This is a genomic window from Deltaproteobacteria bacterium (assembly GCA_016874735.1).
In the GTDB taxonomy this organism is placed as follows: domain Bacteria; phylum Bdellovibrionota_B; class Oligoflexia; order Oligoflexales; family CAIYRB01; genus CAIYRB01.
On the sequence record VGTI01000012.1, the window covers coordinates 1 to 57,671 of the forward strand.

46 protein-coding genes and 1 pseudogene (1 of these 47 running past the window's edge) are annotated in these 57,671 nt (G+C 52.2%); 24 read left to right on the top strand and 23 right to left on the bottom strand.

The genetic code is table 11. The features are described 5' to 3' along the window. Positions 1-1,147: FtsX-like permease family protein (locus FJ146_07700; protein MBM4251840.1), on the bottom strand; the 1,147-nt coding region annotated here is incomplete at its 3' end. Between the two features lie 93 nt (positions 1,148-1,240). On the opposite strand from FJ146_07700, the gene FJ146_07705 reads away from it, so the two are divergent. The 3 genes from FJ146_07705 to FJ146_07715 are packed head-to-tail and all read left to right on the top strand — an operon-like array spanning position 1,241 to position 3,506. Next, on the top strand, positions 1,241-2,089 hold the full coding sequence (locus FJ146_07705; GenBank protein MBM4251841.1) for a hypothetical protein: 849 nt from the start codon (positions 1,241-1,243) through the stop codon (positions 2,087-2,089). Continuing rightward, positions 2,086-2,538, top strand: a complete 453-nt coding sequence (locus FJ146_07710) for a DUF393 domain-containing protein (GenBank protein MBM4251842.1) — start codon at positions 2,086-2,088, stop codon at positions 2,536-2,538. The genes FJ146_07705 and FJ146_07710 overlap by 4 nt, the downstream gene beginning before the upstream one ends. 14 nt (positions 2,539-2,552) lie before the next feature. Then, a complete protein-coding gene (locus FJ146_07715; GenBank protein ID MBM4251843.1) occupies positions 2,553-3,506 on the top strand; it encodes a 2-dehydropantoate 2-reductase in 954 nt (317 codons plus the stop codon). A gap of 10 nt (positions 3,507-3,516) precedes the next feature. On the opposite strand, the gene FJ146_07720 is transcribed toward FJ146_07715, so the two are convergent. Next, on the bottom strand, positions 3,517-4,410 hold the full coding sequence (locus tag FJ146_07720; GenBank protein ID MBM4251844.1) for a hypothetical protein: 894 nt from the start codon (positions 4,408-4,410) through the stop codon (positions 3,517-3,519). Between the two features lie 281 nt (positions 4,411-4,691). On the opposite strand from FJ146_07720, the gene FJ146_07725 reads away from it, so the two are divergent. Next, positions 4,692-9,986 carry a hypothetical protein gene (locus tag FJ146_07725; protein ID MBM4251845.1) on the top strand — a complete coding sequence of 1,765 codons (5,295 nt, stop codon included), beginning with the start codon at positions 4,692-4,694 and terminating at the stop codon, positions 9,984-9,986. A 42-nt stretch (positions 9,987-10,028) separates the two neighbouring features. On the opposite strand, the gene FJ146_07730 is transcribed toward FJ146_07725, so the two are convergent. From FJ146_07730 to FJ146_07740, 3 genes and pseudogenes are all read right to left on the bottom strand, one after another. Continuing rightward, entirely contained in the window at positions 10,029-10,298 is a 270-nt protein-coding gene (locus FJ146_07730; GenBank protein MBM4251846.1) for a hypothetical protein, read from the bottom strand. A 48-nt stretch (positions 10,299-10,346) separates the two neighbouring features. Continuing rightward, a pseudogene (locus tag FJ146_07735) lies at positions 10,347-10,725 on the bottom strand (transposase). Continuing rightward, a complete protein-coding gene (locus FJ146_07740; GenBank protein ID MBM4251847.1) occupies positions 10,722-11,249 on the bottom strand; it encodes an IS607 family transposase in 528 nt (175 codons plus the stop codon). The pseudogene FJ146_07735 and the gene FJ146_07740 overlap by 4 nt, the downstream one beginning before the upstream one ends. Before the next feature lie 228 nt (positions 11,250-11,477). Between FJ146_07740 and FJ146_07745 the strand changes: the two genes are divergently transcribed. The 3 genes from FJ146_07745 (at position 11,478) to FJ146_07755 (ending at position 17,613) form a co-directional block, all read left to right on the top strand. After that, a complete protein-coding gene (locus FJ146_07745; GenBank protein MBM4251848.1) occupies positions 11,478-12,794 on the top strand; it encodes an ATP-binding protein in 1,317 nt (438 codons plus the stop codon). A gap of 216 nt (positions 12,795-13,010) precedes the next feature. Then, entirely contained in the window at positions 13,011-15,983 is a 2,973-nt protein-coding gene (locus tag FJ146_07750; protein MBM4251849.1) for a hypothetical protein, read from the top strand. Continuing rightward, positions 15,898-17,613: a hypothetical protein gene (locus FJ146_07755; GenBank protein ID MBM4251850.1), complete on the top strand. Its 1,716-nt coding sequence runs from the start codon at positions 15,898-15,900 to the stop codon at positions 17,611-17,613. Before FJ146_07750 ends, FJ146_07755 begins: the two co-directional genes overlap by 86 nt. A 267-nt stretch (positions 17,614-17,880) precedes the next feature. Here FJ146_07755 and FJ146_07760 read toward each other — a convergent pair whose 3' ends face one another. Further along, positions 17,881-18,303 carry a HEPN domain-containing protein gene (locus tag FJ146_07760; protein ID MBM4251851.1) on the bottom strand — a complete coding sequence of 141 codons (423 nt, stop codon included), beginning with the start codon at positions 18,301-18,303 and terminating at the stop codon, positions 17,881-17,883. After that, on the bottom strand, positions 18,293-18,607 hold the full coding sequence (locus FJ146_07765; protein ID MBM4251852.1) for a nucleotidyltransferase domain-containing protein: 315 nt from the start codon (positions 18,605-18,607) through the stop codon (positions 18,293-18,295). Before FJ146_07765 ends, FJ146_07760 begins: the two co-directional genes overlap by 11 nt. A gap of 232 nt (positions 18,608-18,839) precedes the next feature. On the opposite strand from FJ146_07765, the gene FJ146_07770 reads away from it, so the two are divergent. Beyond that, on the top strand, positions 18,840-19,307 hold the full coding sequence (locus tag FJ146_07770; protein MBM4251853.1) for a tail fiber domain-containing protein: 468 nt from the start codon (positions 18,840-18,842) through the stop codon (positions 19,305-19,307). Between the two features lie 13 nt (positions 19,308-19,320). Here FJ146_07770 and FJ146_07775 read toward each other — a convergent pair whose 3' ends face one another. From FJ146_07775 to hemB, 3 genes are read right to left on the bottom strand one after another with little or no spacing between them, the layout of a single operon-like run. Further along, the gene (locus FJ146_07775) at positions 19,321-19,746 is read right to left on the bottom strand and encodes a threonine/serine exporter (protein ID MBM4251854.1); all 426 of its coding nucleotides are present in this window, start codon (positions 19,744-19,746) and stop codon (positions 19,321-19,323) included. A gap of 1 nt (position 19,747) precedes the next feature. Continuing rightward, on the bottom strand, positions 19,748-20,563 hold the full coding sequence (locus tag FJ146_07780; protein MBM4251855.1) for a threonine/serine exporter family protein: 816 nt from the start codon (positions 20,561-20,563) through the stop codon (positions 19,748-19,750). Continuing rightward, the gene (hemB, locus tag FJ146_07785) at positions 20,560-21,573 is read right to left on the bottom strand and encodes a porphobilinogen synthase (protein ID MBM4251856.1); all 1,014 of its coding nucleotides are present in this window, start codon (positions 21,571-21,573) and stop codon (positions 20,560-20,562) included. The genes FJ146_07780 and hemB overlap by 4 nt, the downstream gene beginning before the upstream one ends. A 100-nt stretch (positions 21,574-21,673) precedes the next feature. Between hemB and ruvC the strand changes: the two genes are divergently transcribed. Beyond that, positions 21,674-22,231, top strand: a complete 558-nt coding sequence (gene ruvC / locus FJ146_07790) for a crossover junction endodeoxyribonuclease RuvC (GenBank protein MBM4251857.1) — start codon at positions 21,674-21,676, stop codon at positions 22,229-22,231. Here ruvC and FJ146_07795 read toward each other — a convergent pair. Further along, a complete protein-coding gene (locus tag FJ146_07795; GenBank protein ID MBM4251858.1) occupies positions 22,228-24,777 on the bottom strand; it encodes a cation-translocating P-type ATPase in 2,550 nt (849 codons plus the stop codon). The genes ruvC and FJ146_07795 overlap by 4 nt on opposite strands. 156 nt (positions 24,778-24,933) lie before the next feature. Between FJ146_07795 and FJ146_07800 the strand changes: the two genes are divergently transcribed. Genes FJ146_07800 through FJ146_07810 form a run of 3 tightly spaced genes read left to right on the top strand, consistent with a single transcriptional unit; the run spans position 24,934 to position 26,499 of the window. Next, on the top strand, positions 24,934-25,473 hold the full coding sequence (locus FJ146_07800; GenBank protein ID MBM4251859.1) for a hypothetical protein: 540 nt from the start codon (positions 24,934-24,936) through the stop codon (positions 25,471-25,473). Between the two features lie 50 nt (positions 25,474-25,523). Beyond that, the gene (locus tag FJ146_07805) at positions 25,524-25,847 is read left to right on the top strand and encodes a glycoside hydrolase family 92 protein (protein MBM4251860.1); all 324 of its coding nucleotides are present in this window, start codon (positions 25,524-25,526) and stop codon (positions 25,845-25,847) included. Continuing rightward, a complete protein-coding gene (locus tag FJ146_07810; GenBank protein ID MBM4251861.1) occupies positions 25,768-26,499 on the top strand; it encodes a glycoside hydrolase family 92 protein in 732 nt (243 codons plus the stop codon). The genes FJ146_07805 and FJ146_07810 overlap by 80 nt, the downstream gene beginning before the upstream one ends. Before the next feature lie 379 nt (positions 26,500-26,878). Here FJ146_07810 and FJ146_07815 read toward each other — a convergent pair whose 3' ends face one another. Continuing rightward, positions 26,879-27,826: a DMT family transporter gene (locus FJ146_07815; protein MBM4251862.1), complete on the bottom strand. Its 948-nt coding sequence runs from the start codon at positions 27,824-27,826 to the stop codon at positions 26,879-26,881. A gap of 208 nt (positions 27,827-28,034) precedes the next feature. On the opposite strand from FJ146_07815, the gene FJ146_07820 reads away from it, so the two are divergent. Next, the gene (locus FJ146_07820) at positions 28,035-29,447 is read left to right on the top strand and encodes a sigma-54-dependent Fis family transcriptional regulator (protein ID MBM4251863.1); all 1,413 of its coding nucleotides are present in this window, start codon (positions 28,035-28,037) and stop codon (positions 29,445-29,447) included. 38 nt (positions 29,448-29,485) lie between these two features. On the opposite strand, the gene FJ146_07825 is transcribed toward FJ146_07820, so the two are convergent. Beyond that, positions 29,486-30,394, bottom strand: coding sequence for an IS1 family transposase (locus FJ146_07825; protein MBM4251864.1), 909 nt, complete (start codon positions 30,392-30,394; stop codon positions 29,486-29,488). 182 nt (positions 30,395-30,576) lie between these two features. On the opposite strand from FJ146_07825, the gene FJ146_07830 reads away from it, so the two are divergent. Further along, the gene (locus FJ146_07830) at positions 30,577-31,149 is read left to right on the top strand and encodes a DUF4142 domain-containing protein (protein ID MBM4251865.1); all 573 of its coding nucleotides are present in this window, start codon (positions 30,577-30,579) and stop codon (positions 31,147-31,149) included. Between the two features lie 48 nt (positions 31,150-31,197). On the opposite strand, the gene FJ146_07835 is transcribed toward FJ146_07830, so the two are convergent. Further along, the gene (locus tag FJ146_07835; GenBank protein MBM4251866.1) at positions 31,198-32,439 is read right to left on the bottom strand and encodes an MFS transporter; all 1,242 of its coding nucleotides are present in this window, start codon (positions 32,437-32,439) and stop codon (positions 31,198-31,200) included. 129 nt (positions 32,440-32,568) lie between these two features. On the opposite strand from FJ146_07835, the gene FJ146_07840 reads away from it, so the two are divergent. Further along, on the top strand, positions 32,569-35,154 hold the full coding sequence (locus tag FJ146_07840) for a hypothetical protein (protein ID MBM4251867.1): 2,586 nt from the start codon (positions 32,569-32,571) through the stop codon (positions 35,152-35,154). Here the strand turns inward: FJ146_07840 and FJ146_07845 are convergent. After that, complete coding sequence (locus FJ146_07845; GenBank protein MBM4251868.1) at positions 35,151-35,597, bottom strand: hypothetical protein; 447 nt, start codon at positions 35,595-35,597, stop codon at positions 35,151-35,153. The genes FJ146_07840 and FJ146_07845 overlap by 4 nt on opposite strands. Positions 35,598-35,683: 86 nt before the next feature. Further along, entirely contained in the window at positions 35,684-35,971 is a 288-nt protein-coding gene (locus FJ146_07850; GenBank protein ID MBM4251869.1) for a hypothetical protein, read from the bottom strand. A gap of 149 nt (positions 35,972-36,120) precedes the next feature. Here FJ146_07850 and FJ146_07855 point away from each other — a divergent pair, with 149 nt between their 5' ends. Beyond that, complete coding sequence (locus tag FJ146_07855) at positions 36,121-37,185, top strand: DUF1573 domain-containing protein (protein ID MBM4251870.1); 1,065 nt, start codon at positions 36,121-36,123, stop codon at positions 37,183-37,185. 117 nt (positions 37,186-37,302) lie between these two features. Next, positions 37,303-38,454, top strand: coding sequence for a hypothetical protein (locus FJ146_07860; protein MBM4251871.1), 1,152 nt, complete (start codon positions 37,303-37,305; stop codon positions 38,452-38,454). Between the two features lie 10 nt (positions 38,455-38,464). On the opposite strand, the gene miaB is transcribed toward FJ146_07860, so the two are convergent. Further along, positions 38,465-39,871, bottom strand: coding sequence for a tRNA (N6-isopentenyl adenosine(37)-C2)-methylthiotransferase MiaB (miaB, locus tag FJ146_07865; protein MBM4251872.1), 1,407 nt, complete (start codon positions 39,869-39,871; stop codon positions 38,465-38,467). 12 nt (positions 39,872-39,883) lie between these two features. Then, a complete protein-coding gene (locus FJ146_07870; protein MBM4251873.1) occupies positions 39,884-41,458 on the bottom strand; it encodes a signal recognition particle protein in 1,575 nt (524 codons plus the stop codon). A gap of 246 nt (positions 41,459-41,704) precedes the next feature. Between FJ146_07870 and FJ146_07875 the strand changes: the two genes are divergently transcribed. Genes FJ146_07875 through FJ146_07890 form a run of 4 tightly spaced genes read left to right on the top strand, consistent with a single transcriptional unit; the run spans position 41,705 to position 48,648 of the window. Further along, complete coding sequence (locus FJ146_07875) at positions 41,705-43,318, top strand: hypothetical protein (GenBank protein ID MBM4251874.1); 1,614 nt, start codon at positions 41,705-41,707, stop codon at positions 43,316-43,318. Further along, on the top strand, positions 43,291-45,342 hold the full coding sequence (locus tag FJ146_07880; GenBank protein ID MBM4251875.1) for a tetratricopeptide repeat protein: 2,052 nt from the start codon (positions 43,291-43,293) through the stop codon (positions 45,340-45,342). The genes FJ146_07875 and FJ146_07880 overlap by 28 nt, the downstream gene beginning before the upstream one ends. After that, entirely contained in the window at positions 45,296-46,996 is a 1,701-nt protein-coding gene (locus FJ146_07885) for a tetratricopeptide repeat protein (GenBank protein ID MBM4251876.1), read from the top strand. Before FJ146_07880 ends, FJ146_07885 begins: the two co-directional genes overlap by 47 nt. Continuing rightward, entirely contained in the window at positions 46,993-48,648 is a 1,656-nt protein-coding gene (locus FJ146_07890; protein ID MBM4251877.1) for a hypothetical protein, read from the top strand. Before FJ146_07885 ends, FJ146_07890 begins: the two co-directional genes overlap by 4 nt. On the opposite strand, the gene FJ146_07895 is transcribed toward FJ146_07890, so the two are convergent. Further along, on the bottom strand, positions 48,649-49,626 hold the full coding sequence (locus FJ146_07895) for an alpha/beta fold hydrolase (GenBank protein MBM4251878.1): 978 nt from the start codon (positions 49,624-49,626) through the stop codon (positions 48,649-48,651). It lies immediately after the preceding gene. Between the two features lie 26 nt (positions 49,627-49,652). Then, entirely contained in the window at positions 49,653-50,489 is an 837-nt protein-coding gene (locus tag FJ146_07900; protein MBM4251879.1) for a glycosyltransferase, read from the bottom strand. Between the two features lie 232 nt (positions 50,490-50,721). Between FJ146_07900 and FJ146_07905 the strand changes: the two genes are divergently transcribed. Together FJ146_07905 and FJ146_07910 are read left to right on the top strand one after the other, a co-directional pair. After that, a complete protein-coding gene (locus FJ146_07905; GenBank protein MBM4251880.1) occupies positions 50,722-51,639 on the top strand; it encodes a hypothetical protein in 918 nt (305 codons plus the stop codon). Positions 51,640-51,665: 26 nt separating this feature from the next. Beyond that, positions 51,666-53,531: a tetratricopeptide repeat protein gene (locus FJ146_07910; GenBank protein ID MBM4251881.1), complete on the top strand. Its 1,866-nt coding sequence runs from the start codon at positions 51,666-51,668 to the stop codon at positions 53,529-53,531. On the opposite strand, the gene FJ146_07915 is transcribed toward FJ146_07910, so the two are convergent. From FJ146_07915 to FJ146_07925, 3 genes are read right to left on the bottom strand one after another with little or no spacing between them, the layout of a single operon-like run. After that, positions 53,498-54,874, bottom strand: a complete 1,377-nt coding sequence (locus FJ146_07915; protein MBM4251882.1) for a hypothetical protein — start codon at positions 54,872-54,874, stop codon at positions 53,498-53,500. The genes FJ146_07910 and FJ146_07915 overlap by 34 nt on opposite strands. Then, positions 54,858-55,400 carry a hypothetical protein gene (locus tag FJ146_07920; GenBank protein MBM4251883.1) on the bottom strand — a complete coding sequence of 181 codons (543 nt, stop codon included), beginning with the start codon at positions 55,398-55,400 and terminating at the stop codon, positions 54,858-54,860. The genes FJ146_07915 and FJ146_07920 overlap by 17 nt, the downstream gene beginning before the upstream one ends. A gap of 4 nt (positions 55,401-55,404) precedes the next feature. Next, entirely contained in the window at positions 55,405-57,186 is a 1,782-nt protein-coding gene (locus FJ146_07925; protein MBM4251884.1) for a hypothetical protein, read from the bottom strand. 265 nt (positions 57,187-57,451) lie between these two features. Here FJ146_07925 and FJ146_07930 point away from each other — a divergent pair, with 265 nt between their 5' ends. Then, positions 57,452-57,671, top strand: partial view of an SDR family oxidoreductase gene (locus FJ146_07930; GenBank protein ID MBM4251885.1) — the beginning only. Its footprint extends 536 nt past the window's final position; 220 of the gene's 756 nt are visible here — the first part of the coding sequence; its start codon is at positions 57,452-57,454; its stop codon lies beyond the right edge, outside the window.

Below are 57,671 nucleotides of genomic sequence, written 5' to 3' on the forward strand. Positions count from 1 at the left end.
AATCGACAAACTGGTAGCGCTCCAAGATGGCGCTAATAGCCATGGCCAGTACCATGCCTATGAGGCCACCAATGATGCCGATGTAGACGCCCTGCTTGATAAACAGCGTCAACACTTGGCGATTGGTGGCGCCAAGGGCTTTAAGAATTGAAATATCACGCTGCCTCTGACTTACGGCCACGAAGATTGTCGTCAAGATGTTGAACCCGGCGACGCCAGCGATCAAACCGGTAATGAGGAGAATCACCACCCGCTCCATCTGCATAGCCTCAAACAGCGGACGGTTAAACGACTGCCACTCCTTAATGGACAGTGTGTACTTGGCACTCATCTGCTCAGCGATCTTTGGGCTGTCCCACGGCTTTTCGAGGCCGATCTCAAGTCCGGTCACCTTCTTGCCCATGTTAAAGAACCGTTGTGCGGTCGGCAGGCTCATCAACACTAGCTTATTGTCGTAGTGCTTAAGTCCAGAATCGTACACCCCGACGACCTTAAACGGCTTCATCGCGGCCAAACTCTCCTTAGTCGGCTCAACTAGCTCGATGGTGTCACCGACCTTGGCCGAGAGTAGCGACAGCAATCCAGACCCAATGATGACGCTGGGCAGCTCAGGTGGAGCCTTGCCAGTGGCTGCGTCAGAGATCTCCTGCTGCAGGATGTCTATCGCCCCTTTAGGTCTTGTAATCGGTGCCAAACTCTGGACGCTCTCGCGCATCTTAGGATCGGTGCCACGGACAAGGACACCGTGAAGAATAGAATCTTTGCGTGCCATCGTCTCGTAATGCACAAACAGCGAGACCCCAGTCACCACATTCTTAAAGTCTTTGTTGATATCCTCGATCCAATGATCACCGTTGGATATCCCGTGAGGAAAGCGGTAGGCCATGATGTGTGCATTGGCCTCAAGAAAACGCCGCCTTAGTTCACTCTCGAAGCCGTTAATGACCGACCAAACCACAATCATGGCTGCCACGCCGATGGCCACTCCGGCTATGGTCAGCACTGAGATCCAGGAGAAGAAACGGTTATCACGTCCCGCCTGCATGTAACGTTTGGCAATGAAAGTGGTAACAGACATGCTTTTACTCGAAAAAATATGTGTCAGTGCCTCCCTACCATAGCACTGCAGGCTTTTTTGCAGAAGCATAATCCCGAGGTCTCCTTTAGACTTGGCAGAGCTACCTCGGTCGGGTAGTTGGAATTGTGGTCGTCCATCCGTTTTGAACAAAGACAGAGCCTGATGGCAACAGCACTTGATGATGTGTATCGCGGTATGGGACCCCGAGATCTCATAGGCAAGCCCTATGCACGATATTGGAATCCCACCATGGCTCCCGAAAGAGCGGAAGTCACTGCAGCATTGGCTGCGGGATTTCAGGCGCCGGAGCGTGCTTTAGAGTTTAGTGATGCTGCTAAGTTGCAAGCCGCCCCGGATGAGCAACGTTATTTTGAGACCGGTTATGCCCGGCTTAGGTCAGGTAGTTACTACGTGGCCGTGGAGACGCCCATGCCTGGGGTCACTGGCAAGATGCTGCTCTGGTGGTTTGGTTGGCATGGCGAAGAGACGCAGCGCTATAAACTTTGGCATCCCAAGGACCACTTGTCAGTTAGGACTCGTGTTAACAGAGCTGCTCATCTCTACAATGGAGCATGGACGCGACACTTAGGGATTGTGTCCCATGTTAAAGAGTACGTTGGATCAGAGTTGCAAAGTCTAGCCATTGCTTTTGCGCCTCCGGAGGCGTTTGGCCTCTCTGAGACTTCGAGGGAAGCCGCCGGTATTGAGGCCGCTATCTGCGCGCGGATTGGTTACTCCCGCGGGCCACTGGCGTTTGGCAATCTGGTGCATCTCGTGCAAAGAACAGAGTCGGGTGCGATGGTGATGCGTAGCCGCTTTTGGTTAGGCGATGTGACGCTCGGACCTGTCGCCGCTGGGAGGGGGATTCGACTTCTAATCGGCAGCATGATTGCCAGGAGGTTTAAAATCACCGAGTCTCAGGTGCGGGCTTTGCTCACGCATTGTGCTGCGGAGATGCAACACCTGGCCAGCTTCCTCCCCAACCTTTACCAGGAACTAGGGCCTCGATGAGCGAAGCTTTGCCACACGTTTTAGTATTTTTTGATGGTGACTGCGTGACCTGTCACCGTGCGGTCATGTTTCTCATGAGGCGCCGGGCGCGGCAGCGATTTCGCTTTGTGTCTTTACACCTACTGGCCGGGACGTCTTGGGAGCAGGCCATCAAGCAGCAGCTGGACTTGGATCTTACCTCGAGCATCGTCGTAGCTAAAGATGGCCAATTGATGGCCAGGTCGGCAGCGGTATTTTGCTTGATTGGTGAACTTGGTTGGCCGTGGCGCCTATTGCTAGTTGGGCGGATCGTGCCTCGGTTTTTGCGTGACGGAATTTATGATGCCTTTGCCAAAGTCCGTTACCGCGTCTTCGGCAAAGCGCCGTTAGCTACTTTTTGCGAGCCACTGCCGCCGGAGCTACGGCAGCTGGTGTTGACCGAGGTGCCAAGGGCAATAAGTTTGCAGTAACTGACTTGGAGTGAATCTTCGTGAACATACTTGTATTCGGTGCTGGGGCAGTTGGTATCACCTTTGGCACCGCCCTGGTTGTGGCCGGCGATGCCGTAACGATGTTAGCGCGCGGTGCAATCGCTGATGAGCTTCGGTCTCAAGGTATGGGCTTCGGCGGTGTCGTCGGTAGTCACCATATTGATCCCCACAAATTTAAGGTAGCTGACGGACTAGCCGCTGCCTTGACTGAATCGTACGACATGATCCTCTGCTGTACCAAAGTAGCCAACTTGACGTCTTGGCAAGACGATATTCTGACTCTGGCCCGCGCTAATCCGAAGGCTATGCTAGTGTTTATGCAAAACGGCTGGGGGATAAATGCGCATTTTGCTCATGAAATAGCCCCTGAGCGTATGGCTAATGCCGGTGTCCAGCTGGGAATCACACGCGCTAGCTTGACTCGTGTCCACATTAACTCAGCTGGAGACCCAAGCGACATCGGGCGGATCGGTTTTACCAGTAACCATGTCGTGCTTGATCAGCTGATTAGTCATATCAACGTGGGCGGCATATCCTGCCAATTTGCACCTGATATCGGTTCCGCGCTTTGGAAGAAGATGCTTTACAATTGTACGACCAACGCACCATCCGCGTTGCTCAATGTTGCTAATGGCGGCCTAGGTGGGACGGACGGCCGCGCTTTAATGGGGCTCATAGTAGGCGAGATTTATGGCGTCATTCACGCACTAGGTTATCACCCACCGGTCGCTTCACCGGGTGCTTTTGCTGATCTCATGATTAACGAGATGATCCCGTTAACCGCCGATCACATCTCTTCGATGTTACAGGATCGGCGACAGGGGAGACCTACTGAGATTGAGTTTCTAAACGGGGCCGTTGTCAAAGTTGCGGAGTCTTTCGGATTGCCCTGTTTCGCCAACAAGACGATTTATCACCTCGTAAGAATGATGCAGGGCAATGTGTAGAACGATCTCGTTAGTGAGTAGCGGCAGCATTTTTATAAACAAACTGAATCGACTTCTGGACCTGCGCTTGCAGCGTATTTTTGGCAATACTTGAGTAACCGTGATCATCGACAGTGATGTGTCCAATCATAATGACATAGCCTGATCCTCCAACGTCCAGTCCAGCCATCATGATTTGGTAATCCTTCATGGTTTCACGGCTTTGGTCGATAGTGGATAGGTAGAGAAAACGGTCGCTGCCAAGATCGTAATGATCAGCAACAAAACTATAGGAAGTCCTGACATTGACTACGACCACACGTTGTACCGAGGTTTCGTCGATCTTCCACCCCCTGATCCACTTAGGCGACGTATCCGGTGTCACTGGTGTGATGTTGACGGAGACTGGATTTGCTCCCTGAAAACGTATCAGATTGGACTCGTTGTCGATGTCACCTTGTTTAATCAACACTTGATCAAATTCGTGTCTAGCACTAATAGGCGTCTTGATAGCGATGCCGAATAGGTAGCTAACCGTGCCATTGCGGCCCACGATGGGAGCCAGTGCCACCGGAGTGGGATTACCATTGCCTGTGTAGGGTTTAGAGAGAAGATCTGCGAATGTAGCTTTAGCGCTACCGTCACTGCTACATATAGCATCCCATTGACTTTGATGGGTTGCAGATTGAGCCTTGGCAATGGCCACTGCACTGCTACACCAATCACTCGCCGCCGCGCTGATGGTTGCCAAAGAAAGATTCACTCCTGCGGGTGAGTCTGCATGGACTGCAAGAGCGCTTCCATCGGCGCCCGTCGTTGCTGTCTCCTTGTCGCTCCTCGACTTCCAGATTCCCGATGTGTTGCCACATCCAGTTAGCGTCACTAGTACCGCGCTAGCACAAACAACGCGCCATGTAGTCGCCATAACGTCACCCCCTCTCAATGTGTACCAATAAATGTGTCTGCTTAGGGATAGGTATCGGCGGTAGAAACATTAGATTGAGAGTGCTAGCGCCATGGCGATTTCCCTAACTTGGCAAAATCTCAGCTCTCCTGTCTGCCATGGGTGCTGAAATCTTTGGAAAATATCCCATTAATGTTTGGGTCTTAAGGTCTAGCCTCAAGTTTTGCTCCTCCCTGCCGATCCCCTTTATATAAGAACCGGACCTCCCGGCAAATGATTCCAGGCCCTTAACCGAGGCGCCTATGGCGAGAGTGGAAACTAAACAAGTGCGCATTATCTCAGTACTGGTGTCAGCACTGGTGATGGTTGTACTGGTCGTATTTAGTTCGGCTGTCGCGCGAGCGGAAGCCACCATTTATCCCCTCAGCTACTCGGGGCGATTGACACTTCCTGGTGGTGAGCCCATGCAAGGGCCTGTCGACATGCAGGTGAAGTTTTGGGATGCCGTGAGCGGTGGTAATCCGCTGGCGAGCGCGTTTCCATTTAATGCCGTCACTTTGAATCAAGGCGTATTTCAGATTCAAATACCGACAGGAAGTGACGACATCGCCGCTATCTTTGGTGACGGCACAAAGACCGTGTTTATCGAGGTGACTGCTAAAGGTGTCACTTATCCACGGCAAGAATTTAGCTATGTGCCACTAGCGCTGCGTGTACCAGTCGACATGAAGACGGTGGCCTTTGATAGCGACGGCAAACTCAAGGTGGTCATTCCGTCCCGTCCTTCTCTAGACAAAGTACTCAGCGTTGACAACGCCGGTAAGTTTGCCTGGGAATCGTTGGCTGTGAACTCCCTGCAAAATAAACCGGTGTCCCAGCAGGTACCGTCGTCTGGTCAGGTGCTGACTTACGACGGGAGTCAGTGGGTGCCGCAGACGGTAAATCACGGTGGGTCAGTCACGAGTACATCCATCACTGCAGGAGCGGGGTTGACTGGCGGGACCATCACTACCAGCGGCACGATTGGCCTAGCTCCCACTGGTGTTACTGCCGGGACATATGCGCGTGCTCTGGTGGTCGTTGATAGTACAGGGCGCATCACGAGTGCCAGTAGCGGTGCACCGATTGATCTTGCGAGTGATGTGGCAGGAGTCTTGCCGGTGGCCAAGGGGGGTACGGGCGCGGATCTCAGCAGCACCGGTGGAGCGCGGCAGTATCTAAAACAGGTGAGCGCAGGTGGTGTAGTCTCAGTCGGGACCATAGCCGCGGAGGATGTGACCCAGGCGCTTGGATATACGCCGCTCAATAAGGCAGGCGATACGCTGACTGGTGCTTTGACTCTGGGGTCGTATTCCACTGACCCAACAGGACTACAAGCTTCCGACAAAGGAAAAACCTGGTTCAATGCAACTACGAACCAGATTAAATATTGGGACGGGTCAGCTGCAGTAGCACTTGGTGTTGCTGGCTCTGGACTCACCAGTCTCAACGGCCAGTCCGGGAATACCCAAACATTCGCTACGCCAGTTGTGACTGGGAATGCTCCCGATTGGTCCTCATCCGGTAATACACATACGCTGAGTATCCCGCTGGCATCAGCTGCTAATGTGACAGCTGGTTTAATATCGAACGCAGATTACACGAATTTTAAAAACAAGGTTGCCGAAGTCGCGCAGGGCACAGGCATCGCCGTATCAACAGCCAGTGGCACGGCTACCGTTGGCTTAACTAACACAGCCGTCGTCGCAGGTAGCTACTCTAGGGCGAATATCACTGTCGATGCTCAGGGGCGTTTGACGGGAGCGATGAATGCTGCGGCGATCATCGATGCTGATATAGCGACGAATGCGTCGATTGCACAGGGCAAAATCTCAGGTCTCAGCACTTCACTAGCGGGTAAAGAAAACACCGTCTCTGCGGGCACCAGCACGCAGTACTACCGTGGCGATAAGTCGTGGCAGGAACTTAATACGTCCTCAGTCACTGAGAGTGGCACAAGCCTCTACTACAATGATGCTCGCACACGTAGCGCCCTGAGTGCCACGGGGCCTATCACCTACGGGGTGATGAGTGGGGCGATTGGTATCACGCAGGCTGGCAGCGCGGCTGACGGTTATCTTTCGTCCACGGACTGGAATGCGTTTAACGCGAAGCAAAATGCACTCGGTTATACACCACTCAATAAAGCTGGTGATACGCTGACCGGTACTTTAACCCTAGGCACTTACCCCACCGACCCAACCGGTTTAGTATCAGGTGACAAAGGTAAAACTTGGTTTAATTCAAACACGAACCAGATTAAATACTGGGATGGATCTAGTGCATTAGCACTTGGTGTGGCAGGATCCGGGCTGAGTAGTCTAAACGGTCAGTCCGGCAATACCCAAACATTTGCGACGCCAGGTGTGACTGGGAATGCTCCCGATTGGTCCTCAGCTGGCAATACCCATACGCTTAATATCCCGCTGGCATCAGCAGCCAATGTAACTGCGGGTTTACTGTCAAATGCAGACTATACGAGTTTTAAAAACAAGGTGAGTGACGTGGCGCCGGGCACTGGCATCGCAGTGTCCTCAGCCAGTGGCACTGCTACCGTAAGCTTAAATAACACAGCCGTCGTCGCTGGGAGCTACACTAGGGCCAATATCACCGTCGATGCCCAGGGGCGTTTGACGGGAGCGGTGAGTGCTGCGGCGATCGTGGATAGCGATATTGCGGCAAACGCTGCGATTGCTCAAAATAAAATCTCAGGCCTGAGCACTTCACTAGCGGGTAAAGAAAACACCGTCTCTGCTGGCACCAGCACGCAGTACTACCGCGGTGACAAGTCGTGGCAGGAACTTAATACGTCCTCAGTCACTGAGAGTGGCACGAGCCTCTACTACAACGATGCACGCGCACGGAGTGCCCTGAGTGGCACAGCTCCCGTTACCTACAGTGTGATGAGTGGAGCCATTGGTATCACCCAGGCTGGCAGTGCTGCTAACGGTTATCTTTCGTCCACAGACTGGAACGCGTTTAATGCTAAGCAAAATGCGCTTGGTTACACTCCGCTCAATAAGGCGGGCGATACTCTGAGCGGGGCGCTCGATGCTGGTGGATCCGACATATCGAACACCGGTAACATCCAATTGGCGGCCGCGAAAACTCTAGGCTTCGGTGTATATGCTACCGATCCCACGGGACTAGGCGCCGGAGATAAAGGCAAGACTTGGTACAACTCAACCACGAGTCAGGTTAAGTACTGGGACGGCTCTGCAGCGATAGCGTTGGGCGCCACTGGCGGTGAAAACTGGGCTGCACCAGGAGCCATCGGGGCGACGACACCAAACTCAGGTGCATTCACAAACGTTACAAGTAATGCGCAGTCCGGTTACGAGGCCAAACCGTACGGTGCCAACGCTGGCAACACAGGTGAGGTGCGCTTCACCGAGCTAACATCCGGTGGCACCAATTACGTCGGCTTCAAAGCGCCTGACGCCATTGGTGCCAATAAAGTTTGGGTGCTTCCAGCAGTAGATGGTAACGCAGGACAGGTCCTAAAGACCGATGGTGCCGGTAACTTGGGCTGGGTATCACCGACGTCTGGTACGGTCACAAGTGTGGGTATCACAGCGCCCGCAGCGGGCGTGACGGTCAGTGGCGGTCCGATTACGGGATCTGGAAACATGACCCTAGCGCTGGCTAACGACCTCGCAGCGGTCGAGAACATAGCGACCACCGGTGGCGTTGAGCGCACGGCTACTGATACTTGGTCGACCTATACGCTCACCGCCGCTGGTAAGGCACTACTTGACGATGCCGATGCGACAGCGCAGAGAATAACTTTGGGTCTGGGTGTGCTAGCGACTGCGGCAGCTGTGTCTGGAGGTGTAGCGGGCACGATCACGGACGGTACTATTACCGATGCTGATCTTTCAGCTTCAGCGAGTATTGGCGATGCAAAACTGGCAACGATCACGACTGCCGGTAAAGTGTCGGGGGCAGCGATTACCTCAGGGACAATTGGGGGATCAACTGGGATCAATACGTCTGGGAACTTGCTGACCAGTGGGAGTGTGGGGATTGGGACCACAGCGCCTAATTCTAGACTAGAAGTGCAGGGAAAAGTCACGATCTTTAATTCAAGTGGATCTACTGGTGCAGATGCCCTCACTTTGGGTGTGACTGGGTCCAGTAAATATCTTTTTGCTCAGTACGATACAACAGCGGATGCCGGCCGCATTGGGGCTTACGACTCCGCTGGATCTGGTGCGATAAAGAACTTATATCTCGCTGCGAGCAACGTTGGGATTGGGACCACCGCCCCAAGTTCGACTCTTACAGTTAATGGAACCATCGAATCGACTACGGGAGGGATAAAGTTTCCCGACGGTAGTGTCCAAAGCACCTCTGCGACCGGCGGTTCACAAAATATTGCATCAACTGAATTTACTTCCACATTCACCACAACATCGTCAAGCTGGGTCGATGTCACCGGCTTCAGTGTGACGATCACGCCTTCGCGTACAGACAGTAAGATACTTTTGTTTGCCAACGTCGTGGCTGGGTTGAATGGCGCCGGATCAGCGGCGTTTCGTCTATTGAGGGGATCCACTGCTATCGCCGTACCTCCGACAGTTTCCGGATACAACGCAGTTTCCGGCGCAAATTTAAACAGTGGCACGGACTCAAATAATAATAAGAGCACAACAGTGGTCTTTGTGGATACTCCTGGAACAACCAGCACTGTCACGTACAAGATTCAAGTTGCATCGTTTCAGAGCGTGAGTTTAGTTGTGAACGCGCTAGGAGCAGACGCCTCAGGTGCTGGGTGGTCCCAACGCACTCGGTCGTCTCTTACGGCCGCCGAAATTTCATCGTCAACGATCGCTAGCAGTGGTAGCGGAACCCCAAACTACGTGCCCCTTTGGAACAGTACCACGGGTCTTGGAAACAGTCCTCTTTCCGTGAGTGCAGGCAATGTCGGTATTGGTACCACGGCGCCTGGCAGCACACTGCAAGTCAACGGCACGGTCACTGTGGATGGCGGTGGCGCTAACATCGGCTCAATCGCTAATTCTCTCAAATTCGGCGGCTCTGGTTCAGGCGAGGGCGTTGGCTCCAAGCGTAGCGCTGGCGGCAACCAGTACGGCCTCGATTTTTACACCAGCAGTATTTCACGCATGTCGATAAATCCAGTGGGAAACGTCGGGATTGGGACGACTGACCCAGGGGCTAACCTTGACGTAAACGGTTCCATCAAAAGTCCAATGTGGAAAGCCACCCAGTTGATGAACTCAACTCCTGGTGCCTTGCCCCTGACAAGTGCATCGTTCACTACCGGTGGTGGCACACTTATGATTTTTGCCTCGGGTGCCGGTTATGCCGTAACGCTCCAACAAATCGGAATGTCCGTAGCAATCGATAACGTGGTGAAGGGCTACGCTAAATCCTTTACAAACGAGACAAGTAGCCACAAGGCTTTTGCAGCAAATGCGATATTAGTCACTGGAATTTCCGCAGGGTCACACACCATAACTCTAAGCGCTTGGAATAATACCGTGACTAACTTTGATGATTTCTTTAGTGTCACAGTCCTTGAGTTGCCTTTTTAATCGCAACCCGTCGTCATCTTTCAGAAATCCGATGATGTCATATTATTTAGGATCGACACAGGCGAACCAATCTGCAACACAAGCGGCGTTAACTTTAATTCCAATTCTCAGGCGCGGTTTATTTTCCGCGGCAACATCAAAGCGGACTGCATCACGAACGATACTTCCTGGGGCTTCGGAATCAACGGCTGGTCTGGCACCTGCGGCACCGGGGTGGTCACCTATGCCGCCGGAGGCGGTCGCACCTACTTCCAACAGACGGCGGTGTGGATCAAATAGTCCATATACACCCCAGCATTGCAGCTGGAACACGGATTATCGGGCGTTGCAGCAACTCTAGTCTCTGTGGTTTAGCTGTTCTTATCCACAATTAAGACTGAAGTTACCCGGGCCATTATCCGCGCGAAAGCTATCGTGCTGGCCTTTGCGCTTGGGCTGCGGATATTTTGATTTACCGGTAAAAAACCGGTTAAATGCTGTCCCTAGATTTTTAATGGCTTGCTGCGGCGCCACCTTGGTGACGTCTAACATCCACGGGAATTGCTCCCGCTTAACCGCATTGAGCCTTTTGCGGAGTCCGGCTTCGCTCAGTTTTTCACCGGCCTCATAACTTTGCTTCCACTCATGCAACGCCCAGTAATGTCTAGTTTGGTGCGAACCTAACAGCACCAGCACTGCGGGCGCAGTAGATGCGTTGCTGGACGTTGAGATTCAGAGCTGTCTTATGAGCAATAATCAAGGACCTGGATCCGCTGCGGCTGTGAACGCTTTATGAGCACGACGTTTAGCACCGCGACGCCCGTATAATCGCGCACAAAAACTTGTTAGAATATCGATCATATCCCTCGATAAATCGGGAACTAAATCGTCGTCGATTTCTTGTTCATCGACCACTATAAGCTTTCGTCCCGCAGATGCCAGTGACATCTCAATATACTCAAAGCCGAAGCTGACAAGTCGCTCGCGATGCTCAACGATAATAAACTTGATGGATGGATCAGCTAGCAATTTGAGCAGTCGGGGCCGCCTACCATTTAAACCTGAGGCTACTTCCGTGATGACAGCGCTAACCGGCAATTGCCTGCCGACGGCATAACTAGTCAAGCGACCGACTTGACGCTCAATATCAGTCTTCCGATCATGAGAACTTACTCGTGCATAGATGGCGACGGCCCCTGAGCTTGCTGCGTTATTTTGCTCAACGATAATCGTACCAGTTGGGAGCTGAGTAGCAGGAACGGGGAGCCTACCTTGCTGCCACATGCGCCCTACAGAAAAAATCTGGTATCAAGCGGTCAGGCACCTTTAGGAACCCACCGAAACCACTGACAGGCCGATTCGTGGCGCATCCCTGATCCTCGCTTAACCCTATTTTATGACCAAAAAAATATATCAATTAGACTAATTTAAGGCCATAAAATATAATTTAAATGGCTGTATTTGGGACAAAAAATATTTGTCCAATAGTTCTAATTACTTAAGAGATCGTCAATGAGACGTCATCGCTTACAGGATTTAATCGAGTGGAAGAACCGGGCCACCCGCAAACCCTTGCTGGTGCGCGGCGCGAGGCAGGTGGGCAAAAGTTACCTGGTCCGGGCTTTTGGGTTAGAGCACTTCCGCAACGTCGTCGAGATCAATTTTGAAATGCGCCCCGATCTGGCGTCGTTATTCGCCGGAAGCCTTGAGCCACAGCGGCTGGTGCGCGACATTAAAATTGCGACACAGCAGGAGATTCACCCAGGTGAGACGCTCCTCTTTTTCGACGAGATCCAACTCGTGCCGCAGTCGCTGACGGCGCTACGTTATTTCTACGAGAAGATGCCCGAGCTACACGTGATTGCAGCCGGGTCGCTTATGGAATTTGCGATAGAGGAAGTTGGCATTCCGGTCGGACGAGTCGAATCCTTGTATTTGTATCCGATGAATTTCGCCGAGTTTTTGGAGGCCCGCGGTCAGAAAGAATTATGCAGTCTGCTAGATGATCATGGCGGCAACGATCCAATCAGCGAATTTGCCCATAAACAGTTTTTGACGTTCTTATCAGAATACTTTGCCATAGGAGGTATGCCAGAAGCCACGCGAGTCTGGTCAGAGACCCAAGACCTTGTGAGTGTTGCACGCGTGCATAGCACGTTAGTTGAAAATTACAGACAAGACTTCCCGAAATATGCCCGTCGTGCACAAGTCAAATATGTCGAAACCGTGTTCCAATCCATCCCCCGTCTACTTGGACGAAAGTTTGTCTATTCTCATATCGATCCCAGCATTAAAGCTCGCGATCTCAAGGCCGCTTTGCAACTTTTATCAAAGGCAGGAGTTGTACACTTAGTGCACCATACCAGCGCTAACGGTATCCCTTTAGGTGCAGAGACAAAAACCGACGTTTATAAGGTGATCTTTCTCGACGTAGCACTAGCGCAGTCACTTCTAGGTTTACAACAAGGTGCGTGGATCTTGGATTCAGCGACCCAGTTTGCAAATCGTGGAGCGATCGTCGAGAGTTTTGTCGGCCAGGAGATCCTGGCAGCAGGCCCGGCACAGATTCGAGGCGAGCTTTTCTACTGGGTTAGAGAGAAGTCCACAAGTTTGGCCGAGGTTGACTATATCTGTACCAAACGCGACCAAATTCTACCGATTGAAGTTAAAAGTGGTAGCAGACGTCGAGGCAAGAGCGTGCAAATACTCTTAAGTGAAAAACCTAACATCAAAGAGTATCGTCAGGTCTCAATCGATAACTTTCATAGCTTGAGGCACGGCATTAACATCCCTCTATATGCTGTACAACGCTTGATCCAGGGACCCTAGTCATACAAGCTTATTTTGCCCGATCGATGCTTCCAGTCCTAACCTCCCAAAATCTCAGCTCTACTGTGCAGCGAAAGCGCTAGAATTATCTGAAATTATTTCAGTAAATTTGGCTGCTTAAGGATCAGCCTAAAGTTTTGCTCCGCCCTGCCGATCCACTTTACATAAGAACGGGACCTCCCGGTAAATGATTCCAGGCCCTTAACCGAGGCGCCGATGGCGACAGTGGAAACTAAACAAATGCGCATTGTCTCATTGCTGGTGTCAGCACTGGTGATGGTTGTACTTGTCGTGTTTAGTTCGGCTGTCGCGCGAGCGGAAGCTACCATTTATCCCCTCAGCTACTCGGGGCGATTGACACTTCCTGGTGGTGAGCCCATGCAAGGGTCTGTCGATATGCAGGTGAAGTTTTGGGATGCCGTGAACGGTGGTAATCTGCTAGCGAGTGCGTTTCCATTTAATGCCGTCTCTTTGAATCAAGGCGTATTTCAGATTCAAATACCGACAGGAAGTGACGACATCGCCGCTATCTTTGGTGACGGCACAAAGACCGTCTTTATCGAGGTGACAGCTAAAGATTTTGCTTATCCACGGCAAGAATTTATCTATGTGCCACTAGCGCTGCGTGTACCAGTCGATATGAAGACGGTGGCCTTTGATAGCGACGGCAAACTCAAGGTGGTCATTCCGGCGCGTCCTTCTATAGACAAAGTACTCAGCGTTGACAACGCTGGTAAGTTTGCCTGGGAATCGTTGGCTGTGAGCACTCTGCAAAATCAACCCGTGTCCCAGCAGGTACCGTCATCTGGCCAGGTACTGACCTATGACGGGAGTCAGTGGGTGCCGCAGACTATAAATCAGGGTGGCTCTGTGACGAGTACTTCCATCACTGCAGGTGTGGGGTTAACTGGCGGGACCATCACGACTAGCGGCACGATCGGTCTCGCTCCAACCGGCGTGACAGCCGGAACTTACGCCCGTGCTCAAGTGGTGGTCGATAGTACAGGACGCATCACAAGTGCGACCAGCGGTGCATCGATCGATCTTGCGAGTGATGTGGCAGGAGTCTTGCCGGTGGCTAAAGGTGGTACGGGCGCATCATCAATCGTGGCTAATAGCGTGGTACTCGGTAGTGGCACTAATCCGGTGCAATCTGTAGCTCCAGGCACAAGCGGCAACGTTCTAACATCCAATGGCACGACCTGGACCAGTGCGACCGTGCCTCAAGCAAATAGTTCCACAACTGGTTACCTTAGCGCGGGAGACTGGACGAGCTTCAGTCTTAAGCAACCACCCGGCAATTACTTGATAGCACTGACTGGTGATGTGACGACCTCTAGTTTTAACGCGGGATCAGCAACGGCGACTCTGGCTAGCGTGGCGATCCAGGGGACATCAACCAAAGTGACTTACGATGTAAAGGGGCGTGTAACTTCTGGGGCGACGTTAGAGCCAGCGGATATTCCGCCACTAAGCACGGGGAAAATCACCTCTGGAACTTTGCCAGTAGCACTGGGTGGTACCGGAACCGATCTAACCAGTACAGGTGGAGCGCGGCAGTATCTTAAACAGACGAGCGCAGGTGGTGTAGTTTCGGTCGGGACCATAGCCGCGGAGGATATCACCCAGGCGCTTGGATTTACGCCACTCAATAAGTCCGGTGATACGCTGACTGGCGCATTGACGCTTGAAACTTTTACCTCCGATCCCTCAGGTCTTCAGGTAGCAGATAAAGGCAAAACCTGGTTTAACTCAAATACGAATCAGATCAAGTACTGGGATGGCTCAACTGCAATAGCACTTGGTATTGCTGGATCAGGGCTAACTAGCCTCAACGGTCAGTCCGGGAATACCCAAACATTTGCGACGCCAGGTGTGACTGGGAATGCTCCCGATTGGTCCTCAGCTGGCAACACCCATACGCTCAATATCCCGCTGGCATCCTCGGCAAGTGTCACGGCGGGTTTACTATCAAACGCAGACTATACGAGTTTTAAAAACAAGGTGAGTGACGTGGCGCCGGGCACTGGCATCGCAGTGTCCTCAGCCAGTGGCACTGCTACCGTAAGCTTAAATAACACAGCCGTCGTCGCTGGGAGCTACACTAGGGCCAATATCACCGTCGATGCCCAGGGGCGTTTGACGGGAGCGGTGAGTGCTGCGGCGATCGTGGATAGCGATATTGCGGCAAACGCTGCGATTGCTCAAAATAAAATCTCAGGCCTGAGCACTTCACTAGCGGGTAAAGAAAACACCATCTCTGCGGGCACCAGCACGCAGTACTACCGCGGTGACAAGTCGTGGCAGGAACTTAATACGTCCTCAGTCACTGAGAGTGGCACGAGCCTCTACTACAATGACGCACGCGCACGAAGCGCCCTGAGTGCAACGGGACCCATTACCTACGGTGTGCTGAGTGGAGCCATTGGTATCACCCAGGCTGGCAGTGCAGCAAGTGGTTATCTTTCGTCCACGGATTGGAATGCGTTTAACGCGAAGCAAAATGCGCTTGGTTACACGCCACTCAACAAGGCCGGCGATACGCTGACCGGCACTTTGACCCTTGGCTCCTATGCCACTGACCCCACGGGTATGGTATCAGGCGACAAAGGCAAAACCTGGTTCAACTCAAATACGAATCAGATTAAGTACTGGGACGGGTCTAACGCACTGGCACTCGGTGTAGCTGGCTCTGGACTTACTAGTCTCAACGGTCAGTCCGGTAACACCCAAACATTCGCTACCCCCGGCACATCAGGTAACGCCCCCGATTGGTCTTCATCCGGCAACACCCATACGCTTAATATCCCGCTGGCATCCGTGGCAAGCGTCACGGCGGGATTACTATCAAACGCGGACTACGCGAGTTTTAAAAACAAGGTAGCCGAAGTCGTGCAGGGCACCGGCATCGCAGTATCAACAGTCAGTGGCGCGGCCACGGTCAGCCTTGCAAGCGTTGGTAGCGCAGGTAGCTATGCTAAGGTAACGACCGATGCTCTGGGCCGCGTGATTAGCGGTACAACTCTCAGTGCCATCGATCTCCCGCCCCACAGTGCTGATCTGATCGCATCTGGAACGCTTAATGTCCTCAACGGAGGCACTGGTGTCACCTCACTTGCTACCAACAGCGTCATCCTGGGCAAACGGCACCGGCCCGGTGCAGTCCGTAGCTCCTGGCGCCAGCGGTAGTGTCCTCACCTCAAACGGGACCACTTGGCAGAGTGCGGCTCTTCCGGCCACCAACTGGGCGACTCCTGGCACCATAGGGTCGGCCACACCCAATACCGGTGCCTTCACCAGCATCACATCAAGCGCACAAGCCGGTTACGAGGCTAAACCCTTCGGAGCGGCCACAGGAAACACCGGAGAAGTTCGGTTCGACGAACTCGCGGCTAATGGCACTAATTACGTCGGGTTCAAGGCACCCGATGTGATTGGTACTAATAAAGTGTGGGTACTTCCTGCTACCGACGGCACGGCAGGCCAAGTGCTAAAAACCGATGGCATCGGTAATCTAGGCTGGGCCTCCGATGGAGGCGGCACGGTCACGAGTGTAGGCATCACAGCTCCTGGAGCAGGTATCACTGTCAGTGGTAGTCCTATCACCGCCAGCGGCAACATGACGCTTGCCCTTGCTAACGACCTCAGTGCCGTCGAGGCACTCACAACCACAGGTTTAGCAAAACGCACTGCCAACGACACGTGGACCACAGTTGCCGATAACTCTGCCAATTGGGACAGTGCCTACACGGACCGACTCAAGTGGGGTGGTGGCGCAACAGGACTCGTTGCAGCGACTGGTCGTACGAGTCTTGGTCTTGGTAATTTAGCCACACTTTCTGCAGTCGGTAGCTCGGAGATTAGCGATGGCAGTATCAGTGATGCAGATATTTCAGCCTCAGCAGCAATAGTTGATAGCAAGCTAGCGACTATCAGCACAGCAGGTAAAGTATCGGGGGCAGCAATTACCTCGGGAACAATCGGTGGAAGTACCGCGATGACTACCTCTGGTAACATTACGACATCTGGGAGCGTAGGGATTGGGACGACGTCTCCAAACGACAAACTACAGGTTGTTGGCAACATCTCTGGAGACTCGCTGTCTGTCGGCCCCTATTTGACCGCTTACAATGCGGGTATCGAACTTGGTAACAGCAGCGGCACATCGACTGTTCCGTACATTGATTTTCATTACGGCACTGGTTCAGCACAAGATTACAACACCCGCATCATCAATTCCGGTAACAACCGTCTCGACTTTACGAATTGGGTTGGTACTCCGTTGTCCCTGAATGCCGGCAACGTCGGGATCGCAACAACGTCGCCTGGATCCAAACTTCAGGTGAACGGTAATGCTGCAATTGGCTATTCAGCCGCGACCGCAGGTCCAGCTAATGGCCTCGCAGTGAGTGGCAACGTCGGCATTGGGACGACGGCGCCAGCTGCACTGCTCCAAGCAGGATCATTGACTGAAATAACACCTGCAACAAATACTGGCACAATTAAAGTGACTGGAACAACCCAAACTAGCCTTGAATCTGTAGGGGGTATCGAGCTTCCTATTGCTACCAACGGTTATGGTATAAAGATGCAGGCTTTGTCAGATACCGGATCCTCATTTGCGATCGCACGTAGGAATGCATCTGCAACTTGGTCTGAAAGCCTCCGGATAAATGCAAATGGCAATGTTGGGATTGGGACAACGGCGCCGACCCAAGCGCTGGATGTAAATGGCACCATCCGCACCTCTCACGTTAGTATCACGGGCTCACGTTGTAGCTGGTCGGGGTGGGCATGTAGCCCGACTTGCGCAGCCTGATATTACCAAGCTGGTACGATGATGGGGGCGGCAAATAATTGCAACGGGACCGGACCGAACGTTCAGATATACTGCTGCAGTTTCTGATCTTTTATCGCGTCTGCCACCTAGGCCTGCTTCAGCCCTCTGAACAACATTGAACACTAAATGGAAAAACGCTGAAGCATTGACCGGAGTTCCTGCGACCACAGCACCAACTAAAGGCACAGGTACCACTGATTAGCTTCTTTGGTGTCGCGTCGGTGACTCAATGGAAGTGCAGTGGAACTAGGTCCCAACCAGTGGCGGTTCTGTTGATGTGATTTGTTTAGTTGCCCAATCAAGAACCGCACAAGCTAAAGTTAGGGCCTCCTTATACTCATCTTCGGTAACTGGCTCACCCCAACCTGGGTAACGTGTTTCTACCGCATACTCAGTGAGAGCGGCTGCAGATTCGATATCAGGCGAGATAGTGACACCGGCTACGGTAAGTTGTTCGAAAAGCTTACCAATATCGTGAGTGTAGGGAAATTTAAGACCTAGTAATATCATCACAGCTTTGATTGATTTTTCAGCCGCTTGCTGAGCATCAAAGCACAAATCCTCCCAAAAGCCCTCTGCTGGTTTCGACTGACACGCACGTGCATAGCTGCCGCGAGCTCGACTTAACCATTGTTTAGCGGCGATAATTGAGCGTTGATTAGGCGGCATAAAGCACTTTACCCTCTTGCAACGCGGGACAAATAACTGTCCAAAAATCATCTTTATGACGGATTAAGTCATCCTCAGTCGCAACGACAAAGTCTAAAGGTATTCCATTGCGTCGCACGGATTTGTAGAGCAATTGGGCGGTCTTTCTCCGATGTGTGCCGTCCGGCATCACAACCAAAATGTCTAGATCGCTATCTGGACCAGTCGTGCCACGCGCCGACGAGCCAAACAAAATAATTCGCGTTGGATTAACGAGGGACACGATTTGAGCAACGATAATTTGTACTGATTGTAGGGATGCCATAAATTGATTTACCCCATACTAATCGAAACCGATAACATGACAGACTCTATCAAGGACTGCAAAAATCAGCAACGTCGGTATTGGCACAACCGCTCCAAGTACAAAGCTACATGTACACCAGGAATTCGGTGGTGCCAGCAATGGTGCTTACGGCATTTACTACACCTCAGCTAATACCGGCGATACTGGCTACTATCCCCTGGTCCTTAGGCACGGTCTTTCCACCAACGTCATGTATGTGACAGCTTGGGGATATACTTGGACGTCCAATTCGTATGGCCAAGGCTCGGACGAGCGATTAAAACGAGATATCATCACGACACCTCATGCTCTTAATGATGTGCTTTCCCTGCGTGGCGTGAATTATTACTGGAAGGATCCGGCCAAGGGTGATGCCCTTCAACTAGGTCTTATTGCGCAGGAAGTGGAGAAGGTGATCCCCGAGGTAGTTGCGGAGGATAAAGAGGGCATGAAAGCGGTGTCGTACTCTAACCTCGTCGCTGTACTGATTGAGGCGATCAAGGAAGAGCATGCAGAGAAAGAGTCGCAAGTCACTGCACTCAAGGCCTCACTTAAAAAAGCGCAAGACGACGCGGTCTCAGCTAATGCACGTGCGGTAAGCAACGAGGCTACGATCAAAGAGTTAAAAAACCTAGTCTGTCGCCAATATCCCGAAGCAAATGTTTGTGCGACTCCGTAATCCATATGAGAGATCACAACGTCTTACGTGACGGCACAACCCAGTTAGCCAACAGTACGCCAAAACTGACGCCGACCGTGATGGCAATGGCGCTGAGCCCAATGGTCAGCGCATCGTCGAAGCGGCGGCCTAAAGCGGCATTGAACGCGCGGTAAATATAGGTGCCTGGTACCAGCAAAATGACCCCTGGTATGAGAAAGCACTGCGCCGGAGCTTTAGTAAACCGTGCTGCTAGATGACTTAAGCAACCAGCACTCAGAGCGGCGAGGAACGAGCCAAAGCCTACGTTCCAGTCGTGCGGCATCAGCTTTAGCAGGATAAATGGGCAAGCGCCAATCAGTACGGTTAGCCCAAAATAGCGGCGCGGTGTCCTAAAGGCGATAGCAAATGCCGCCGCACCAAGTATAGCCGCTAAGATCATCGTGCCAGTGTGTTCCACGTTAGTATCCTCGGCTAACTAGGATTTGTAGCACAGCCAAGACAAAGGCAACGCCGAAACCCAGACTGGCAGTGATCACTAGGGCCTCCAGCAGCTTGGCTGCGCCCGAGACTAGATTTTTCTGAGCGACTTCATGCACAGCGTTGACGAGTGTCAGCCCAGGAACGACAACCACAATACCGCCAATAATGAGTAGTGGCGCATCGATATCTGGGATGAGTGCACGGCATGTATAGGCATAAGTCGCCACGACCACTGCGGATATGAAATCCACCAAATAGCGGCGTGTGTCGGACGAAAAAGTATATTTGTTTATATACTGAATCATTACTCCGATAGGAGCGCCTAGGGCAATTTCAATCGGTGATCCACCGTAGCTCATGATCAGAACAGGGCTAGAGATAGCGCCGGCCAGCAGTGTCAAACCCTTGCCGTAAGGTGGAGCGGCGTGGTCTTCAGCTTTTAGCCTAGTGTTAGCATCGGCGATACTAAGCTGCCGCTCGTGTATGGATTCAACCAGCTCGTTCAGCCTAGCAAGCCGATCAAGATCGATCGACCATTTACGAACGCGCGTGAGGTCCTGCAAGGTGCGGCCCTCATGCCTCACGGTGATCCAAACGGCAGTAGGTACGGCCACGGTTTCGACCTCGAAGCCGCACGATTCGCCGAGTAGTTGTGCTAGTAGTTCAACGCGGTTCGACGAACACCCACTTTGTATGAGGAGACTGCTGATGCGTCGCAAGAAGGCGACGAACTCGTCCAACGATGGTTTTTTAGGACCATCAGCATCTAGCGCTATTGGGTTGAGACTAGTCATCCGGCTTGAGCTGCTTTGAGCCACTCGGCCGCAGCCATAGCAAAATACGTGAGAATGCCGTTGGCGCCCGCACGTTTGATGCAGGTCAAAGACTCCATGGCGACCGCTTGCTCGTCGAGCCAACCGTTAGCCGCAGCAGCCTTGATCATCGCGTACTCGCCACTGACCTGGTAAACAAAGGTCGGGACTTTGAATGTCTCCTTGGTCCGGCGTACGATGTCGAGGTAGGGCATTCCCGGTTTGATCATGACCATATCAGCACCTTCGCTGAGATCGAGAGCGATCTCTTGCAGGGCCTCGTCGCTGTTACAGATGTCCATTTGATACGTGTGCTTATGCCCACCACCTAAATTACCCTTGGATCCTACTGCGTCGCGAAATGGACCGTAAAAGCTCGACGCGTATTTAGCGGAGTAGGCGAGGATCCGTGTGTGAATGTACTGGCCTTCATCGAGAGCCTGTCTAATCGCGCCGATACGCCCGTCCATCATATCGCTCGGGGCAACAATATCGGCTCCAGCCTCGGCGTGACAAACAGCCTGCCGCGAGAGGACCTCGACGGTGGCATCGTTGGTCACATAACCACTGTCGTCCAGTAAGCCGTCTTGACCGTGACTCGTGTAAGGGTCGAGCGCTACGTCGGTGATCACGCCTAGCGACGGGAACCGCGTCTTTAACTCACGAACGGCACGAGGCACCAGGCCGTTAGGATTGTAAGCCTCGGCGGCCGTCGTGTTCTTGAGTGTGGTGTCGATCACCGGGAACAATGCAATCGCGGGAATACCCAGGCGCTGACAGTGCTCGGCAGTATGAAAGAGGCTCTCAAAGCCGAGCCTGCTGATCCCTGGCAGAGACGCAACCGCCTCATCACCCTTGGCCCGATCGACAATAAATACAGGATAGATCAGATCGTCCGTGCTAAGGTGCGTCTCCCGCGTGAGGCGGCGGGTAAAATCGTCAAGGCGTAACCGGCGTGGGCGACGGAGTGGATAGCGGCCAAACGGTTGCATGAAGCCCTCCAAGCATCTCAATATATGTGACTGTATACTACCAAATGTGTTTCAATAACAAAGACGTATCCACCACCGTTAGTTTTAGGTGACCAAGCCTATGCGCCTCATCCTCGGCATCGATCCCGGCTCGCGGACGACAGGCTTTGCTCTGCTTCGGTCCAAGAAGCCGCTGCCGCTTGTGCCGCGGGACTTTTCCGTGGTTGAGGCTGGGGTGCTACGTGCTGATGCGGCTCTACCTTATGCGCAGCGGATAGGGCTTTTGCACATTGCCCTGTGTGAACTCCTGATGGAGCATCGCCCCGATGTTTGTGTGATTGAGAAGGCTTTTTTCGACAAAAATGTCAACTCAGCACTCAAGCTCGGCGAACTCCGCGGTGCTTATATTGCAGCCTGTGCGCGCAGCGAGGTTCCTGTGGCTGAGCTCACCCCCGCCGATGTTAAGAAGACGATTGCCGGTAACGGCCGCGCGGATAAAGAGGCGATCGCTCTTGCTCTCCATGCCCTGCTCGGCTTTAACCGCGGCAGTCTGCCTCACGATGCTACCGATGCCCTGGCTATCAGCCTTTGCCATGGGCTCAAGTCGGCCCTGACCAGTCTGGACGGTATGTCAGGTCGGGCGATGACACGACCGCGTCTGCCTACGCTGAGGCGCTAGGCCCTTGGGCGGAGTACCCGTCGAAAGCCCAAGGCCGCCACGAGGACGCCGCCGCCACCCACCGCCAAACATGCAATAATATCAGGTATATAAACCGCCTCAAAGTGGAGAATCTGGCGCGCGACCGGGAGCATGAGCATACCCGTCATGAGCAATCCTGTACCCCCGATGACCCAGCGAAAGGCTGCATTGGGGGCCATAACGGTGGCGACGAGCGACCTAGACCAGGAGCGGTTGGCAGTGATGGTGGTGAGAAAGCCAGCCACTAGGGTCACAAATGTCAAAGCGCGCGCGGCATCGGGACTGTGGTGTTGGCGTGTGTAGAAAAACACAGCTAGACACATGGCTAGGATGGCAAAACCCTGGCCCACAGCTGCGATCAGCGTGCGTCTTGAAAAGAGGCGATCGGTTGGTCGCCGCGGTGGTCGTCGCATCAAATCACCCTCGCTCTCTTCAGCCTCAAAAATAAGTGAGCAGGATGGATCGATGATGAGTTCAAGGAACACAATATGGACCGGTAGCAAAATCAACGGCCACGCGGCAAAAAATACCGGTAGCATTGATAAACCGATAATTGGGATATGAACGGCTATGACGAAAATCATCGCCTTCTTGATATTGTCATAGATGCGTCGTCCGAGGCGGACAGCGGCGACGATAGACGAAAAATCATCGTGAACCAACACCAAGGCAGCAGCCTCTCGCGCCACATCAGTGCCACGACCTCCCATCGCCACACCGATATGGGCCGCCTTTAACGCGGGAGCGTCGTTGACACCGTCGCCAGTCATAGCGACAACCTCTCCATTAGCCTTGAGCGCAGTCACTAAACGCAATTTCTGTTCTGGAACAACGCGCGCAAAAACATCGATGTCAGTTATCCGCTGCGCGAGTTCGGCATCAGACATCTGATCAAGCTGCGTCCCGGTCATGACGTGAGCGCTGCGCAAAATTCCAGCTTCCCTTGCAATACTCTGCGCTGTGGTCGGGTAATCACCAGTGATCATGACAACGCGAATACCAGCACCTTGGCACTCTGCTACAGCCTGCGGTACTTCGGGGCGCAAGGGATCCTCGAAGCCCAGGAGACCAACAAGATCCAGTTTGAGATCATGTTGCTCATCGGTTAACGCGGCTTTATGAGCAGTGCCCTGTGCGACTGCCAAGACGCGTAAACCCGAAGCGGCGAGCCGCTCGACATCGCGCTGTAGTCGCAGCCTAGCTGGCTCTGGCAGATGGCATAAATCAGCGATAGCCTCGGGAGCTCCCTTACTAGCGACTATGGCAATGTCATCGTCACCACTCAGCCAAATATGACTCATAGCTAGCATGGCTGGGGTCAGTTCATACTCGCGCTTGAGAGCCCAGTCTGGGTGCAGATGCTCCGTATCTTTAAGGTGGTGGTCTCCAGCAACAACGAGCGCTCTTTCCATGGGATCGAAGGGATCGCGCTGACTAGCCAAAATTGCGTATTCGAGCAAGTTATGAACGGGCTCCGGTAATTCCCCAATCATAGAGGTGAGGTCGCAATCTAACTCCTGCGTCCAGAGGCGTCGCAACGTCATGTTGTTTAGCGTTAATGTACCGGTCTTATCGACACAGAGTACAGTTGCTGCCCCCAATGTTTCAACGGCGGGCATCCGACGCGTTAAGACGCCGCTGCGCGAGATCCGCCAGGCCCCTAAGGCGAGAAAGACGGTCAAAACCACTGGAAACTCTTCCGGCAAAATCGCCATGGCCATAGCGATACCTGCGAGCAGTCCTTCCTTCCAAGACTGCCAGGTGGCGCCCCTAGTCAGCGCATAGGTCACCACAACCACCGAACATGCACATAAGCCGGCAACGGCGAAAAACCTAACGAGACGACCTGTCTCCTTCTGCAGCGGCGTATCCTCTGGCTCCAACTGTTGTAGCGATTTGCCAATCTTTCCTAATTGCGAGTGCTGGCCCGTAGCCATCACTTCACAAATCCCCTGGCCGGCAGTGATAAGTGTACCCGAGTAAACTGAGGGTAAGTCGTCCCCACCCGGGAGTGTCATCGCAGAATTTATCGGCGACGCGCGTTTGCGCACAGGTACCGATTCTCCGGTTAGTAGTGACTCATCTACAGATAGACTGATGCTGCGACGCAAAATACCGTCTGCAGGGACACGGTCACCTTCTCTGAGGATTACGATATCCCCACGGGCTACTTCGCGACCAGCAATACGGCGCTCATTGCCGCCCCGGATTACTAGTGCACGTGGACTTGCCATGTCGCGCAGCGCTTCGAGGGCGTTCTCAGTGCGTCGCTCCTGAACAATGGTGATCAACATCACGACGATGACGAAGCCGAGCAACATTAATGCGTCAGTGGGCTCACCCATGAGGAGATAGAGAATCCCAGCACTCACCAACATGAGAAACATTGGCTCGCGCGCCACATCCAAACATATACGCAGCACCGTCCGCTGATCCTGCGAGGGTAATTCATTGGCGCCTTCTTGCAGGAGTCGCTGATTGGCCTCGCTTTCGGTGAGGCCAATGAATCCGCTTAGGTCGAGCACCGCTGGGCTTAACTCGGTGCTGCGTGGGTCTTTAGAGTTCACGATGGAGTCCTATGGCGCAAGTTTGCATTCATTAGTTACCGAGCATCGAAAGTATTGTATACGGTTTTTGGTAGCATGAATCAGCGGCTCTGCTAGTGATGAGGATGCTTACACATGGTCTTAACACCCCCAAGACTGACAGGATTCAGAAGTAGTGTCGGCCTAGCCTTGACCCTATCCCTTGGAAGCATTGGCAGTGCTTCGGATGCTGCATCAACGCCGGAAAACTTTCATCAGTATGTCGATCCGTTGATAGGCACAGGGCCGAGTAACGCGCCCAATCCAGTGCCAGGTGGTACCGGCGGTAGTGTATTCCCAGGCGCCACGGTACCTTTTGGTATGGTGCAATTCAGTCCCGACACGCCTAACGGAGAACCGTCCGGCTACGGCTACAAAGATAGCGAGATTACAGGATTCAGTCTGACTCATTTCAGTGGTGCGGGTTGCCGCAATTTTGGTGATCTACCCATGATGCCCACTGTGGGCTCCGGCAATGTGCAGACTAAAATTGGATTCTCCCATGCGACGGAACGAGCTGAAGCCGGCTATTACGGCGTTCTCTTGGATAATGGGGTACATACGGAACTCACTGCCACGACCCGCAGTGTCTCGCACGCTTCACGTATCCCAAACATGAAATCGCCCGTAACCTAGTCCTTGAGCCTTGGAATTCTGCCGCCGGGGTCCGTGACGCCTCCGTGCAAATGACCGGACCCAGCAGTATTTCTGGATTCGTAGCAAGCGGCAACTTCTGCAATACCAACAACAAATACACGCTCTACTTCGTCGCCGAATTCGACCACCTATTTACGCTGCAAGAAACCTCCAAGCGGAGCTATCTCTTAAGCTGTGCCCAGGGTGATAGCGACCAAGTGCATATGCGGGTCGGTATTTCCTTTGTCAGCGTGGCAAATGCCGCTCAGAATCTGAGGACGGAAAATTCTGGCTATGATTTCGACAGTGTACGCACTGCGGCGCAGACAACTTGGGATCAGTACCTTTGGCAAAATTGCTGTCCCAACTGGTGACAAGGCGGCCCTGACCAAATACTACACGGCGCTATATCACTCGCTTTTACATCCAAGCGTCTACAGTGACGTTGACGGTGAGTATCTTGGTTTTGACAATCAGTTCCACACAGCTTCTGGTTACACGCAGTACGCTAATTATTCGGGCTGGGATATTTACCGGACTCAGGTACAGCTACTCGCATGGCTCTGGCCAAAAGAGGCAAGTGACATGGCGCAATCGTTGGTGGTCGCTGCTAATGAGTGCGGTGCCTTGCCAAAGTGGTCTCAGGCCAATGGCGAGACAGGCGTGATGGTTGGCGATCCGGGGGCTCTCATCGTTGCCAACATCCATGCGTTCGGAGGCACCAGTTTTGATACGGCGGCAGCCTTGAAAATCTGCCCTGACTACGTTGCCCCCGGCAGCATTTTAAAGTTCCGCGTCCAAATAAGAATCCCGAGCCGGCAAATTGGGGCTCGGGATTTTTTAGTAAGCTCAATTGCCGACAAACTGGAGACAACCACCGGTACAACGGAAGTAACCGTTGCGATGTCCCCAAGGTGTCCCAATTTGTCCCTCGTAGAACCCGACCTGCGCGCAAGTGATACCATCGCGGTTCAGCGCATAACAGGCGTTGGAGGCATAACCACTTCCGCTGCCGACATACTGTAGACAGCCATTGATGCAGCGAAACTGGCCGGCATCAAAGCCCCAAGGTGATCCGACTTGCCCCTCGAAGTAGCCCACTTGATTACAAGTGATTCCATCTCGGTTGTAGTAACGGCAGTCACCCCAGTAATTGCCACCCCAGTTATCATGATGGTGGGCCAGAGCAGTCATAGACCAAGAAGTAAGCATCAGTACGGCTAAAAAAAGTTTCTTCAACATGACGAACTCCTTTCAAGTTGAGACGCGTGATGAACCAATCACCACGGTTCAGAGTTCGACACTATGCAAAATTTAATCCCAGCTCATAAAGGCAAACCGACATGGTCCGTTGGTGGCGCATGACGCGAGATTCTGTATATCCCGCAGGCGCTTCATGAGTGATTTACTCGAAACCAACATGCTGACCACCAAGCACCATGATGATGATGCCAACCACAGCAAACACAGTACAGACGATCGATATCAAACTACTGCGCTCCTTGGTCATAAGTCGTGCTACTGGGATCACCCAAATAGGATAGGTTGATGAAAGAGCTGTGCCTACACCGGCCTTGGTATATTTTGTGCTGAGTGACATCAAGATGAGACCAAGGTAGGTGCCAAGAAATGCCGCAGCAGTAAGCAGCAGTCCCTGTTTCTTCGTAGCCCAAATGGCTACCTGTGATTCTGTTTTTGGCTTAGTGCGGTGTTGCCAAATGGCAAGTGCAATCACCGCAGGTGCGATCCTGGCTACCGTGCCGTAGACAATATCAATCTCCTGTAAGGCTTGTCTTGACATCACAATACCGATGCCGTGACAGACCGCAGACGCCAGGGAGTAAACGATTCCGAGAATGTAATCCTTACGACTGTTAACGTTATCACTGGCGCGATTAACTTTGTGGAACAGGACCACACCCGTGACGGCGACGACTGTGACAATCATGCCGACAAGCTCTAATTGAGTCATGTTTTCGCCGAGAAATATCAAAGCTAAAACGGAGGCAATCAACGGAGCGAGGCACTGCAACGCCGAGACCAAGTTGGCGCCTATATGCATCAGGCCGAAAAAGAATAGGGTATCCCCCATGGCAATGCCGATGACGCCAGAAAGTCCGAGGATGGGTAGCTGACTAGTGGAACTCGGGATCGGAATTTGAAAAAACAAAGCAGTCAGAACTAAACAAACGCCAGCTACAACGTTTTTATTGACGTTTAGTAATAGGCTGTCAACATGTTTGCCGTATTTGGCATACATCGTGATTGATACCGACCAAATGAGGGCAGCTGCAATGGAGGCAACCTCGCCAAGTCCGCGAAATGCTGGCTGTACCTGAGCAAAAGTTGACATGCAGTAGCGATCTCCGTAGGCGCTTGAATCACGGTCACATAACTAGTGACCTTTTTATAATAATATTTAAAAAATGATATTGAAATCTACATAAAAATAACTTATCCCCAGGTTTCTTATAAATGTGGTTGGGACCAGTGCCCCCGAAAAATTAGTGCGCAATTCTGGGTACTTGCGTTCAGATATCCAGTATGGCAGGAGAGATGGCATGCGGGTTTTAGTGGTAGACGATGACGAAACACTACGGTTGATTGTCCGCGCGGCACTAGAGGAACGGTCGTATCACGTAGAGGAAGCTGAGGACGGCGTAGAGGCCGTGCACAAAGTGACCACCGCCGGGCCGTTCGATGCCGTCATCCTCGATGTGAACATGCCCCGGATGTCGGGACTAGATGCTCTTTGTAAAATTCGTGAGTTAAGCCCCACGAGTTTTTGTTTAATCATGACGGCATACTCAAATATTCAAGATGCCGTGACCGCTATCAAGCATGGCGCTTACGACTATCTGGAAAAGCCAGTCGACAGTGATCGACTCTTAAAGGTCATGGATGCTGCCATGGCCGCCAACGCCCTCGTGGAGCAGCTGCGCTTTTCGGCTCCGCAGCTTGAGTTTGATAAGGGGCGCAAGATCATCGGGAGCTCTACCCAGATCCAGAAGGTGTTCGAAATCATTCACCGATTGGCCAAGGTTGAGACTTCGGTGCTGGTTCGTGGCGAAAGTGGGACAGGGAAAGAATTAGTTGCTAGGGCTATCCATTTTAATTCGCAACGGATGAAAGGGCCTTTTGTTGCTGTAAATTGTGCGGCGATCCCCGAAAACTTGATCGAGAGCGAATTATTCGGGCATGAAAAGGGCGCCTTTACGGGGGCCGATCGGCGTAAGATCGGTAAGTTCCAGTTTGCCGAGGGTGGCACGATTTTCCTTGATGAAATAGGTGATATCTCCCAGCAAATGCAAGTGAAGCTGCTTCGCGTTTTGCAGGAACGGATGTTCACTCCCGTGGGTTCCAACCAAGACATCAAAGCTGATATCAGAGTGGTTGCTGCGACAAATGCCCCGCTCGAAAAAATGATCGAAACGGGAGCTTTCAGGGCGGATCTATTTTACCGGCTAAACGTCATGCCCATCAGGTTGCCCTCACTACGGGACCGTCGTGAGGATATCGCTCCCTTGGGCGGTTTTATGATTCAAAAGTTTAATAAGCTGCACGGACGCTCCATAAGGGGGTTCGACCCGAAAGCGCTAGCCAGCATGAGACTCTATCAGTGGCCGGGCAACATTAGAGAACTGGAGAACGTCGTGGAGCATGCGTTCATCATCGAGAACTCTGATGTTATTCGCTTGGACGCTCTACCCGATCATCTACAAGATCTTGTTAAGACTCGTCCAGACGGTGCGGTATCGGCAGCACCCGAAGTCGACTTCAACGAGGGGAATCATGGCGGTTCACAACTGAACTATCCGCAACTCAAAGAACGATTCGAACGAGAGTTTATCGTGCGAGCTCTCAAAGCATTCAACGGTAAAATAAACCAGACTGCTGAGCATACACAGATGACGAAGGTGACCCTACTGCGAAAACTTGAGAAGTATGGGATCGATCCCAAGCAGTTCGCTTAAACTGGCCCACTTAATTGTTGTTTTAAAGAACTCCAAGATTAATCCATATGGAATGGCCTTGGAGTTTTTTTTACGAGATTATTGTGCCACCAGGCGTACAGATTCAGTAAATGCTGCAGGTTGACGATTTTTTTTGTAGTACACCATGTTTTGCGTGCAAGGCGTTTAATTCGGTCACGAAACATGGCGCACGTATGATTCAATGGAAAAAGCGGGTCTCGCGCGCCCCTTTTAAGCTCACCCTGCCCAACAACGCAACCTCGACGTCCCTTATAGGTGGTGTGGGTCGCCTTGCCGCGGAAAATATCACGAACCATAACCGGATATCGGGTGCATTTATCGGATTTCAGTGTCTTTACTGTGGGGCAGAGTCGGGCCACTTCTGAGAGCACTTTACGCATCGAGTGTCGCCTATGATCATGGCGCTTGCCGTAACGTTTTCGCGCGATTTTTGCCAGCCTGCCGCTAGCCGCCATCGTTGTAGCATCCACAGATAGGATTTCTCTAGTGGTTGAAGTGACCGCAATTGCGATTGAAATTGGTTTGCACTTGGTGTGTTCAAATGTCTCCATTTCGTCGAAAATTATCGTGTTTTCACGGCCGCTTGCGATGTCAGGTGGTCGACGAGATTGAAGATGGAGCGCGGCGCGAGATCCGAGTCGACAGATTTTTTTTGCAATTGTTGCACGTCTGCAGCCAAGAAGTCGCGCGCAACTTCGTTGGGACATTCCCTCCATCATGCCTCTCATCACGAATTGTGTGAGATGCGGCTTGCGCTCTCGGTATGTTAATGACCCAGTTTGTGCTGAGAATGTCAATTTACATGACTTGCAAAGATATCTCCGGATTTGGAATTTGTGTCCAGTCTTGCGTTTAAAAAAACCGTGCTTGACTACGTGCTGTTCATCTTTTGGGCAAAGCGGGCAAACTGTGATTTTTGAATCCATATTTCCTCCCTAGATTTAAGTGCGAAATATGCTTCAAGCTGAGATGCGTGGGAAGTGACATGAATCTTTAGTGCAGCGACATGAGAAAAATTTATATCCACAATTAAGTGGACCAGTTTAAAAAATTCGGTTTTAAAGGCTGTGGAGAGTACGAAACATCTTTTTCGCAAAGGAGTGGTGTTATGAGCATGCTCAAAAAACGTTCCGCGATCGTTGCAGCCTTGATGTTTGCTACTGCGAGCCCGATGATTGGGAGTTATGCCTCTATTGCTGCTGTTGAGGAAGAAAGTGAAGTTACGGTTAAGTTAGATGATCCTACAATTGCGCGGGTGGTTTCCGCCGCCACGGATCAAATCATTTTCAACGCCAAATATGCGCAGAGACATGCGCGGAGCCAGCAGGTGGTTGAATATGCCAACCAGCTGCTCCGTGAAAATCAACGCATGGCGGAGGAATTTGCCGTTATTGTTAAGCGAGCCGGTGTGAAGCCCGAAGAAACTGCGCTGAGTATCCTGTGGCGTATTGCAGGACTTCGTAATCTTGCGGCGCTGCATCTATCTTCACCGGAGCAGTTTGATCAAGTATTCCTCAAACAAAGCGCTAAGTATGAGCAACGTCTTGCGAAAATTCTGCAAGAAAAATTGATCCCCGAGACGCAACATCAGTCAATCCGTGCCTATCTGCAATCGATGCAAAGTGACATGCTTCAATTCGTAGAGCAGGCCAATCAGCTGAGCGCTGAGCTTACAGACTGATCAGCCATGTCAATTTGACGACGGAGCTCTGAGGGGCTCCGTTTTTTTTTACTTGAGACTGTCAGCATCCCGGAGTTTCGGAAAAAGCCTAGACCATAAAATTACCACCGCGATGGTGCCTATACCTCCGACGATTGTTGCAGGCACGGTACCCCACCAACTAGCCGTGATTCCTGATTCAAATTCACCTAGCTCATTAGAGGCCCCGATAAACACCTGATTGACAGCGCTGACACGCCCTCGCATTGCTTCCGGTGTCCTGAGCTGAACAAGGGTTTGGCGTACATAAACACTGATAAGATCAGCGGCGCCAATGAGTATTAGCATAGCTAGCGATAGGTAGAAGTTGGTCGAGATACCAAAGATACAAGTTGCCAGGCCGAATACGAAAACACCGGCTAACATCGATTTGCCAGCGCGTCGTTCCAGTGGCCAAAATGCCAGATAAATTGCCATGGCAGCTGCACCTATGGATGGTGCGCTCCGCAATATACCGAGACCGATGGGTCCAACAAACAGAATATCTTTGGCATACACTGGAAGCAGAGCCACTGCCCCGCCCAAGAGTACCGCAAAAAGGTCTAGCGAGATAGCGCCTAACAGGATTTGATTCTTACGAACGTAATGAACGCCAGCCATCAGGCGCTGCCAGCGGCCAGTGACAGCGGCCGTGTCAGGCTTGAGGCGATGTGGCCGAACCGCGAAGTTGCAGATCAGAGCAGCGATCATAAGGCACCCAAACGAGGCGTAGACCGTAGAGGCCCCATTTTTAAGACCGAAGACTAAGCCGCCAAGTGCGGGTCCAATGATCGTGGCGACCTGCCAGGTAGTGGAGCTCCACGCCACTGCGTTACTAAAGTGCTCCGTCGGTACCAAGCTAGGTAGCAAGGCGCTGGCGGCTGGTCCCGCGAACGCACGAGCAGTCCCAAGCACGATTAGCACAGCGTATATTGGCATCACGCCATACGTTTGCAAGATACCTGACGAGCTGAAATAGTACAGCGTGGCAGCGCAAAGCATCAGTATGGTGTTTTGGACCAGGAGTATACGGCGGCGATCGAAAATGTCCGCGGTGTGTCCAGTGACTAGAGTTAAAAGTAGCGCTGGTAAAAATTGAACCAGTCCGACGTAGCCAAGATCTAGCGCTCTACCGGTGATCGCATACACTTGCCAGCCTATCGCGACTGATTGCATCTGTTGGCCAATAGTAGAGGTAAACTTCATTATTTGGAAAAAAGTAAAATCGCGGTGTTTGAATGCGGCGAAAGGAGCTGATGATTTCTGACCCATGATGGTTTTACTCGTAGCACAGGAGTTGACCTTAATTTTCACTGCTCAAGTCTGCCACAACTTGCGGTAGCTACTGTGGTAAAATCAACTGGTCACAACCGGATTAAAACCAACGGTGGGGGAGGCTCTATGCGGCCTGGCTCAAGCGATAAGCCTCAGGTTCAAGAAGGCACCCAAGCAACACTGCCTGAAGATAGCCTGGCCTCAGGGGGTGTGGCCATGGATGCGGCGCGCTTAGCACGGCTTTATCGCAGTGCCGCTAATGGTGAACTCGGTGAGTCGACCAAAAAGTTACTCCAGGAGCTGCTGTGTCAGCAGCTTGGCTTCGCTGACAGTGTCGGCAGCAACGGTGAACAAAAAACCAAAGCCGAGGTCATTGCCGCGGCGAAACCATGCCCGACTCAGGCTGTAGCGGTTCCAGCCGCGCAGCTTGGAGTTGCTCAGCTAGAGATGAAACTGCGACAACTCATAGATCAAGGTGCCCCTTGGGATACTTTGGAGCCAATGGCAATCAAGCTTTACGGAGCCCAACCGGGTGACAGCGCTGCGGCCCGCGTGATTGAGTTGGCCTTTATTCATGGCACAGCCGAGCGTATTGAACCTTTGCTCATTTGGGCAAAAAAACAGGCCTCGAATTTCTACCGGCACTTGCACCCTACTCTTAGAGTCCATCTCGTGATGAGATTATGGAATTCTGGTGGCAGTGAAGCTCTGGTGAATATTCTTTTTCGCGAGCGTGACGAGGTCTATTTACAGCCTGCTGAGCGGCTGTATCTCTTCCGCAGTATGGCGACTGCAGCGGATGCCACCGTACCTTATCTCTATTTTCAGAGATTCCGCGTCGAATTGGTGGCGGCCGCGAAGTCGATAGGGGAGCACGTTGGTCTTGGTCATGATGCTCTGCTTTTGCGGGTTGGGCAATTAGCACTGGACCTTGGTTATGTGACCGAGGCTGGCACCATTCTCGAGGGAATCAGCGCTGAAAGTCCGGAGAGGGACGAAGCACTGCGACACATGCTGACGGCGACCGTTGAAAAGAACAAAGCTGGCCGTAGCCATCTCGTAGAGCTGATGCTTGCCGAGGCTTCTGGCGAGGGGCGACTCGCGCTCATCGAGAAGTTCTTGCGAGATTCCAGGGGCCTCGGGGGGTTCAAAGATCGCAGTCGTCCAGCTCTCAATGAGTTGCTGGCTGATCCTCTAAGCTGGTTGCCCCGTGAATTGGCTGTTTATCAAAAACTGTCAGAAATACTGATTAATAATCGAGATCTAGGTGGTCTGTTACCGAATCTCATGGCCCTTTTTAGAAAGCAGGCGCTCACCTTTGTCGCGCCGTCTCAGGACTTAGCCCTGTGGCATGGTGTCGTTACTATGGTGCCGCTCTCGCCGTTGGATAAGTTTTGGCAGGGTGTGGCCTTGCTCCACTTTTATGTGTCCACAGGAGCCAGTGCTGAGTCGGAGTTGTGGCGTTCTCTCTCTCTCATCACTTTTGCCAGGCAACATGCGGCTGAGCACCTCCCTCTGCAATGGAAGGAGCTGCACAGAGCTGCCTTCAATGCGGTGCTTAAATCCACCCATGTGCTTGATACCGAGCGGAACCGGATGCTGCGGCAGCTAAGAATCGCCGTACCTTCCGAGCAGCTCAACATGACTGATATCGTTGATTACGTTCAGGAGAGCGAACATGCGCCATGCGAGGTACTGCGGTCCTTGCAGGGTGCTGCCGAGGCGATGCGGAATCTCGGTTTAGCACGGACAATTTTGCTCAAACGAGCTGCTCAGTCTCATTTGACGAATGGAGATCTCAATAGAGTTTGGCAGTTTGCACTGACTGGTAGCGATCACGATCTAGCCTGGCGGGCAGCTACGGTGTTACATGCACGTCAGGCGCTGCAACCATCAGTACGTCACGCATGGGAGTTTTCTGGCGAAAAACGCGCTGAGTACGGCCTTTTTGCACCGACGCGTCCTCAGCTTCAAGTTTGTACGGCAGGTTTTTCGCCCCCTGTAGTGCGCCTGGTGAATGCGTGTTTGACGGTCGGAGCAGCTCTGCCCGAGCTTTTGGTCATGCTAGATCAGGGTGCAAGTGTGACGAAATCTGCCGCGGCCCCACACGATAGTCTTGAGGCTCGTATCGATAGTGGTATTGCTAAACTAGGGTGGTTACCCGTGCCTAAGCGTCGCTATCGCTTTAGTTTCGAAAGCGCGCTTGGCGGCACGCCGTTACCATCGTTCATGCAAGTTTTGCCGTCCAACACCTGGAGCCTAGTAGTTGCCCGTGTGGCAGAGCGTCTCGGCATAAACGCTTGGGGATGGCGCCTCAGTCGTCTGCATAGTCAGATTGCGGATCTGATACCGAGACTCGCCAGTCGGCAGGATTTGCGTCGGCAGTCAGCCAAAGTAGCGTCTTGGCTAAAAGATCTCACTCCCGAGCAGCGTACGGCATGGCAGGATATGGCAGCTCTTAGTCGGGCGCTTGATGATCAGACCGCAGTCGCCAGTTTAGCGGCCTTTGTGTGTCGCGTCGCTACGCTCATTTGTCCCAACCACTATATGGCTCTGACCTCTCTGCAGGCTATGCGAGCCCCCGTGGCCATTATGTGGGATCTGGAAACTTGGCTGCTAGGGGATGGCTATTCTCAGTTAAGAGTAGAGATGGGAACTTCGACGCGTATACCGGTCCCTAACAGCCTTATGAAACTGACCAGCATCTCTTAAATAAGAAGCCTGGCACCCAGGCTGAACCAGAGCTCAGCGCCAAAGACGCGCGTTGCCATGAATGGTCCGAGGTAGAGGGCGATGCCACCCCACAACGTGACTGGATGGTGCGGCAATACATATTGAATGCCCATGGGAAGACGCAAACCCAGTCCATCATCGATCTGAATACCTGCGCCAACATACGGCAAAATTTTATCCCGAAATTGATTATAAGACTGATACTGACTGATGGACATAGGGTGTAGGCCAAATCCAAGGTAGCGGATGTAATCAGCCGCGATACCTAAGTCAGAATTCCCGAGCCCCAGGGCGAAAGCTAGATCAACGCTACCACCGAGGACGCCCAGATACTGAGCGCTAAACCCTGTCACATTATAGTTGCCAACTTGAATACCTAACGACCACTTTGGGGCGGTCGTGACTAGTCCGCTAGATTCCATCGGCTTTGCTTGAATTTTCGTACTTTGACAAAATAGCATTGATGCGAGAGCGATTGATGCAAGCCAAAGCCACGATGCACGCCGATTTACTGGTTTCGTTCGTACTGGCGAGCACGTGCTTGCCATGGCTTATACTCCCATTTCTCAGACATAGGCACAGCTGTCACAATAAGTCCTAGAATGACTATCGGCAACCCAGGCATCCAGGCGGATGGATTAGGGTGCGAAATTTCCTGGTTTATCAGCACACAAAAGGCAAAAAATCCGATCACTACCGCGATGGAAATGAGTCGTCGTCGCGCCTTGTCGATGATAAGTCGCGTGTAAAACGTAGACTCCTCTGCCGGGGCGCCTTTGACTTCTTGACTTGCCATGGATTCAGTCCCTGATCTCGTTATGTGTCTATGAGGCTTCTGACTCGGTCATACGCATCACCTGTCGGTCATTTGCCTCGTTGACTTAACGCGGTAAAAATTTCCCTGCTAGCACTTCAGGGGCGGCCTGATTAAGATATGGTCATGACATCTCAGGAGGAATCACTGTGGGATTAATCAGATTCAGCCAAGGTAGGCTCATTGCCATCGTTTTGAATGCAGTGGGAGCTCTGCTGTTGGCGATCACAGCCTCGTCGGCCGTCGCCGCAGGACTTACTTACGGGACCCTCCATTTCGACAAGAGTAGTCATGACTTTGGCGAGGTGTTCCGTGGCACGCAACTGACTCAGACCTTTCGTTTCGTCAATAAAGGGCCGGGCCCATTGACGATCCAAGGGGTGCACGCGGCATGTAATTGTACAGCTGTGGAGGTCGATCGAGGGCGACGCTATGAGCCAGGGCAAAGTGGTACGATCGAAGTGACTCTCGATACCAGTGACTTTATCGGTAACCTAGTAAAGACAGTGACAGTAATCAGTAACGAGCGGCTTTTGCCGGATCGCACGCTAACGATTAGAGCTAAGGTCAAGTCCGAGATTTTTGCCGATCCACCTTTACTGGATTTCGCCAGCGTTAAACCGAAAGCGAATGATGCACGTACCATTCGCATTAGATCGGCACCCGGACAGCAGCTTGAAATCAAGGGGCTCGATTTCAATGAGAAAGTCCTATCAGCGCAAGTTGCGCGCGATAAAGACGATTGGATTCTAACGGCTCAGCTGCTTGCCGGCGTGCCGCCAGGTTTTCTGAAGGAGTCGATTGTGGTACGCAATAACTCGCAGCACCTACCAAAGCTCACGATTCCCGTACGCGGCCAGGTTATGAGCAACTTCGAGGTGGCACCCAGCTACATAGAGTTTGGTTCCCTCGGAGCGACTGAGGGAGCTCAGCGAGTAGTGACTCTTCGGGGCTCCGACAACTACAAGGTCGTTAGTATGCGTGGCGATATGCAAATTAACGGGCAAAAGGTCGACCAGGTGGCTAACTTACTCAAGATCGAATCAGCATCACTGCAAAATGATATGCAGCAGATTAATGTCGAGCTAAAGAATGGCCTAAGTAGGGCAGGTAGTGTTCGTGGTAAGATCTATATAGAGACCACGGACCCTGTGCAGCCGGAACTATCTGTCGATTTCTATGCTCTGTTTAGGTAACGTGGTATAAGCAGACTTATGAGGGGCCACTCGTGCTAGTAACTATTTATGTAGTTTCTTCAGTTCTGTTTGTTGTGGGGCTTCTTGGCTATTGGATCGTGACGCATTCCTTCCGCAATGTCCCGGCTATTTACGAAGCTGTGGAACCACAGATCGCTAATCAGTAGTCATACAACTATCGGCTACCAGGGGCTAAGTATGATCAAACGGTCATTCGCTCGTGTTCTGGTTGTACTCCTTGGTGGCGTGACTGCTGCTACTAATCTTTATGCCAAGGCGTTCAATAGCTGTCCCGATTATGCTACCTGCACCTATGAACTGCCGGGGGCTGAGTGTGCTGATGGGACGCCGATGTTTTTAAACGTCACGCGGCGCCCCAATGCCACCAAACTATATATTTATCTCCAGGGCGGCGGCGCTTGCTGGGATACGGTGTCCTGTGATTGTCATGGTGATCGTTGTTACGGTGGCACAGCCCGCAATCTGACGCGGCGCGACCCACAACAGACGCACTCTGGCTGGACGGATTTGAGTGTTCCCGCCAATCCGATATCGGCCGACTACAATGTGGTGGAGGTACCATACTGCACCGGTGATTTATTTATGGGAAATCGCGAGCGTAAGCTTGGTAACCCCAAGCATCCCATCACCATTAAGCATTTCGGCTACCGCAACATCACCAAGGCCTTCGCTGCTGCCAAAAAACTTTTCCCATCTCCCCAGAGCATCGTTGTTATGGGGTCTAGCGCTGGTGGGCTCGGCGCTATGTTCAATCTGCATCAGTTGCGTAAGTTTTATGATAAAGCACCCGCCTATGTCATCTCCGATGCAGGTGCACCATTTAAGATACCTTATGTTTCAGCAGAGGGCGTTGACCGTCTGATCAGCGCTTGGGGTGTCGAAGACATTATTCCACCGGACTATGCGGTGATTTCGCCCGGACCAATCGACTTTGCGGGTCTACTTCGGTACAACGCTGCGCGGTTTCCGCAAGACCGTTTTGCGTTTATTTCATCGTACAACGATTGGGTGATGACAGCCTTTTCGATTCTGCTTGGTGCTGAATATGGGTTCTCCACCATTGGTCGCATGATTCGCGATGTCGCTGCAAATGATCTAGGCGTGATGCAGAAGGTTTTCTACGTCGGTGGGGAGCGGCACACTTTCCACAATGTTCCACCTAACGACGTACTTAGCGGCCAAATCAATCTCGCCGACTGGGTCAGCAAAATGATTACCGGCAAACCTGATTGGTCCAATCAGCTGTGACTCATGTGATCTAGATCAATTCACCGAGCAACGCGGTTTTATTGGCATCGGTAATCCGAACTGCGGCAATGTCACCGGTGAGTTGACGCGCTGCAGCCACGCGCACTAGACGGAAGTGGTCTGTACGCCCGTAAAAATGGCCTGGCATCTTTTCGCTCTCATAGAGGAAAAGGACCTGTCTCGTCGTGCCGATCTCACTAGTGTTCAATGACGTAGTGATGCGGTTTTGTAGCGCGTTCAGACGAGCTAGGCGCTCCTCTTTCACATGTTCGGGCACCTGGTCTAGGTAGCGTGCTGCTGGGGTGTTGTTGCGCGGCGAATATTTGAAGGTGAAGGAAAAGCTGAAGCCCACCTGTTCTACAAGTCCAAGGGTGGCAGCAAAGTCTTCCTCGGTCTCTCCGGGGAATCCAACAATCAGGTCAGTTGAGATAGCGATATCCGGAACAGCAGCTCTCAGCCAACTCACGCGCTCAAGGTACTCAGCCGCGGTGACCTTGCGTTGCATTCTCTGCAGGATACGGTCGCTGCCGCTTTGGACTGGCAGATGGATGTAGCGTCCTAGTTTGGGCTCAGAGGCAAACAGTTCGGCTAAATCCTTGGTGAAGTCGTGCGGATTGGATGTCGTAAAACGCAGTCGTGCCAACTCAGGTAGCGATGCGACCTCGCGCAGGAGATCGACAAAGTGCGTCTCAGGACCGTGATCGCTACCGTAGCTATTGACGTTTTGACCCAACAAGGTGATCTCGCGGGCGCCGCTAGCAAGCAAAGCCTTCGATTCAGAGACGATGTCGCTAACGCTGCGCGATAACTCACGCCCGCGCGTAAATGGCACGACGCAGAAAGTGCAGTAGTTGTTGCAGCCTTGCTGAATATTGACGTATCGTGAGATCTCACGCTTGCCGCTGAGTGTGGGGGGGGCCTGCAGCTCGGTTGTGACGGGTGTCGCAGTCACAGCAGCTGCGGCGTCATCGCCGTCGTGAGTATGGCGTCGGGCAAAGCCGGTCGCCACGGAGCTCTGACCGCTTGCCGCATGCTCTTCAAGCAGGCGTGGAAGTTCTTCAATCTTGCCTGGGCCCAGCAACACGTCAATTTGCGGCGCAGCTTTCAAAAGGCGACGCCCCTCGGCCTGAGCCACACAGCCGGCGACTGCTATCTTCATGCCTGGACGGTCACGCTTGAGCTCGCGCAGTATGCCTAGGCGACTGAGTACTTTATGTTTGGCTTTTTCGCGGATGTGGCAGGTGTTTAAAAGCACCAAATCCGCGTCGTCGGCAGACTGAGTGAGAGCGTAGTTTTTTTCAGCCAAAATCGCCAGCATCCGCTCGCTGTCGGCGGCGTTCATTTGGCAGCCCCAAGTTTCTATGTGGACTTTTTTAGGCTGCGTTATGGTGGCGGATTGCTGTGTTACTTCACTCACGGTCGTCTGATCCTACTTCTTTCTGTTCTTCTTGCGGGCTTTTTTCGCGTCTTTGCGCAGTTTGCGTTGCTTGTCGCGGTCGACGGGGCGCCGCGTGGCTCCACCGGCGTCGCCAAACATACCGCCTAGGCCTGGCATCCCGCCTAGGCCTGGCATACCGCCTAGCCCACCCATTCCGGGCATGCCGGGCATGCCGCCGGGACCACCCATTTGTTGGGCCATCTTGCGCATGTTGTTCAGTTGGGCGAGGCCGCCCATACCTGGGATCTTACCTAGTAGGCCCATATTCTTGCCAAACATGCCCATCATTTGACGCATGCCGTTAAACATCTTGAGGAGCTCGGTGACCTCTTTGGGGGCGCGGCCCGATCCTTTGGCTACGCGGCGAATGCGATTGTCGTTAAATACTTTGGGATTGACCCGCTCTTCGTTCGTCATCGAATCGATGATGGCGCGAATGCGAAGCAATTGCCGGTCGTCGACGTTGATGTCTTTGGGCATGCCGGGGAGCGGCATTTTTGCGATGATGTCCTTGAGAGGACCCATCTTCTGGATCATCGAGATTTGTTCGTAAAAGTCCCTTAGCGTGAACTGTCCCTGCAGCATCCGTAGGGCATCGGCCTCGCGGTCTTCGGTCGCGACACGCTCAAAGTCTTTAACTAAACCGACAATATCGCCCATGCCGAGGATACGGCTGGCTAAGCCATCAGGGCGGAACTCTTCCAGGCGATCCAAACTCTCGCCCATACCAAGAAATTTAATCGGTTTACCCGTAACCTCTTTGATACTCAGTGCTGCGCCACCGCGCGCGTCACCATCCAGCTTCGTCATGACCACACCCGTCAAATTGAGGCGATCATTAAAGCTTTTAGCGGTGGTTACAGCGTCCTGGCCCATCATGGCGTCACACACGAGAAGGATATTATCCGGTCTCGTAGTGGCTTTGATGTCATCCAGCTCCTTCATCAGAGCTTCGTCAATGGCGAGACGGCCAGCGGTATCCATCAGGATCGTGTCGCATCCAAGGTCGTATGCCTTTTGCAGCGACTGCTTGCAGATATCCACCGGCGAGGCGCCACTGACGTGGAAAACTGGGACGCCTAGTGTGTTGCCGAGTACTTGCAACTGATCAACGGCTGCTGGGCGGTAAATATCGGCGGCCACCAAGAGTGGCTTCCGCTTGTGCTGATCGACAAGATACTTGGTAAGCTTACCTGTGGTCGTCGTTTTACCGCTACCCTGCAAGCCGACCATCATGAACGTCGTTGGCCGGTTGCTAACGAAGTTTAGGCTAGGATCAGCTGGACCCATCAGTTTAACAAGCTCGTCCTGGCATATCTTAACGAAATGATCACCAGCACTAACACGCATCGCGCCGCCGCCAGCCTTGAGCTGTACCTGGGTGCCTACTGCCTGCTCTTTCACATCGGCCAAAAACTTCTTGGCGACGCCATACTCTACGTCTGCCTCGAGCAAACTTTGGCGTATGGCTACTAAGGCTTCGTCAATATTCTCATCGGACAGGGTCGTTTTGCCGCGAAACTTATCCCGCGCCTGGCGGAACCCTTCGCTCAGGACGTCCAACATTGTGCGTCTCTCCAGGATCTCAAAAGGGGAAAAGGGCAGTATGCGTATAGCCTTTCTCGGTGTAACTAGTCAAAATCTGATCGACTTAAATCTTTAGTGCAGAAAAATACTCCTTCATATCAGGGGGTTGCGATTTGGGTGGGTTAACCAGCTTCTACCGCCCCCCAAACTGCCAGTATCATTGATGAATCATATTCATCACGGTTAGGCCCACCCCCGAGGGGCAGATACCATAGGGGACTACTCATGGCAGATGGGCGAGTTTGCGCACATGTGACGACGAAACTTAGGTGCATCAGCTGGCTGCTAGCTCTCATGTTGGCGTTAAGCACGACTCTTCCTGCCTGTAAGACCACGGGCAGTGGCACCAAGTCTGCGGACGTTCCAGTCACCGTGACTGATAGTTCGGCATCTCTGCGCATCATGGCGGGAGATCCGCGGACCATACTGGTGCTGTTTACTGGGGCTTACATGAAACCAGCCGTGTACACGGCTCTAGCCCAAAAGATCGTCCAACTCTCTGGTGGTTCTGTCGGGGTGTTTGTGCCGCATTTTCTTGGCGATTTTACGAACCCACTCCAAAGCGACGGAGCCGTTAATGAAGCCGTTAAGTACTTAAAAGAGCGAGGAGTCGACCAGCCTGCGAGCCACGTGTTTCTTGCGGGCCACAGTGCCGGAGGAATTTTTGCCTCTGATGCACCTCTAAGATTTAAGCTACCGGGGTTGATTCTATTAGCCAGCTACCTGCCGCGGACACCTGTCATCGGTAAAAATCTCAATGACTACCAGCGCCCGGTTCTCACACTCGGCGGTGAACTCGATGGCCTAACTGGCATCAACTATATGGCGCGTGAGCATCAGGTCATGCAAAACCTCGCTGAAAGCGACGCCGCAGCCATTTTGGACAAACCAGTTATTGTTTTGCGTGGCGTTAAACATGCCCAGTTTGCAGACGGTACGCCAGCCGACGGTGACGTTATCGATGGAGCGGTAGACCTCGATGAGGCGCACGGCCTTATTGGGCGCCAGATTGTAGATTTTATTGCCGCTCAATCTATCGAGGGAGCTATTGCTGGTGTAACTAAAGCCGACGGCGCTAATGCTATTAAAGAGTCTGTAGCTGCGACCAAGCAGTTACTTCAGCCCTATTTTGCTAGTGAGAACGCCCTCGCGGATCTCTGTCAGTTCATGCAAAAGTCTGCCTTTGCGCTTGATGCAGACGGCTGGTCGCGCGTCGACTTTGACGTGAAAACCTACGTATCATTGCTGAGCCAGCCGGCATTTATTTTTGATAAATCATCAGTCACTAAAATCAATGATCGGATTAAACTGCATCTACCCATGTATGTGGATCAAGATCGGAATATTACCGATGTATCAAAGGATCGCTATCTTTCGCCTAAATCCGTCTCGTGTAAGATGCGCAGTCAGGAGGCTTTTGTCGCCGAGTCTGGGCTCACGAGTTCAGCGGTGCCGCTAAACTGTGCGCAAATGAACCAAAAAATCATCGCCTCTGCGATTAGTCTCGTGATTGATGAGAAACAATTAGACAGACTTAAAGATCGCTATGGCAATCCTGCGCGATGGGATTTGAGTCAAGACGCGACAGAGGCGGTAAACTCGGTCAGTTACGGCCCCTTCAGGATTCGGAGTAGTCGCAAATCCACCGGACAACAGTTTATTGCAAGTGGGTTTAGGTTTGAGCGTGACGGTACCCAAAAAGACCAGTGGATACTGGACACGGCTGAATTGCAGACCGGAAAAACTGCTGTCATTCAGCAATTTGCCGGCGCCAATTATTGCAAATTGATCCCACCGGAGCGAGTGATAGAATGGGCGACTCTGTTCGGACTGAAATAAAAAACGGTGCGCAACCCACTGCCGCCGATATGGGCCACTCCACAGTACCTAGTCGTATGATCCTTACGTCGGTCCTGCTTACAGTCCTTGTCCTCACTGTGTACGGCAGAACCATCGGTTTTGATTTTGTACCATACGATGACGCACTAAATGTGACGGAGAACCCTTATCTCGCCATCAGTGGGTCAGAGAGCACCAAACAATTTTGGCAGGCTCCACTGCACAAACTGTATATTCCCTTAACCTATACTCTTTGGGCTCTGATCGCTAAGGTGAGTCAAATTGGCATTAGTGGTGATGGCTATTTCATTTTTTCAGCTGCCAAGTTTCATGCCGTAAATGTACTTCTGCACTGCCTCAACACCCTCTGGGTTGCAGCCATCATGCGGCTCGTTACGCGACGCGCATTCATGGTCTTCGCAGGCGCGGCGGTATTTGCCTTGCACCCCCTCCAGGTTGAACCGGTAGCATGGGTTACAGGTCTTAAAGATGTTCTCTGCGCCAGTTTTGCTCTACCCTCAGTCTACTTGATCATGAAAAGCGGAGCTGAACAAAGGTGGCTACGGCGCCGTCTCTTTGGTGCTTCGTTACTTTATTTTGCTGCATTGTTGGCTAAGCCTGCCGCATTGGCGCTGCCGTGCGTCGTGATTGTTATTGCGCTCTACCAACATTGGCCGTGGCGGCGTGCGGGCATGGTGGTGGCGGCCTGGTTTGCGCTCAGTGCACCTATCATGGCGACGGTGTGGGAGTCACAAGCGCAGCAGGCTAAGATGGTGGTGTCTCCACTTAAGCGCCTATTAATTGCAGCAGATGCCCTCTCTTTTTATACAGCCAAAACCCTGGTGCCGTTGGGACTAATTATTGACTACGGGGCGACACCGGTTTGGGTATTGAACCAGCCGCAAGTATGGTTTTCAGCGATCTTTATTGGCCTGGTTCTGATCGCCCTGTGGGTGAAGCGTCGGTCCGGATGGTGGCTGGGGGCTGGTATCTTAGTGGCTGCTTTGAGCCCTGTTTTGGGTCTAGTGCCATTTGAGTTCCAAAGTCACTCAACGGTTGCAGACCGCTACATGTATATGCCCATGCTCGGAGTGTCCTTGATATGCGTTTGGTTGCTAAACAGTGTGAAGCCAAAAGTGGCGCTGATCGCCGTGCCAAGTGTGACTGCAGCCCTGGCTATACTCGCGAGTATGCAGGTAGAGACATGGGCAAGCGCCGACGCCCTCTTTACCCACACACTTGCACGCAATCCGGGGAGCTTAGTAGCTTGGCAGTCACTTGGGGCTGGCTACATGACGGATCAACGCTGGACAGATGCCGCTAGGGCCTTTACGAGCGCTTTATCCCTGCGTCCGCGCTTTCGTGACGGACTTTATAATTTGGGCCTTGCCTACGAACGCCAGGGCCAGCATGAACTTGCACTGGAGCAGTTCAATAAGATCATTGGGAGCGGAGCATCCACGGCAACAGCACTAGAAGGTGCCGCGCGCGTAGCTAATCAGCTGGGACAATTCGAGGTGTCCCGAGGCTACCTCATGCAAAGTGAGGATTTGTTTCCTGGGCGTGCCGAGACGGCACGGCTTCTGGCCGATGCATTGGTCGGTATCAAAGACATAGAAGGCGCTAACCGCATGTACCTTGAGGCACTGCGCAGGCAACCCAATGCCTCTGAGATTCACACAGTATACGGTGATTTTCTCGCAGATCATGGGGATCCTCAGGCCGCGGTACGCGCTTATTTGCAGGCTATAGCTATCGATGCACAGTCGGTAGCGCCGCGAATCAATTTGGGTTCTTTGCTTGCCTCGCTCGGTCGTTTTGAAGAGGCCGAAGTCCAGTTGCGCGAGGGAGTCCGTTTGGCTCCCAAGTTGGCTACTGGATATGTAAATCTCGCTCTTGTTTTTGAGCGCAAGGGAGACCTGAAGGCAGCCGCAGACGCCTATAGAAATGCTTTGAGTCTTGAAGTGAATCGTCTGGATGCGCGAGAGGGTTTGGCTCGAGTCCTCGGGGGGCGTCGTGAGTAAAGTCCGTCTAGTTGATCGGGAGCATATCCCCTTGGGTTTCATTGTGATCAGCGTGCTATGTGTCTTTTGGCAGGTGCGGTCGATGTCCTATGTGCTTTGGGATGATGATTTACTCATAGCAGATAATGCTATTTTACGTATGCCGTTCATCGACGCCGTCAAGGCAGCATTTGGCGGGTATTACAATGGGGACTATATGCCCCTGACTCTCATGTCTTATTGGTGCGAAGTGCGATTTGCAGGCTTTCAGCCGTCGGTCCAACACTTAAGTAATTTATTCCTACATGTTGTGAATGTCTTGCTGTGTTGGGTGTGGTTAAAAAGAATCATCAAAGATCCGCGGATTATTTGGGCGGCTGTCGGGATCTTTGCTATTCATCCCCTCCAGGTGGAGACGGTCGCTTGGATCAGTGAGCGCAAAGGACTTTTAGCGACGTGTTTTTATCTCCTATCTTTAATCTCGTATGAAAAGTCCAATCGCACCAATACCAGACGTTTTGGCTGGGTCACTCTTTATCTTGGATTTTATGTCTTAGCGGTACTTTCCAAGGCTAATGGGATATTCCTGCCTCTTTGGGTGGCTTTGAGCGACTGCCTCAGAGAGCGTAGAGCGATTCCCAGAAAATGGCCGGTCCACGTGGTGGCGTTGGTTCTCGTTGGGGGCGCCGTCATCCTGCGAGTCCATGCCTATGCGAGTGCTGTGCCTCAATTAAGTGCAGTCATGCTGACGCCAGAGCGCGTTCTGGGATGGCCAGGCATGATTTGGGCTGTGCTTGGGTTTTACGTGCAGGCATTTTTTTGGCCACTAGATCTATCGATCATCTATCCGTCCTATCAGTCCTCGGGCGGATGGGGAAATTATCAGCTCACAGGCGCCATATTTGTAATCGCGGTATTGAGCATCCTATTTATAAAGCGATTGCGCGAACAAATCCTATGGATAATATTTTTGCTCTTGAGTTTAGCACCCGTGATGAATCTGGTGCCGCGTATCAATTTTGTCAACGATCGCTATGCTTACTTACCGCTGATTGCGATGACTATCCTGGTGATCGAAGTGGCAAAAAATCTTGGCTCTGCGGTGACTCGATCACTGAGCTTATCTATGGGCTTGTTGCGTCACCTGCTTTTACCAACAATGGCATTATTATTGATGTTAATGATGATAGCTAGCCACGGCCGGGCTCAGGTATGGCACGATAATCTTAGCCTATGGGGGGACACGGTCAAAAAAGTACCAGCGAGTAGTCTAGCATTCAATAATCTGGGGCAGGCTTACCAAGAGCGCGGCGATATAGCCAAGGCTATCGAGCAATTTCAAAAAAGCCTGGCCCTCGCCGATCCATATCTCGCAAATCTCGCCACTAATAATTTGGCGACAATCTATAGCTCCAGACAGTATCCCGATTATTTTAATCTGCCCTATGCCAAGTCATTGCTAGAGGAAGGGATCACTAAGGTTGCGCGCCCCGACGATAGTTTGGTGCTCAGATACAATTTGGCTTTGGTTTACCTGCAGATGGGTGACGCAATAAACGGACGTAAGATTCTTGATTCGTTAAGGCTAGCGATCGAACAAAGCAGTAACCAGCGTTATCGTTTTCTCTTGGCGCGAGTGACGGATTTGCAGACCAGACTCGAGGGGGTACCGTGAATACGCCAGACAATTCGCGGATCTTTGCATCGATGGAGAGACGTTGGCCTCTCATATGTGTTTTGGTCATAGTTGTGGCGGTCTATGGACGGTCGGTAAATTTTGATTTTGTCAGCTGGGACGATGATCAGAATGTGACACAGAACCCATGGTTTCTCGATGGTACGTGGTGGCGTTTTTGGACTGAACACTTTGTCGGAATGTTTGTCCCGCTCGTCTATACCGTGTGGTACGGATTATTTAAATTTGCGACGCCTCCAGATCCGCGGTTATTCCATGGCCTCAATGTGCTGATACACGCAGTGAACACAGGCCTCGTTTGTGTGCTTGCTTATCGCTTCGTACCGATCGATCGCCGCTATGGTGTCAACGCCAGAATGGCGGGTGTTACGGCCGGATTGTTGTTCGCTTTGCATCCTCTTCAGGTAGAGTCGGTTGCTTGGGTTACCGGACTCCGGGACCTACTTTGTTGTCTCATGGTTTTAATTACCACCAATCTTAGCCTCTACCAGGGATACTCTCTGCGTCGTGAGTTCATTGGCTTTGTCGTGTTTGCTTTGGCGCTGCTCTGTAAACCATCAGCCACGGTGTTACCTGTTGCGCTTGGCATCATCATGATGGCCGAAAATCCTCGGCAGTGGCGCCGCGCTTTACAAAAATATCTCCCGTGGTTGCTCATAGGACTCATCGCAGTGCTTCGGACCAAAGATATTCAGACCGAGGTGATTAGCTTTGCAGTCCCTGACCTACCGTGGGCGTCGCGCCTCTTGGTGGCGATGGATAGTTACGGTTTTTATTTGACTAAACTACTCTGGCCTTTCGATTTGGCCGTGGATTATGGGCGCACCCCAGAGAAAGTCATAAATTTGCTGCTGTTCATAAGACCAGTATTTTTACTAATGGCAACTACGGCCCTGATTGCTGCCACTTTTAGGCTACTCAAGGGGCGAGAGTGGGCGTTGATTGCCTTTGCTGTGGTAGCGTTGGCACCAACATCCGGGCTCGTAAGATTCGCCTACCAGCATGTATCTACGGTAGCTGATCACTATATGTATTTACCTCTGGTTGGCATCGCCTTATTTGCCTCAGGCATTATCGCAAGGCTGCCAGCCCGTTGGGTCTTTGGTGGCGTCGCAGTGTTAGCGGTATTTTGGGGTACAGTGAGCGCGCAGCGCTTAACAATATGGCGGAATGATAAGACGCTGTTTCCTGCGATGCTTGAGTCTAATCCAGATAGCTACGGTGCAAACATAGGGATGTTAGCTGTTGCCATGCGTGAAGGTCGCTATCAGGACGGGTTGCCATATCTTAGGGAGGCAGAACGGCTTGAGCCTACTAACGTAGTGACGCTACTTGATAAGTGGCTACTTTACGTAAAGCTAGGGAAGTATCAAGAGGTAGCAGATGACATGCCCGGTCATATGCTGACTAAGGAGCAGATCCTAGCTAATCCTAATTCAAGATCAACAATCGGTGGCCAGTACGTGGTTTTAGCCTATGCGCTCATGCAGCTCGGTGATTACAGGAAGAGCTTCGAAATTGCCTGCCTGGCCCGATTTGCTTATGCCGCGCATGCAGATCTACCTAGTTTTTTCCCGTTTCTGGGACAAAAACTGGGGCTTGCAATGCCGGCCGAGAAGTGGTGCGATTAGCTAGCGATGGCTGGCCTTGACCCAGTCCAAAACAAAAGCGTCGACCCAGCGCCTATCGCCGTACGGCGTCACGCTTGCAGCATAAAAGCCCACATGACCACCGTGCTGCTCAAGACGAAGGTTAATATGTTGCGGCACTCTGTCGTCAAAGATAGATGACGGTATGATCGGGTCATCCTTCGCGGCTAGGATAGTAGTAGGGAGACTGATCTTGGCTAAAACAGGCGCCGCCGAACATTCACGGTAATACTCCTCGCGAGACTTAAATCCGGCGTTAGGGGCCGTATAAACGGCGTCGAATTCCCGCAAGCTAAGTCCATGACGTAGATTGGGATTCCTGTATTTTGCTAGCTGACGATCACGTGCGATAGCCTGCTTGGTGACAAAATAACTAAAAAATCGATCTATATGCCGGTTCCTAGCAGTTGCGATGGCGTTGGAACATGCCTCAAGATCAATCGGTGGACATATGGCTAATGCGCCCGCCAAATTAGGTATTTGGCTTGGCGCTGTATTGCCGAGCAAGCGCAGAAGCATATTCCCTGACAGCGAATACGCAATCGCCAATACTGGACGTCCAGGCCATCTTTTTTCAAGGTAGTTCAGGGCTCTTACGATGTCTCCAGTGCGCCCAGAGTGGTAGATCTGCTTGGCTCTACCACCAACGCCTCGTCCACAGCCGCGATGATGAAATCTGATGGCAGTATAACCGTGTTGGTTGAGTTTCGCGCTTTGACGGATAATAGTTGCTCCATCTCCAGATCCACCAAGTCCATGCAGGATGATGACTACCGGCTTATCGGTGTCGTCGTGCTTCGCCGGTTCCTCGTTTAAAAGTAAAGAGTCACCGTCCCCCAAATCAACCCAAAGACGCAGCGTACTCTCGAGTTTAACTGGCCTTGCGAATAGGGCACCAAAAGCCGTTTGCGCCTGAGGATGTTTGAGGAGCGGGTGAGGTACAAATTTCGGCGTCTTCATACAGCCACGCAATCGTGAAGGAGTTATTAGGCAGCTATATCATGGTCGCTAGATTCCGTTAAAGGGGGCTTAATCGTAAGTTTGCGAATTCTGCCGTAGAGACGTAGCGTATCCAGTAGGACTGATGATCCTACGCGAAATATATGAAACATTTCGCGTAGGAATGGTCTTGAATTCGTTCTGAAATAGTCAAGACGAACGGGGGCCTCCAGAAATCGTTGATAGCCTGCTGCGCGCGCCAGAGCGAGTATCTCGAGGTCAGCTCCGTAACGGTCTAGACATAAGTGTGGCAAGATGGACCTGATAACGTCACGCTTGAATAGTTTCAGTCCAACCTGCGTATCGGTTACGTTCATCTTGAATAGGTAACGAATCAGTAGCTGATAGATAAAGCTTAGGATCCTCCTAATAGTAGGATAGTCAATTTGTGATTGAGGATGACGCTTTGATGCGACAACGACGTCGGCATCGTAAAGTTCCATAAGACCGAGAAATATTCTGATTTCCCGTGGATGCAACTCCATGCCGCCATCGATGAAGAGGACAAAATCGCCTTGAGACCTCTTAAAACCCTCGCGGATGGCATAACCCTTGCCGTGGTTTTTTTCGTAGGCGATTAATTTTATCTGCGGATGTATGAAATCTTGCAAAACCTCTGCCGTACCGTCGGTACTGCCATCACTCACAACTAAGATTTCAAATTTCGAAAAATATGGAACGACCTCGGCGAGTAGTAGGTCCAGATTTGCTTTAATGTGTTTAGCTTCGTTAAAAACGGGGACGATGACGGATAAGTCTAGGTCACGTAATGACCTAAAAAGCATTGCGCGGTGCTCTTGGCTCATTTGCGGTAAGCCGGACATAAGACGAGTTAATCCTCCGTGTCCTATGTAACGGCAAGATTGGCTCAGTCATTTAACTTAGGTGCTTTGGTTGATTTTATAAAAAAGCCTGATAACTCAGTATTTATCGATGATTAGGTCGTCACCTAGAAAAATTATCTTCTCCCCGCCAGGCGGCGAAAAATTTAGTATAATCTCGCAATAAGCCATACATCGTTGAAATTTCACCGCCACTGACATGACAGGAAGTTCTATGCGTATTGATCAGGTCGCCCCGGCGTTGCAGGAGTTCCTAGCTATTTCACAACGCGTCGGAGCTTTGTGTCCCCAATGGTGTCAGGCAGAATCTGGTTATGTTTCGATCAAATACGCGCGCGGTGCTGGCCGCAATGTCCTCATAAAAAAACCTTCTGTACGCATTACAGAAGTGAGTAGTGACTTTGGATGGCAGGAATTTCCCGTCGACAAACTTTTGGAGCAGTTAGACGAACCCCTAGTATCTGAATGGTTAGACAGTCATCACGCGAGTGTGCACGCGCTGATGCCGGCTAAAGTAGTGGTTGAATTGACCTCCTTAGTCTCTCTGCTTATGGCCCACGAACACAACCACGACATGAATGTTCCTTGTTGGTTGTCGGAACGTTTAGGTGCTGAGGTTGCGATCGTTCCTTATCCAAAATCACTCGATGATCTATTTTCCTCTATCTGTGGTCACATCAATAAAACAGCGATCGTGATCGCCAATTACGGTGTGATTTTACAGGACGAGACCGCTGAAATCGTCGCTAAGTGGCAAGAAGTTGAAAAGGAATTCTGCGAAAGACTAGGCTACCTACGATTATTGAAGCATTTGGGCGGCGCATCTATTGCGGAAGTAACCGAGGCCCCTGCACCGAAAAAGAATTATCTGGGTGGTCCGCGTCGACATAAATACGTGCCAACCGATGCGCTGGCTGAGGCCATTAAATCTACTCGCAATCCGAGAAAATCAGCCGAGAAGCACTTTCACTTGCATTCAGATGATCCCTGCGTGAATGAACTGTGGCAGGCGCACCAAATTCTTTACGCGGAATGTCCTAATTTGGCAGAACTCCCGACGACGGCGGCCGCTGCCTTCATTCACCGTAGTCGTACCTTGCACGACGACGATTTGCTATTCAGGCGTCGCTGAGTCAGGGGTCAACCTAGGAGTAGATAATGGCTTTAGGCATGCGGCCGCGCGTCTTGCTGCTGATGGCAGCTTTGGTGAGTGCGATCTACGGACCCACCTTACGCTACGGCTTCCTGGAGCATGACGATGATCAGAATATCGTCAAGAATCCCCATTTGCAGTCGCTGACCGCGGATGAACTTGGGGCCTTCTGGGAGCGTCCTCATCTCGGACTTTTTATTCCAGTAACCTACACCTATTGGGCTGGTGGCGTTGCCATCTCACGCATAGGTCAGGATCCTAGCACCCCTGCGGTGCCAAATCCCGGTCTCTTTCACTTTGGTAATGTGCTGCTTCACACTGCCAATGGTTACTTGGTGTGGTTGATTCTATGTCAGTTCGGAGCATCGCAAATAGCCGCCTTGGTGGGCGCTATGTTCTTTTTGCTTCATCCTCTCCAGGTGGAAGCAGTGAGTTGGATTACCGGGGCCAAGGACTTACTCTGCGCCTTTTTATCGCTAAGCGCCGTTTATGTTTACATCAGGCAGTTAAATCGCAAGGACAAACTGAGCAATGCCAGAATGATGATCAATTATGGCTCAGTCGTAGGACTCACCATTCTTGCCATCTTGGCCAAACCTGCAGCAGTCGTCGTGCCTTTATTGATGGGTTTTATCGGCATTTTTGTGGCGAAGAGGATCTGGTGGCGCGTCGGCCTGACGCTTGCCCTCCCGCTTGGTGTCGGTGTCATGATTGCTAAGCTGACTAGTGGCGCACAGGCGCCCGAAGGGCCACTGCCGGTTGTTGCCTGGTGGCAGCGCCCATTTGTTGCCGGCGATGCCTTGCTGTTTTATGCGCGCAAGATCCTGATCCCATTCGGGTACGCCGTCGATTACGCGCGGCGGCCCGACTTGGTGGCAAGCAATTATTTGCTTTGCGCCCTAGGCGTGTTACCGGCGCTTGCCTTTATTTACTTACTGCGTCACCGTCGCCGCTTTCCTCTGCTCCTCGGATCGCTTGTAGCATTTGCGCTGCTTCTTGCGCCAAATCTCGGTTTTCTCATGTTTTCAAACCAATTTTTGACGACGGTCTGTGATCGTTATGCCTACCTAGCCATGGTCGTACCGGCGTTTTTGGTGTCGCAGGTACACTTGGCAAGTATCCAGCGTTTTTGGCCCAGTCTTAGTCTGAGGCAGCTGCAATCTTTGGCTGTCGGTATATGCGCGCTATTTACGGTTCTCAGTGTGATACAAGTCAGATACTGGGCCAATGAGCGCGCCCTTTTTCAACATAGTGTTGATGTCGAGCCTAATGGCGTGATGGCTTTGGTGGGCTTGGGTAACGACGCAGCAAACCAAAAGCAATGGGACGATTCGATTAAGTATTTCAGCGCAGCTCTATCACTAAGGCCAGATTGGGGCCGTGTGCACAATAATCTGGGTAATAGCTATATCAATGTGAACCGGCTGGTCGAGGCGACGGAGTCGCTAAAACGGGCAATTGCCGTGTTTCCGTCTTATCCGCTGGCGTTCAATAATTTGTGCGGAGCGTTAGCTAGGCGCGAAATGTGGGAGGAAGCCACTGCAGCCTGCCGTCAAGCCCTGACATTGGCGCCAGATTTTTACATGTCCTTTCAGAATCTTGGCTACATCGCCGCCAAACAGGGTAGGTTTGAGGAGGCAGAGAGAAATTTTAGAGGTGCCATGCGCATTGCACCAACGGATATTCCACCGAGACTGAATTTGATCAGAATTTTGAAGCTACAATCCAAGTGGGATAAACTTGCTGCGGAGCAAGAGGTACTATCACGCATGATGCCTTTCGACCGCGATCTTACCCTCGACTTGGCAGAGACCTACAAAAAGCTCGGACGTGCTGATCAGGCAGATCGTTTGTTGCAGAAGAGGCAGTAAATAGCCAAAAAATTGAACGTTGCAAGTAGCAACGCAATGGATAATCCTACGCGCCCAGCAGATGCACCCAGGTGCCAATAAAGATCAGCATTGGTTGCTAAGTAAACACAGAATACGACAGCAATGTAGCCAACTGCTGTTAAGAGCGGCAGTAGTAAAATGATCGGTTGACCGCGCCTTTGGCGGATGATCACTAGCGTCAACACCGTCGCAAGAGCAAGCGACGGTAAGACCATGGCGTTATGCAGTAAGATATTTGCGACTATCCACTCCCAGTCACTTGGGGTCGACAGTCTTGCTAAAGCTCTCTCAAAGGTGTTGCCCGAGTAATGGCTCCGCGCCAGATGCTGAACCTTCACGGCTATAAACCAAGCGAAGATCGGCACGATGAGTAATGCGCCTTTGCCAGCATGACGCAGCATGACGAATTTACCTTGGCTATGAAGTAGAGCTCGTACTCGAGGTGCCTGTAACGCGATGCCGATCGTGCTGACTATGCCTGCAAGGATCAACCCCTCCTGCTTAATCTCGGCAACTAGACATAGAAATACAAAAACCTGCCACAGATTACCACTTGTCACCCAAGCTATCGTTGCTAGGCAGGCGTAGAGCGCTACCCAGCCATCCATATAGCCATTGAAGAGAAAAAAACCTGAGCCATCGAAACCAAAGAGGAGCAGCGTCAGCATCCCAACATAAATCCAGCCGACGCCTTTATCCGTGTCATATTTACTGCAAAGGCGTTGCCAAGCTTCGCAGTAAAAGGCAAGCATGGGCAGGGCTAATAGGGTGATGGCCAATTTGGGGGCGTACTCATTCCAAAATCCCAGTAGCGTGGCGACTTGCGCAGCAAGTAATGAAAATAATTTTGGATAGTTTAGATGCGTGTAGATATTGGCCTCTGTGGCCCAGGCACCTCCGGCCCATATGCTCTTGGTATGGTAAATAACCTTAGCGTGGTAAAACCAAATTGATCGCGCGTCCCAATCCTTGATGGGCTCGACCAGACATAGGATGAGGAAGCAGCTGGCAATTACTCCCAGTCCAATCAAGAAGCGAATTCCTTGAGCCTGATCGCCTGCGGTGTCTGGGCTTGCGTCGGCAGTTGTCGCTCCCCAATAGCGTGCCAGTGCCCCGGAGGCGACCGCCGTCATACCGGCAACTACAAGACCGCCAACGATCTGACCGGTGAGCATTGCACAGAGTAGATTTAGGACCAAACCCGCCGCTAATGCGGTAGATGGTGCGGCATGCTGGCGCCAACCAAGGACGCTACGGCCTAGAAAGTAAAAGAGGCTACTGAGGCCAACAAAGATGGCGCCGCATTTAAGGACAGCGTACAAGTTGCGCCTCCTTAGTTGCGCCTAGGAGCTGGCAGTCTGTGGTTTCGCCAGGTGCCATGAGGCGATACCTGCTGGCAAAGCCCTCGCTGACCAGTACCGGATATAGCCCCTCAAATAGTCTCTGATAGAGCTCGTCTTGAGACGTGAGTTGAGAAGATACCGCGATGTTCTCGATTTCGGGAAATAGCCTAACGACTCCGGCAATTGCCAGGGGCTCACCAAGGTACGGCTCGCTCACGCGCGCTGTCCATTTGCCCTCGCTTACATCACTTGCGAATTGGCGCAGTCGATGCGGCAACTTCTCATAAGCTGAGCCAAAACGCTCGTCGAACGCCCGTGAACGCATTTGGGGATCCGCTACCATCTGGTCCCAAGCCTGATCTACCCATTGGCTGAAACTGATGCCGAGCCATGGGATGAGTGTAGTCGACGGACGCACACTTAGAAAAAAAGCTATTAGCCAGATTCCGGTCAGCAACGTCTTGCCACCGAGAATAGAGGTATTGTCTGAGTGCTTTGCATTCATGAAGCTAGGTGATGCCAAATTGTTCGATGTAACGGAAAAGCGTGCGCTCACCGATACCAAGGGCTTTAGCAGTGTCGCTGCGACGGCCATTGTGCTTAGCTAAGGCTCGTTGCAGAAAACGCCGCATCCAGGCATTTCTGGCTTCGTCTAGAGTGGGTTGTGTCACGGCCTGAAGTTCATCGATGCATTTCCATGCCGCGTTTAGATCACCGCCTAATTCACCATCCAGATGACTCGGCTGCACTAAAGGACCGTCACACATCACAAGCGCGCGGCGGACACAGTGTTCTAGTTGGCGGATATTACCGGGCCAGGGCAGATCGCTTAGAAAATGAAGGGCGCTCGTTGACCAGCGCTTTGGACTTAGACCATGCTCTTCGGTGAAGCGGCGGTGAAAATGTAACACGAGCGGAGCAATGTCTTCACGTCGCTCCCTGAGCGGTGGCATCTGAATGTTCGCTGCGGCGATCCGGTAATAAAGATCTTCGCGGAATTTACCGCTAGCAATCAACTCTGGTAAATTACGGTGCGTCGCCGTCACCAATCTAAAATCGCTGTGGCGCGGCGTATTATCACCAATCCGCGTGAAGCTGCGCTCCTGCAGTACCCGCAGTAGTTTGGCTTGGATTTCGGGTGAAAGTTCACCGATTTCATCCAAAAATAAAGTACCGCCGTCAGCTTTCTCTATGAGACCAACGCGGTCATTTTGCGCGCCAGTAAACGCGCCACGACGGTGGCCAAAGAGCTCACTTTCGACCAAGCTGGCCGGCATGGCGACGGCATTTACAGTGATCAGCGGTCCCGCGGCACGCCCAGATAGACGATGGATTTCGCGTGCAACCAGCTCCTTGCCGGTCCCGGTTTCGCCCGTGATCAGGGTTGCCACATTAACCGGTGCCAGTCGTGTGATCAGTTGGTAAACCGCCAGCAGGCCTGGGGAATGACCCACCATCAGCCGATCCGGAGGCAGCAGTGGTTGATCGACACCCTTAGTGGAAGACGGTGGCGATCGCCGCGACTCATGAGCACGAAGATTGCGCCGGATGTGTGTCGCCGGATCCTCATCGGTTAGAGTTGCGAGGAGGATGCGCAGGTCCTTGGCCATAATCGCAGCGCTGCTACTTGCTCTACCGAGTAGAGTGGCGCCGACCGTGTGCATCAGGTGCTCCGCAGCTTGGAGATCGTTCCTCACTGCGCAGTCCAGTTGCTCGGTACTCGCTACGCTGCGATCGCCACTCCGCTGCTGCTTATTAGTTCGTGCGCTGTTGGCAGATATCCTCTGCCATGTGCCACCAAAGCCAATGAGCTTGACCTGTCCCTGCTGCCCGACCAAAACCTGGTCGGCGCTCAAGCCGCGGTGCGGTAGATCGACTTGGTGAGCGGCTGCCAACCCCTCGTATACTTGGATCATTAAGGCGATGCCGACACTCGGTGCGAGCGGTAAACGCACATCAGAAAGGTGCTTGGCCTCAAACCATTCGGTAACAATAAAGACGCGGTCATCGTCAGATAAGACATCATAAATTTTAGCCACATGCTGGTCGTTGACCGCAGCAAGTGCCTTGGCCTCCGCCAGGACGCGACTTCTGAGGTCAGGAAGGCCCGTGTCAAAAATGCACTTGATCGCGACCGGTCGCTCCAGTTCCTGATCGATGGCGCGGTAAACGAGACCAAGTGGGCCGCGCCCTATCAGCTCCTGCAGCTCGTAGCGCCCTCCCGCAATGCTGGAGGCCCCCCCCAGGGGCGAATCAACGATTTCAGATGGCGATAAGGGGGTGGTTTCCAACGCTGCTCCGCGTGCACTTTTTAGAACTAAACATATACTCGTATCATGGCCTGCCAATTTTGGCAGTTAAAAAATCTAGTCCCCGCCAACTTTGGCAGTCAGCTATGTGACGTAAGGACGCACACAGTAACTAAATTCGGTATGTTAGGTACCCATAAGTCATTACTGGATTTGGCATGAATTCTGCACATCTAAGCCGTTAGTTTACTAGATACGAGAGCCGTAGGTTGCGCGACCCCAGACGCCGACGCCCCAGGAGGTCATTGTGAGTGACAAGCTAGAATTTTCCGAACAGGTCGTCATCATCACCGGTGGTAGTCGTGGCATCGGTAGAGCCATGGTCGAGGCCTTCGCCCACGGTGGAGCCAAGGTGGTGTTCACCTACGTCCACGGAAGTGACGCCGCCAGGACTCTGGAGTGCTCTCTGCGTGATCAAGGGCTGAGTGTGCAGGCTTTGCAGGTCGATGTGCGCGACGAAAAGGCAG

Bases quoted from the DNA above. Each gene is read 5' to 3' on its own strand.
- FJ146_07875 (MBM4251874.1), top strand. From the start codon at position 41,705: ATGGCAGATGGGCGAGTTTGCGCACATGTGACGACGAAACTTAGGTGC.
- FJ146_07820 (MBM4251863.1), top strand. From the start codon at position 28,035: ATGCGGGTTTTAGTGGTAGACGATGACGAAACACTACGGTTGATTGTC.
- FJ146_07760 (MBM4251851.1), bottom strand. From the start codon at position 18,303: ATGCCGCCTAATCAACGCTCAATTATCGCCGCTAAACAATGGTTAAGT.
- FJ146_07850 (MBM4251869.1), bottom strand. From the start codon at position 35,971: ATGGCAAGTCAAGAAGTCAAAGGCGCCCCGGCAGAGGAGTCTACGTTT.
- FJ146_07880 (MBM4251875.1), top strand. From the start codon at position 43,291: ATGGGCGACTCTGTTCGGACTGAAATAAAAAACGGTGCGCAACCCACT.
- FJ146_07835 (MBM4251866.1), bottom strand. From the start codon at position 32,439: ATGGGTCAGAAATCATCAGCTCCTTTCGCCGCATTCAAACACCGCGAT.
- FJ146_07910 (MBM4251881.1), top strand. From the start codon at position 51,666: ATGGCTTTAGGCATGCGGCCGCGCGTCTTGCTGCTGATGGCAGCTTTG.
- FJ146_07705 (MBM4251841.1), top strand. From the start codon at position 1,241: ATGGCAACAGCACTTGATGATGTGTATCGCGGTATGGGACCCCGAGAT.
- FJ146_07905 (MBM4251880.1), top strand. From the start codon at position 50,722: ATGCGTATTGATCAGGTCGCCCCGGCGTTGCAGGAGTTCCTAGCTATT.
- FJ146_07745 (MBM4251848.1), top strand. From the start codon at position 11,478: ATGAGACGTCATCGCTTACAGGATTTAATCGAGTGGAAGAACCGGGCC.
- hemB (MBM4251856.1), bottom strand. From the start codon at position 21,573: ATGCAACCGTTTGGCCGCTATCCACTCCGTCGCCCACGCCGGTTACGC.
- FJ146_07810 (MBM4251861.1), top strand. From the start codon at position 25,768: ATGATTTCGACAGTGTACGCACTGCGGCGCAGACAACTTGGGATCAGT.
- FJ146_07860 (MBM4251871.1), top strand. From the start codon at position 37,303: ATGTCCCGGCTATTTACGAAGCTGTGGAACCACAGATCGCTAATCAGT.
- FJ146_07895 (MBM4251878.1), bottom strand. From the start codon at position 49,626: ATGAAGACGCCGAAATTTGTACCTCACCCGCTCCTCAAACATCCTCAG.
- FJ146_07900 (MBM4251879.1), bottom strand. From the start codon at position 50,489: ATGTCCGGCTTACCGCAAATGAGCCAAGAGCACCGCGCAATGCTTTTT.
- FJ146_07840 (MBM4251867.1), top strand. From the start codon at position 32,569: ATGCGGCCTGGCTCAAGCGATAAGCCTCAGGTTCAAGAAGGCACCCAA.
- FJ146_07845 (MBM4251868.1), bottom strand. From the start codon at position 35,597: ATGGAATCTAGCGGACTAGTCACGACCGCCCCAAAGTGGTCGTTAGGT.
- FJ146_07815 (MBM4251862.1), bottom strand. From the start codon at position 27,826: ATGTCAACTTTTGCTCAGGTACAGCCAGCATTTCGCGGACTTGGCGAG.
- FJ146_07825 (MBM4251864.1), bottom strand. From the start codon at position 30,394: ATGGATTCAAAAATCACAGTTTGCCCGCTTTGCCCAAAAGATGAACAG.
- FJ146_07765 (MBM4251852.1), bottom strand. From the start codon at position 18,607: ATGGCATCCCTACAATCAGTACAAATTATCGTTGCTCAAATCGTGTCC.
- FJ146_07920 (MBM4251883.1), bottom strand. From the start codon at position 55,400: ATGAATGCAAAGCACTCAGACAATACCTCTATTCTCGGTGGCAAGACG.
- FJ146_07800 (MBM4251859.1), top strand. From the start codon at position 24,934: ATGGTCTTAACACCCCCAAGACTGACAGGATTCAGAAGTAGTGTCGGC.
- FJ146_07830 (MBM4251865.1), top strand. From the start codon at position 30,577: ATGAGCATGCTCAAAAAACGTTCCGCGATCGTTGCAGCCTTGATGTTT.
- FJ146_07780 (MBM4251855.1), bottom strand. From the start codon at position 20,563: ATGACTAGTCTCAACCCAATAGCGCTAGATGCTGATGGTCCTAAAAAA.
- FJ146_07710 (MBM4251842.1), top strand. From the start codon at position 2,086: ATGAGCGAAGCTTTGCCACACGTTTTAGTATTTTTTGATGGTGACTGC.
- FJ146_07750 (MBM4251849.1), top strand. From the start codon at position 13,011: ATGGCGACAGTGGAAACTAAACAAATGCGCATTGTCTCATTGCTGGTG.
- FJ146_07805 (MBM4251860.1), top strand. From the start codon at position 25,524: ATGACCGGACCCAGCAGTATTTCTGGATTCGTAGCAAGCGGCAACTTC.
- FJ146_07720 (MBM4251844.1), bottom strand. From the start codon at position 4,410: ATGGCGACTACATGGCGCGTTGTTTGTGCTAGCGCGGTACTAGTGACG.
- FJ146_07725 (MBM4251845.1), top strand. From the start codon at position 4,692: ATGGCGAGAGTGGAAACTAAACAAGTGCGCATTATCTCAGTACTGGTG.
- FJ146_07770 (MBM4251853.1), top strand. From the start codon at position 18,840: ATGTATGTGACAGCTTGGGGATATACTTGGACGTCCAATTCGTATGGC.
- ruvC (MBM4251857.1), top strand. From the start codon at position 21,674: ATGCGCCTCATCCTCGGCATCGATCCCGGCTCGCGGACGACAGGCTTT.
- FJ146_07740 (MBM4251847.1), bottom strand. From the start codon at position 11,249: ATGTGGCAGCAAGGTAGGCTCCCCGTTCCTGCTACTCAGCTCCCAACT.
- FJ146_07885 (MBM4251876.1), top strand. From the start codon at position 45,296: ATGCGCGAGAGGGTTTGGCTCGAGTCCTCGGGGGGCGTCGTGAGTAAA.
- FJ146_07870 (MBM4251873.1), bottom strand. From the start codon at position 41,458: ATGTTGGACGTCCTGAGCGAAGGGTTCCGCCAGGCGCGGGATAAGTTT.